52 protein-coding genes and 2 pseudogenes (2 of these 54 cut by a window edge) are annotated in these 56,915 nt (G+C 66.4%); 34 read left to right on the forward strand and 20 right to left on the reverse strand.

The window, feature by feature from the left end; genetic code table 11:
• The 3 genes from U4Y91_RS03840 to U4Y91_RS03850 form a co-directional block, all read left to right on the forward strand.
• Positions 1-215, forward strand: partial view of an aminotransferase class I/II-fold pyridoxal phosphate-dependent enzyme gene (locus U4Y91_RS03840; RefSeq protein ID WP_321803404.1) — the 3' portion only. Its footprint begins 955 nt before the window's first position; the window shows 215 of its 1,170 coding nt (coding positions 956-1,170); the start codon falls outside the window, past its left edge; its stop codon occupies positions 213-215.
• 104 nt (positions 216-319) lie between these two features.
• Entirely contained in the window at positions 320-739 is a 420-nt protein-coding gene (locus U4Y91_RS03845) for a homocysteine S-methyltransferase family protein (protein WP_321803406.1), read from the forward strand.
• Positions 736-1,173 (forward strand): Lrp/AsnC family transcriptional regulator, encoded by a 438-nt coding sequence (locus tag U4Y91_RS03850; RefSeq protein ID WP_321803408.1) that lies wholly within the window; start codon positions 736-738, stop codon positions 1,171-1,173. Before U4Y91_RS03845 ends, U4Y91_RS03850 begins: the two co-directional genes overlap by 4 nt.
• A 129-nt stretch (positions 1,174-1,302) precedes the next feature.
• Here the strand turns inward: U4Y91_RS03850 and pntB are convergent, their stop codons facing one another.
• The 6 genes and pseudogenes from pntB to U4Y91_RS03880 form a co-directional block, all read right to left on the reverse strand.
• Positions 1,303-2,718, reverse strand: coding sequence for a Re/Si-specific NAD(P)(+) transhydrogenase subunit beta (gene pntB / locus U4Y91_RS03855; RefSeq protein ID WP_321803410.1), 1,416 nt, complete (start codon positions 2,716-2,718; stop codon positions 1,303-1,305).
• 13 nt (positions 2,719-2,731) lie between these two features.
• The gene (locus U4Y91_RS03860; protein ID WP_321803412.1) at positions 2,732-4,336 is read right to left on the reverse strand and encodes a Re/Si-specific NAD(P)(+) transhydrogenase subunit alpha; all 1,605 of its coding nucleotides are present in this window, start codon (positions 4,334-4,336) and stop codon (positions 2,732-2,734) included.
• A 457-nt stretch (positions 4,337-4,793) separates the two neighbouring features.
• Positions 4,794-5,384 (reverse strand): dimethylsulfoniopropionate lyase, encoded by a 591-nt coding sequence (locus tag U4Y91_RS03865; protein ID WP_321803414.1) that lies wholly within the window; start codon positions 5,382-5,384, stop codon positions 4,794-4,796.
• Positions 5,377-5,766: pseudogene (locus U4Y91_RS03870) on the reverse strand (M24 family metallopeptidase); the annotation flags it as partial. The gene U4Y91_RS03865 and the pseudogene U4Y91_RS03870, both read right to left, overlap by 8 nt.
• 55 nt (positions 5,767-5,821) lie before the next feature.
• Positions 5,822-6,952, reverse strand: a complete 1,131-nt coding sequence (locus U4Y91_RS03875; protein WP_321803416.1) for a hybrid-cluster NAD(P)-dependent oxidoreductase — start codon at positions 6,950-6,952, stop codon at positions 5,822-5,824.
• Between the two features lie 199 nt (positions 6,953-7,151).
• A complete protein-coding gene (locus U4Y91_RS03880) occupies positions 7,152-7,514 on the reverse strand; it encodes a hypothetical protein (RefSeq protein WP_321803419.1) in 363 nt (120 codons plus the stop codon).
• Between U4Y91_RS03880 and U4Y91_RS03885 the strand changes: the two genes are divergently transcribed.
• The 16 genes from U4Y91_RS03885 (at position 7,513) to U4Y91_RS03960 (ending at position 30,498) form a co-directional block, all read left to right on the forward strand.
• Complete coding sequence (locus U4Y91_RS03885; protein WP_321803421.1) at positions 7,513-9,303, forward strand: acyl-CoA dehydrogenase; 1,791 nt, start codon at positions 7,513-7,515, stop codon at positions 9,301-9,303. The genes U4Y91_RS03880 and U4Y91_RS03885 overlap by 2 nt on opposite strands.
• 79 nt (positions 9,304-9,382) lie before the next feature.
• Positions 9,383-11,011, forward strand: coding sequence for an electron transfer flavoprotein-ubiquinone oxidoreductase (locus U4Y91_RS03890; RefSeq protein ID WP_415750446.1), 1,629 nt, complete (start codon positions 9,383-9,385; stop codon positions 11,009-11,011).
• Between the two features lie 48 nt (positions 11,012-11,059).
• Positions 11,060-12,253 carry a beta-ketothiolase BktB gene (bktB, locus tag U4Y91_RS03895; RefSeq protein WP_321803425.1) on the forward strand — a complete coding sequence of 398 codons (1,194 nt, stop codon included), beginning with the start codon at positions 11,060-11,062 and terminating at the stop codon, positions 12,251-12,253.
• A gap of 38 nt (positions 12,254-12,291) precedes the next feature.
• Positions 12,292-13,146: a 3-hydroxybutyryl-CoA dehydrogenase gene (locus U4Y91_RS03900; protein ID WP_321803427.1), complete on the forward strand. Its 855-nt coding sequence runs from the start codon at positions 12,292-12,294 to the stop codon at positions 13,144-13,146.
• A 549-nt stretch (positions 13,147-13,695) separates the two neighbouring features.
• Positions 13,696-14,985 carry a glycine betaine/L-proline ABC transporter ATP-binding protein gene (locus U4Y91_RS03905; RefSeq protein WP_321803429.1) on the forward strand — a complete coding sequence of 430 codons (1,290 nt, stop codon included), beginning with the start codon at positions 13,696-13,698 and terminating at the stop codon, positions 14,983-14,985.
• Entirely contained in the window at positions 14,982-15,866 is an 885-nt protein-coding gene (locus U4Y91_RS03910; protein WP_321803431.1) for a proline/glycine betaine ABC transporter permease, read from the forward strand. The genes U4Y91_RS03905 and U4Y91_RS03910 overlap by 4 nt, the downstream gene beginning before the upstream one ends.
• Positions 15,867-16,019: 153 nt before the next feature.
• Positions 16,020-16,901 (forward strand): glycine betaine ABC transporter substrate-binding protein, encoded by an 882-nt coding sequence (locus tag U4Y91_RS03915; protein WP_321803433.1) that lies wholly within the window; start codon positions 16,020-16,022, stop codon positions 16,899-16,901.
• 167 nt (positions 16,902-17,068) lie between these two features.
• Positions 17,069-18,364, forward strand: a complete 1,296-nt coding sequence (gene glyA / locus U4Y91_RS03920; protein ID WP_321803435.1) for a serine hydroxymethyltransferase — start codon at positions 17,069-17,071, stop codon at positions 18,362-18,364.
• 162 nt (positions 18,365-18,526) lie between these two features.
• Entirely contained in the window at positions 18,527-19,414 is an 888-nt protein-coding gene (locus U4Y91_RS03925) for a dihydrodipicolinate synthase family protein (RefSeq protein ID WP_321803437.1), read from the forward strand.
• 6 nt (positions 19,415-19,420) lie between these two features.
• Positions 19,421-20,752: an FAD-binding oxidoreductase gene (locus U4Y91_RS03930; RefSeq protein WP_321803439.1), complete on the forward strand. Its 1,332-nt coding sequence runs from the start codon at positions 19,421-19,423 to the stop codon at positions 20,750-20,752.
• A 16-nt stretch (positions 20,753-20,768) separates the two neighbouring features.
• Complete coding sequence (locus tag U4Y91_RS03935; protein WP_321803440.1) at positions 20,769-22,262, forward strand: aldehyde dehydrogenase; 1,494 nt, start codon at positions 20,769-20,771, stop codon at positions 22,260-22,262.
• Between the two features lie 494 nt (positions 22,263-22,756).
• On the forward strand, positions 22,757-23,758 hold the full coding sequence (locus U4Y91_RS03940; RefSeq protein WP_321803441.1) for a LysR substrate-binding domain-containing protein: 1,002 nt from the start codon (positions 22,757-22,759) through the stop codon (positions 23,756-23,758).
• 30 nt (positions 23,759-23,788) lie between these two features.
• Positions 23,789-24,718 carry a LysR substrate-binding domain-containing protein gene (locus tag U4Y91_RS03945; protein ID WP_321803443.1) on the forward strand — a complete coding sequence of 310 codons (930 nt, stop codon included), beginning with the start codon at positions 23,789-23,791 and terminating at the stop codon, positions 24,716-24,718.
• 178 nt (positions 24,719-24,896) lie between these two features.
• Positions 24,897-26,153 (forward strand): aromatic ring-hydroxylating dioxygenase subunit alpha, encoded by a 1,257-nt coding sequence (locus tag U4Y91_RS03950; protein WP_321803445.1) that lies wholly within the window; start codon positions 24,897-24,899, stop codon positions 26,151-26,153.
• Between the two features lie 259 nt (positions 26,154-26,412).
• Complete coding sequence (locus U4Y91_RS03955; RefSeq protein WP_321803447.1) at positions 26,413-26,703, forward strand: hypothetical protein; 291 nt, start codon at positions 26,413-26,415, stop codon at positions 26,701-26,703.
• 273 nt (positions 26,704-26,976) lie between these two features.
• Positions 26,977-30,498, forward strand: a complete 3,522-nt coding sequence (locus tag U4Y91_RS03960) for a pyruvate carboxylase (protein ID WP_321803449.1) — start codon at positions 26,977-26,979, stop codon at positions 30,496-30,498.
• 172 nt (positions 30,499-30,670) lie between these two features.
• On the opposite strand, the gene U4Y91_RS03965 is transcribed toward U4Y91_RS03960, so the two are convergent.
• Genes U4Y91_RS03965 through U4Y91_RS03980 form a run of 4 tightly spaced genes read right to left on the reverse strand, consistent with a single transcriptional unit; the run spans position 30,671 to position 36,368 of the window.
• Positions 30,671-31,948 carry an MFS transporter gene (locus tag U4Y91_RS03965; RefSeq protein WP_321803451.1) on the reverse strand — a complete coding sequence of 426 codons (1,278 nt, stop codon included), beginning with the start codon at positions 31,946-31,948 and terminating at the stop codon, positions 30,671-30,673.
• 27 nt (positions 31,949-31,975) lie between these two features.
• On the reverse strand, positions 31,976-34,798 hold the full coding sequence (locus U4Y91_RS03970; RefSeq protein WP_321803452.1) for a molybdopterin-dependent oxidoreductase: 2,823 nt from the start codon (positions 34,796-34,798) through the stop codon (positions 31,976-31,978).
• Entirely contained in the window at positions 34,779-35,633 is an 855-nt protein-coding gene (locus U4Y91_RS03975) for an FAD binding domain-containing protein (RefSeq protein ID WP_321803454.1), read from the reverse strand. Before U4Y91_RS03975 ends, U4Y91_RS03970 begins: the two co-directional genes overlap by 20 nt.
• Before the next feature lie 57 nt (positions 35,634-35,690).
• Complete coding sequence (locus U4Y91_RS03980) at positions 35,691-36,368, reverse strand: TetR family transcriptional regulator (protein WP_321803770.1); 678 nt, start codon at positions 36,366-36,368, stop codon at positions 35,691-35,693.
• A 332-nt stretch (positions 36,369-36,700) separates the two neighbouring features.
• Here U4Y91_RS03980 and U4Y91_RS03985 point away from each other — a divergent pair, with 332 nt between their 5' ends.
• The 3 genes from U4Y91_RS03985 to U4Y91_RS03995 all read left to right on the forward strand — a co-directional run bounded on the left by U4Y91_RS03985 (position 36,701) and on the right by U4Y91_RS03995 (position 39,337).
• A complete protein-coding gene (locus U4Y91_RS03985; protein WP_321803456.1) occupies positions 36,701-38,083 on the forward strand; it encodes a sensor histidine kinase in 1,383 nt (460 codons plus the stop codon).
• Positions 38,084-38,392: 309 nt separating this feature from the next.
• Entirely contained in the window at positions 38,393-38,782 is a 390-nt protein-coding gene (locus tag U4Y91_RS03990; protein ID WP_321803771.1) for a BON domain-containing protein, read from the forward strand.
• A 96-nt stretch (positions 38,783-38,878) separates the two neighbouring features.
• Complete coding sequence (locus tag U4Y91_RS03995) at positions 38,879-39,337, forward strand: DUF3331 domain-containing protein (protein WP_321803457.1); 459 nt, start codon at positions 38,879-38,881, stop codon at positions 39,335-39,337.
• Between the two features lie 28 nt (positions 39,338-39,365).
• Here the strand turns inward: U4Y91_RS03995 and U4Y91_RS04000 are convergent, their stop codons facing one another.
• From U4Y91_RS04000 to U4Y91_RS04010, 3 genes are all read right to left on the reverse strand, one after another.
• Entirely contained in the window at positions 39,366-39,797 is a 432-nt protein-coding gene (locus U4Y91_RS04000; protein WP_321803773.1) for a universal stress protein, read from the reverse strand.
• A 184-nt stretch (positions 39,798-39,981) separates the two neighbouring features.
• Complete coding sequence (locus U4Y91_RS04005; RefSeq protein WP_321803459.1) at positions 39,982-40,530, reverse strand: RNA polymerase sigma factor; 549 nt, start codon at positions 40,528-40,530, stop codon at positions 39,982-39,984.
• Between the two features lie 111 nt (positions 40,531-40,641).
• Positions 40,642-40,878 carry a DUF4148 domain-containing protein gene (locus tag U4Y91_RS04010; protein WP_321803461.1) on the reverse strand — a complete coding sequence of 79 codons (237 nt, stop codon included), beginning with the start codon at positions 40,876-40,878 and terminating at the stop codon, positions 40,642-40,644.
• 611 nt (positions 40,879-41,489) lie between these two features.
• Here U4Y91_RS04010 and U4Y91_RS04015 point away from each other — a divergent pair.
• Both U4Y91_RS04015 and U4Y91_RS04020 read left to right on the forward strand, forming a co-directional pair.
• Positions 41,490-42,158 carry a response regulator transcription factor gene (locus U4Y91_RS04015; protein WP_321803775.1) on the forward strand — a complete coding sequence of 223 codons (669 nt, stop codon included), beginning with the start codon at positions 41,490-41,492 and terminating at the stop codon, positions 42,156-42,158.
• Positions 42,159-42,409: 251 nt separating this feature from the next.
• Positions 42,410-43,489 carry a sensor histidine kinase gene (locus U4Y91_RS04020; RefSeq protein ID WP_321803463.1) on the forward strand — a complete coding sequence of 360 codons (1,080 nt, stop codon included), beginning with the start codon at positions 42,410-42,412 and terminating at the stop codon, positions 43,487-43,489.
• A gap of 130 nt (positions 43,490-43,619) precedes the next feature.
• Here the strand turns inward: U4Y91_RS04020 and U4Y91_RS04025 are convergent, their stop codons facing one another.
• A complete protein-coding gene (locus U4Y91_RS04025; RefSeq protein ID WP_321803777.1) occupies positions 43,620-44,357 on the reverse strand; it encodes a response regulator transcription factor in 738 nt (245 codons plus the stop codon).
• A 771-nt stretch (positions 44,358-45,128) separates the two neighbouring features.
• Between U4Y91_RS04025 and U4Y91_RS04030 the strand changes: the two genes are divergently transcribed.
• The 3 genes from U4Y91_RS04030 (at position 45,129) to U4Y91_RS04040 (ending at position 47,577) form a co-directional block, all read left to right on the forward strand.
• Complete coding sequence (locus U4Y91_RS04030; protein ID WP_321803465.1) at positions 45,129-45,557, forward strand: DUF3331 domain-containing protein; 429 nt, start codon at positions 45,129-45,131, stop codon at positions 45,555-45,557.
• A gap of 66 nt (positions 45,558-45,623) precedes the next feature.
• A complete protein-coding gene (locus tag U4Y91_RS04035) occupies positions 45,624-46,199 on the forward strand; it encodes an NAD(P)H-dependent oxidoreductase (protein ID WP_321803467.1) in 576 nt (191 codons plus the stop codon).
• Positions 46,200-46,383: 184 nt separating this feature from the next.
• Positions 46,384-47,577: an MFS transporter gene (locus U4Y91_RS04040; protein ID WP_321803469.1), complete on the forward strand. Its 1,194-nt coding sequence runs from the start codon at positions 46,384-46,386 to the stop codon at positions 47,575-47,577.
• Positions 47,578-47,625: 48 nt separating this feature from the next.
• Here the strand turns inward: U4Y91_RS04040 and U4Y91_RS04045 are convergent, their stop codons facing one another.
• Entirely contained in the window at positions 47,626-48,891 is a 1,266-nt protein-coding gene (locus tag U4Y91_RS04045) for a condensation domain-containing protein (protein ID WP_321803471.1), read from the reverse strand.
• Between the two features lie 53 nt (positions 48,892-48,944).
• Positions 48,945-49,427 carry a cupin domain-containing protein gene (locus U4Y91_RS04050; protein WP_321803473.1) on the reverse strand — a complete coding sequence of 161 codons (483 nt, stop codon included), beginning with the start codon at positions 49,425-49,427 and terminating at the stop codon, positions 48,945-48,947.
• Between the two features lie 274 nt (positions 49,428-49,701).
• Between U4Y91_RS04050 and U4Y91_RS04055 the strand changes: the two genes are divergently transcribed.
• The 5 genes from U4Y91_RS04055 (at position 49,702) to U4Y91_RS04075 (ending at position 53,461) form a co-directional block, all read left to right on the forward strand.
• Entirely contained in the window at positions 49,702-50,118 is a 417-nt protein-coding gene (locus tag U4Y91_RS04055) for an organic hydroperoxide resistance protein (protein ID WP_321803475.1), read from the forward strand.
• Positions 50,119-50,326: 208 nt separating this feature from the next.
• Complete coding sequence (locus U4Y91_RS04060) at positions 50,327-51,559, forward strand: CynX/NimT family MFS transporter (protein ID WP_321803477.1); 1,233 nt, start codon at positions 50,327-50,329, stop codon at positions 51,557-51,559.
• Positions 51,560-51,592: 33 nt separating this feature from the next.
• The gene (locus U4Y91_RS04065; protein WP_321803790.1) at positions 51,593-51,802 is read left to right on the forward strand and encodes a hypothetical protein; all 210 of its coding nucleotides are present in this window, start codon (positions 51,593-51,595) and stop codon (positions 51,800-51,802) included.
• 175 nt (positions 51,803-51,977) lie between these two features.
• On the forward strand, positions 51,978-52,526 hold the full coding sequence (locus U4Y91_RS04070) for an RNA polymerase sigma factor (RefSeq protein ID WP_321803479.1): 549 nt from the start codon (positions 51,978-51,980) through the stop codon (positions 52,524-52,526).
• Positions 52,523-53,461, forward strand: coding sequence for an anti-sigma factor (locus U4Y91_RS04075; protein WP_321803481.1), 939 nt, complete (start codon positions 52,523-52,525; stop codon positions 53,459-53,461). Before U4Y91_RS04070 ends, U4Y91_RS04075 begins: the two co-directional genes overlap by 4 nt.
• Positions 53,462-53,527: 66 nt before the next feature.
• Here U4Y91_RS04075 and U4Y91_RS04080 read toward each other — a convergent pair whose 3' ends face one another.
• From U4Y91_RS04080 to U4Y91_RS04090, 3 genes are read right to left on the reverse strand one after another with little or no spacing between them, the layout of a single operon-like run.
• The gene (locus tag U4Y91_RS04080; RefSeq protein WP_321803483.1) at positions 53,528-53,719 is read right to left on the reverse strand and encodes a hypothetical protein; all 192 of its coding nucleotides are present in this window, start codon (positions 53,717-53,719) and stop codon (positions 53,528-53,530) included.
• A 47-nt stretch (positions 53,720-53,766) separates the two neighbouring features.
• Positions 53,767-54,537, reverse strand: coding sequence for a hypothetical protein (locus tag U4Y91_RS04085; protein ID WP_321803484.1), 771 nt, complete (start codon positions 54,535-54,537; stop codon positions 53,767-53,769).
• Positions 54,534-54,842 carry a hypothetical protein gene (locus U4Y91_RS04090; protein WP_321803486.1) on the reverse strand — a complete coding sequence of 103 codons (309 nt, stop codon included), beginning with the start codon at positions 54,840-54,842 and terminating at the stop codon, positions 54,534-54,536. The genes U4Y91_RS04085 and U4Y91_RS04090 overlap by 4 nt, the downstream gene beginning before the upstream one ends.
• Before the next feature lie 38 nt (positions 54,843-54,880).
• Here U4Y91_RS04090 and U4Y91_RS04095 point away from each other — a divergent pair, with 38 nt between their 5' ends.
• Complete coding sequence (locus tag U4Y91_RS04095) at positions 54,881-56,173, forward strand: MFS transporter (protein WP_321803488.1); 1,293 nt, start codon at positions 54,881-54,883, stop codon at positions 56,171-56,173.
• A 106-nt stretch (positions 56,174-56,279) separates the two neighbouring features.
• Positions 56,280-56,414, forward strand: a pseudogene (locus U4Y91_RS04100) (galactose-1-epimerase); the annotation flags it as partial.
• A gap of 71 nt (positions 56,415-56,485) precedes the next feature.
• Here U4Y91_RS04100 and U4Y91_RS04105 read toward each other — a convergent pair.
• Positions 56,486-56,915: the 3' end of a PhzF family phenazine biosynthesis protein gene (locus U4Y91_RS04105; RefSeq protein ID WP_321803490.1), read on the reverse strand. Its footprint extends 431 nt past the window's final position; the window shows 430 of its 861 coding nt (coding positions 432-861); its start codon lies beyond the right edge, outside the window; it ends in the stop codon at positions 56,486-56,488.

Raw genomic sequence — 56,915 nt, forward strand, 5'->3', positions numbered from 1 at the left:
GCTTCGTCGAGGCGCTGCGCTTGCCGCTGAATGCAGGCAATCTCGGCGGCGTCGATTCGCTCGCGATCCATACGGCATCCATGTGGGCGGGCACGATGTCGGCGGAGCAAATGCGCGCTGCCGACATCCCGCTCAATTTCATTCGCTATTCGGTCGGCATCGAGCACATCGACGACCTGAAAGGCGATATCGCGCAAGCATTGGAGCAGATCTGACACGGACCCGCGCGCACGCTCGATCGACGCCCCACGCGCGTCGCGCCGACCTTTGAATCGATGCGGGCACGAGCTGCGCGGATCGCAACGACGGAGCACGGACTATGCATGACATCACAGTACTCGACGGCGGCATGGGGCGCGAACTGGCGCGGATGGGGGCGCCGTTCAGACAGCCGGAATGGTCGGCACTCGCGCTGCTGTTCAACTGCAGCCAGCCGGAAGCGATGGGTGCGGCGATCGAAGCGGTGCAGCGCACGCTCGCAAGCACGGGAACGTCGCTCGTGATCGGTGCCTATGCGAACGCGTTTCCGCCTCAGCGCGCCGATGCGTGCGCGAACGAGGAACTCCACGGCCTGCGCGGCGACATCGATCCGCCTGGCTATGCAAGATGGGCGGAGCAGTGGCTTGCGCTGGGCGCGCGGATCGTCGGCGGGTGTTGCGGAATCGGTCCCGGCCACATCGCGGCATTGCGCGACGCGGTCGATGCGCGCGGCGCCGCGCACACCGGGTTCGGCCAATGAAGATCGACGGCCTGGACCAGAAGATCATCGACGCATTGTGTGCCGATGCGCGGATGCCACTCGCGGTATTGGCCGACCGGATCGGTCTGTCCAGGCAGGCGGTCCGCAACCGGATCGACCGGCTCGAAGCGCTGAACATCATCGCAGGCTATACGGTGCGGCTCGCATTGCCCGACGATGTCGTGCCGGTGCGCGCCGTGATGCTCGTGTATCGCCGGGACCGGATGCGCGGCGCGGACGTGCTCGCCGCACTCGAGCGGATCGCCGAGGTGCGCGATTGCGCGGTCCTCAGCGGCGAGGTCGATTTGCTGGTGCAGATCGAGGCGGCCACGCACGAGCGCATCAGCGACATCTGGGCAACGATCAGCGCGCTGGACGGCGTGCAAAACATGACGACCAGTTTCGTGCTCGATTCCGTCGTCCACAAGCGGTGATCAAAGCGGCGCAATGGGAAAAGGGCAGGCGGGGAGGCTGCGCGTCGTCCGGTTCGGCGTCCGTGACGGCGTATCGAAGCCACGCGGCGCTGGAGCGGCTTGCTGCCCGCTCCACGCGCGTGGCCGTACTCAGGCTTTCAGTGCGCCGAAGATTTCATTGAGCATCGACTTCGCATCGCCGAACAACATGCGGTTGTTGTCCTTGTAGAACAGCGGATTGTCGACGCCCGCATAGCCGGACGCCATGCTGCGCTTCATCACGATCGACGTCTTCGCCTTCCACACTTCCAGCACCGGCATGCCGGCGATCGGGCTCGACGGGTCGTCCTGCGCGGCCGGGTTCACGATGTCGTTCGCGCCGATCACCATCGACACGTCGGCCTCGGGGAAGTCGCCGTTGATCTCGTCCATCTCCAGCACGATGTCGTACGGCACTTTCGCTTCGGCCAGCAGCACGTTCATGTGCCCCGGCATGCGGCCCGCGACCGGGTGGATCGCGAAACGCACGTCGACGCCCTTCTCGCGCAGCAGCTTCGTCAGCTCGAACACCGTGTGCTGGGCCTGTGCGACGGCCATGCCGTAGCCGGGGACGATGATCACGCGCTTTGCATCGCGCAGCAGCTCGGCCGTCTCCGCCGCGCTCACCGCGACCGCCTCGCCGGCCGGCTGCGCCGCGCCGCCGCCGGCTGCCGCCGGTGCGCCCGCGCCGCTGCCGAAGCCGCCGGCGATCACGCTGATGAAGTTGCGGTTCATCGCGCGGCACATGATGTACGACAGGATCGCACCGGACGAGCCCACCAGCGCGCCGATCACGATCAGCAGGTCGTTGCCGAGCATGAAGCCGGTGGCGGCTGCCGCCCACCCCGAGTAGCTGTTGAGCATCGACACCACGACCGGCATGTCCGCGCCGCCGATCGCCATCACCATGTGCACACCGAACAGCAGCGAGATCACGGTCATCACGACGAGCGGCAGCATGCCGTTCTGGATGCTTTCCGCATGCAGGAACGCGCGGCAGTAGTAGATGACGATCAGCAGCGCGGCGAGGTTCATCCAGTGGCGCGCCGGCAGCAGCAGCGGCTTGCCGCCGATCTTGCCCGACAGCTTGCCGAACGCGATGATCGAGCCCGCGAAGGTGACGGCACCGATCAGGATACCGACATAAATTTCCACTTCATGGATCGCCTTCTCGGCGCCGGTGAACTGCAGCGACGTGTCGATGTAGCTCGCGAAGCCGACGAGGCAGGCCGCGAGACCGACCAGGCTGTGCATCAGCGCGACCAGTTCCGGCATCTGCGTCATCTGCACCTTCTTCGCCGCGTACAGGCCGACCGCGCCGCCGACGACGAGCGCGGCGATCACGTACGGAATGCCCGCGGCCGACACGCGCGGCCCGGCCACGGTGGCCAGCACGGCGATCAGCATGCCGATCATGCCGAGCAGGTTGCCGCGGCGCGCGGTTTCGGGGTTCGCGAGGCCGCCGAGGCTCAGGATGAACAGGATCGCGGCGCCGATATAGGAGACGGTAGTCAGGTTGGAAGTCATTGTTGTCGTCCCCTTATTTGCGGAACATCGCCAGCATGCGGCGCGTGACCGCGAAGCCGCCGAACATGTTGACGGCCGTGAGCGTGAGCGCGCCGACCGCGAGACCGAGGATCAGCCCGGCCGGACGATCGCCGGCGTTGGCCAGCTCACCGAGGGGCGGTGCGACCTGCACGAGCGCGCCGATCGCGATGATCGACGAGATCGCGTTGGTCACGCTCATCAGCGGCGTGTGCAGCGACGGCGTGACGTTCCAGATCACCATGTAGCCGACGAAGCACGCGAGCACGAACACCGTGAAGTGCGACAGGAAGCTCGCCGGCGCGAACTGGCCGACCAGCAGGAACGCCAGCGCGCCGATCGCGAACACGATCGCGAGCGCCTTGGCCGACATCGGCTCGCCGCTATGTCCATGACCTTTCGACTTCGCCGGCGCCGCGACTGCCGCGGGTGCGGCAGCCGCAGGCTTGGGCGCGACGGCCGCCTGCTTGATCGGCGGCGGCGGCCACGTGACGTTGCCTTCCTTGACGACGGTGAGGCCGCGGATCGCGTCGTCGTCGAAGTCGACGTTGATCGTGCCGTCCTTGGCCTTGCACAGCTCCTCGATCACGCGCAGCAGGTTGGTCGCATAGAGCGTCGACGACTGCCGCGACAGGCGCGACGCGAGATCGGTATAGCCGACGATGGTCACGCCGTGGCGCACCACGGCTTCGCCGGGCACCGTGAGTTCGCAGTTGCCGCCCTGTTCGGCGGCCATGTCGACGATCACGCTGCCGGGCTTCATCGACTGCACCATCTCGGCGGTGATGAGCTTGGGCGCCGGCTTGCCGGGGATCAGCGCGGTCGTGATGATGATGTCGGCGTCCTTGGCCTGCTGCGCATACATCGCGCGCTGCGCCTGCTGGAAGCCCTCGCTCATCACCTTCGCGTAGCCGCCGCCGCCCGAGCCTTCCTCTTCGTAGTCGACCTTGACGAACTCGCCGCCCAGCGACTTGACCTGATCGGCCACCTCGGCGCGCGTGTCGTTCGCGCGCACGATCGCACCGAGGCTCGCGGCCGTGCCGATCGCGGCCAGACCGGCCACACCGGCGCCGGCGATGAACACCTTCGCCGGCGGGATCTTGCCGGCCGCCGTGACCTGGCCGTTCAGGAAGCGGCCGAACGCATGCGCGGCCTCGATCACCGCGCGATAGCCGCTGATGCTGGCCATCGACGTGAGCGCGTCCATCTTCTGCGCGCGCGACAGCGTGCGCGGCAGCGAATCGATCGCCAGCACGGTGGCGCGCTTCGCGGCCAGCTGCTGCATCAGCTCGGGGTTCTGCGCGGGCCACACGAAGCCGATCAGCGTGCCGCCTTCGCGCATCAGCGCGACTTCGTCGGCGCTCGGCGGGCGCACCTTGAACACGATGTCGCTGCCGGACCAGAGCTCGGCCGCCGTGGCGGCGATGCTCGCGCCGGCCGCGCGGTACGTGTCGTCGTCAAAGTTCGCGCCGGCACCGGCGCCGCTTTGGACGGCCACCGAAAACCCCAGCTTGATCAGTTTCTCGACCACCTCGGGAACGGTCGCAACGCGCCGTTCGCCGGTGGCTGTCTCCAGAGGAACCCCAATCTGTAATGTCATAGTGTGAAAGATGGGTGATGGCCATCGCGAAGCGCTCGGGCCGGTGCGTCAAGGTAACAGAATCATGTGTGTGTTTAGTGGCTCGCGCGAGGGTTCGCATTAAAAATGGAACGACCGTTCGCTGGGCGCGAATAGAGTATGCCCCATAACAACGGCGCCATCGAGGACACAAAATCGTCGAACGCGTCTTCTGCCGTGCTGTTGCGTTTTATCCACGCGCGGGCGACGTCGCGTCGGCCGAATGGAGGTTGACGATGCGGTCGGACCGCCGCTTCCGACGTGCGGCGCGGCTGCGTGAGCCGGCCGCCGCGCGGCGGGACTGCATGGGCTTCCCATAATCGGCTTCCTGCCCGGGTTCCCATGGCCGGCTCCCATTGATGATTCCGACCGGCCGGTAGGTCAATGGCTGGCCGCTTGTCGCAGGCGAATCCGTCGGCACCCCGCGTCGATCGTCGGATCAATTCAGCAGACACCATATCGCGAGGAACGGCGCGTTGCCGGACCGCATCGCATGCAGCGCGCCGGGCGGATTGTGGATGCCGCCGCCGATCCCGGGATCGAACCATGCGCCGTTTTGCTGCCGGAATTCGCCGGCGGTCATGAGCACGTACGCTTCCTCCGGTGCGTGACCATGATCCGGATATCTGACGCCGGGCATCATCAACGAGAAGCCGAGCTGAATGTCGTCGCGGCTTTCGGCGCCGCCGGGCCCGCAGATCATCCCGTTCACGTGCCCGTCGATGTAGTTCGGGCTGCCGTCCTTGCCCGACGTGCGACGCGACCAGCCGATCTCGGGTTCGAGCACCTTGATCAGCCGTGCGACGGTGGCGAACGCCGGGTCGACGCGTGCGACCGACTCGAGCGCCGGGTCGAGCCATTCGCAGGCGGGGTAGCGCACCGCGAGCCGCGTGCCGTTATCCGACGGGGTCTGCAACCGCGCGAACACTTGCGGCGCGAATGCACGCGCGGCGGGCGGAAGCTTGTCCGATTGAAACAGATCGCCGGCGACCCGGACGAAATCCGCGATGTGCTTCGGGCGTTCACTCATCCTGGTCTTTGCTCCGTTGCTCGCTTGGCCTGATGAGATGGAAGTCTACGGAGAAACGTGCCGACCCGGACAGCGAAAAAGGGCGGCCGATTTGGTGCTGGCCGCCATGCGCGTGCCGCGGTTGCCGTCCGGCCAGCGGCACGCGCCGCAATCGACGGCACATCACGCTGCCGCCTTCGGACTGCCGGGGCCGCAGCAGATTCATATTGAAATGGACCTGTGCGTATGCGAATTCGTACAGCTTGCGCTGTTCGTCCGACGGACGGCCGTCGCCGACGAGCCAGGTGCGGGAGATGTCCGAGCAGTAACCGTTCGGCCCGACCAAGTCGGTGTCGAACGCGAGCAGGTCGCCCGCCTGCAGCACCCGCGACGAACACCGATCCGGACACGTGCGAACAAGGCCCGTGAGCGTGCCGTGCGCGTTGCCTGCCGCCGGACTAGAGCTCCAGCACGAGGTCCGACGTCGGGCGGCTGCAGCAGAGCAGCCGGAAACCCTTCTGCACTTCCCGGTCGCGAATTCCGCCGTTGTGCCGCATGTCGACCGTGCCGTCGAGCACCTTCGTTTTGCACGTGCCGCAGATGCCCTGGCTGCAGGACGACGGAATCGCGACGCCGGCCTTTCTCGCTGCCGACAGCACGGTGTCGGCGGCGTTCATCGTGAACGTCTTCGACGAGCGCGCCAACCTGACCGTGAAGGTTTCCGACGACGATTCGGCAGCGGGGGCGGCCAGTGTCGGCGCGACGCCGGCGCCGATGTCGAAGCTCTCCTGGTGATAGCGTGCGGGATCGTGTCCGCCGCTGCGCAGGACGTCGCGCACGGCATTCATGTAGCCCGCCGGGCCGCAGGTGAACGCTTCGCGCTCGGCGTAGTCGGGCACCTGTTCGGCAAGCAACGGCAGGCTGAGCCGGCCGATCGGTCCCGGCCAGTGCGCTTCATCGCCGGCACCTTCACAGACGAAGTACGTGCGAAGGCGCGGCGACAGCGCCTCGAGCCGCTGCAGCTCCTTGCGGAACACGATATCGGCGGGCGTTCTCGCGCTGTGGACGAACACGATGTCCAGGTCGAGCCCGAGATCGATGCTCGCACGCGTCATCGACATCAGCGGCGTCACGCCCGAGCCGGCGGACAGGTACAGCAATTTTGCGGCGGGTGCCGCCGTCGGCGTGAAGCTGCCCGACGGGCCGTAAGCCGGTAGCTGGCTGCCGGGCTTCATGTTGTCGTGCAGCCAGTTCGACATGATGCCGCCGAGCACGCGCTTGACCGTGATGGACACCAGATAGGGACGCGTCGGCGGCGACGAGATCGTGTAGCAGCGCTCGACCGGCTGGCCGTCGACGTTCGCCGACACCGTCATGAACTGGCCGGGTTCGAAGCGAACGGGCGAGCCGTCGCCTACACGGAACTCGAAGCTCCTGACGTCATGCGTCTCGTCGACGACGCGGCAGCACGTCAGCATCTGCTGTTCGCCGCTCGCCCAGGTTCTTCCGGTGCTGTCCCAGGTGCCGGGATCGGAGAGTCGGTCGTATGCTTCGGGTGCGGGATCGAACCTGCTGTCTACGGAGTTCATGGCATCGCTTCCTTGGGGCGCGTCACACGTTCGATGTGCGCGCAGTCGTTCGCGAAAGCCGGGCCTCGATGACGGGCGTGCATCGCGCCTCGTTCCGATGGTTCGCTCCGTACCCGGATTGCCTTCGCTGTGCGCCGAGTATTGGCGGGCCCTGAAACAGCGTCAATGCGCTTTATTTTCCGGGCGGCATTACCTCAGGTTATGCGTGACGTGTGTCCGCACGAACAGCGGCCCGACCGTCAACGACGAGGCCATAGCCGATGAATCTCTTGCATGCGATGTTGACCGAATAGAGGGTTAACCCCTGATTCTCTGCCGGCACGCCGATTGCGCGTCGCGTGTGCTGAAAACGGCACCCGAACCGCCCCGCCCGGACGCCCGTTTCCGCCATCGCCCCGCGCATCGCGTGGCCGGTTTTGTCACCATGTGGGCCGGATATGACAATGGAAAACCGCCGGCGCGGCATTACGATGGGCCACGACGTCGCCTGGCGCTGGCCGGTTTTGCCGCAGCCGCCCGGGCCGCGCGCCTCATTCACCGCCTGATTTGGAACATCGACCATGAGCTATAACGCCCCTGTCAAGGACATGCTGTTCGTGCTGAAGGAACTCGCGGGCATCGACACCGTTGCGCAGTTGCCGGGTTTCGAGGAAGCCGGCTACGACACGGCGCAGGCCGTGCTCGACGAATCCGCGAAATTCTGCGGCGAGGTGCTGGCGCCGCTGAACGTCGAGGGCGACCGCAATCCGAGCAGCTGGAAGGATGGTGTCGTGACCGCGACGCCGGGTTTCGGCGCCGCATTCCGCCAGTTCGTCGAAGGCGGCTGGCAAGGTCTGCAGCATCCGGCCGAATACGACGGCCAGGGGCTGCCGAAGCTGATCGCGACGCCGTGCATCGAGATGCTGAACGCGGCAAACCTGTCGTTCGCGCTGTGCCCGCTGCTCACCGACGGCGCGATCGAGGCGCTGCTGACCGCCGGCACCGACGAACAGAAGCAGCGCTACGTGCCGAAGCTGATCTCGGGTGAATGGACGGGCACGATGAACCTGACCGAGCCGCAGGCCGGTTCGGACCTGGCGCTGGTGCGCTCGCGCGCCGAGCCGCAGGGCGACGGCACGTACAAGGTGTTCGGCACGAAGATCTTCATCACGTGGGGCGAGCACGACATGGCGGACAACATCGTCCACCTGGTGCTCGCGCGCACGCCGAGCGCGCCGGAAGGCGTGAAGGGCATTTCGCTGTTCATCGTGCCGAAGTTCCTGGTCAACGACGACGGCTCGCTCGGCGCGCGCAACGACGTGCACTGCGTGTCGATCGAACACAAGCTCGGGATCAAGGCGAGCCCGACCGCGGTGCTGCAATATGGCGATAACGGCGGCGCGATCGGCTACCTGATCGGCGAGGAGAATCGCGGCCTCGAATACATGTTCATCATGATGAACGCGGCGCGCTTCGGCGTCGGGATGCAGGGGATCGGCGTGGCCGACCGTGCATACCGGCAGGCCGCGGAATTCGCGAAGGAGCGCGTGCAGAGCCGCCCGGTGGACGGGTCGGCCAAGCAGTCGGTGACGATCATCCATCACCCGGACGTGCGCCGCATGCTCGGCACGATGCGCGCGCTGACCGAGGGCGCGCGGGCGCTCGCGTACGTCGCAGCCGCGCACAGCGACATTGCCCACCGCCATTCGGACGAGGCGACGCGCACGCGTCATCAGGCAATCTACGAATATCTGGTGCCGGTCGTGAAGGGCTGGAGCACGGAGATGGTGAACGACGTGGCGAGCCTCGGCGTGCAGGTGCACGGCGGGATGGGCTTCATCGAGGAAACCGGCGCCGCGCAGTACTATCGCGACGCGCGGATCCTGGCGATCTACGAAGGCACGACCGCGATCCAGGCGAACGACCTGGTTGGCCGCAAGACGATGCGCGACGGCGGCGCGGTGGCGAAGGCGCTGATCGCGGAGATCGGCGACACCGTCGCGGCGCTCGGCAAGGTCGACGGCGCGGCAGCCGCGTCGATGAAGGCGCAGCTGGAGAAGGGCGCGCGCTCGCTGTCGACGGTGGTGGACTACGTGGTCGCGAACGTGAAGCAGGACCCGAACGCGGTGTTCGCGGGCAGCGTGCCGTACCTGAAGCTGGCGGGCGTGGTGCTGTGCGGTTGGCAGATGGCGCGCGCGCTGCTGGCGGCGCACGCGAACCGCGCGAGCGACACGGCGTTCTTCGATGCGAAGATCGCGATCGCACAATGCTATGCGGAACACGTCCTCGTGCAGGCAGGCGGGCTCGAAGCGTCGATCGTCGGCGCGAAGGGCAACGAGAGCGTGCTCGCGTTGACGGAAGACCAGTTCTGACCGTAACGGTCGGGGCGCAGGAGGAGACAGGATTTTGACCACACAGGACTTGCTCGCGCAATACGGCCCGCGCGAATCGATGGAATACGACGTCGTGATCGTCGGCGGCGGCCCGGCCGGGCTGTCGGCCGCGATCCGGCTCAAGCAGCTGGCCGCCGAGAAAGGCACCGAGATCGGCGTGTGCGTGCTCGAGAAGGGTTCCGAGATCGGCGCGCACATCCTGTCGGGCGCGGTGATGGACCCGCGCGCGATCACCGAACTGTTTCCGGACTGGAAGGAACAGGGCGCGCCCTTGAACGTCGAGGTGAGCGAAGACCGCTTCCTGTTCCTGTCCGAGAACAGCGCGGTCACGACGCCGAACTGGGCGCTGCCCGCCAACTTCCAGAACCACGGCAACTACGTGATCTCGCTGGGCAACGTCACGCGCTGGCTTGGGGCACAGGCCGAGGCGCTCGGCGTCGAGATCTTCCCGGGCTTCCCGGCCGCGGAAATTCTCTACAACGACGACGGCTCGGTCAAAGGCGTCGCGACCGGCAACATGGGCGTGGGCAAGGATGGCGAGCCGACCGAGAACTTCCAGCTCGGCATGGAACTGCACGCGAAGTACACGCTGTTCGCCGAAGGCTGCCGCGGCCATCTCGGCCGTCAGCTGATCTCCAAGTTCAAGCTCGACGCGAACGCCGATCCGCAGGCGTACGGGATCGGCATCAAGGAACTGTGGGAAATCGACCCGGCGAAGCACAAGCCGGGCCTCGTGATCCACACGGCCGGCTGGCCGCTGAAGTCCGATACCTACGGCGGCTCGTTCCTGTATCACATGGACAACAACCAGGTCGTGGTCGGCTTCGTGGTGGGCCTCGGCTACACGAACCCGTACCTGTCGCCGTTCGAGGAATTCCAGCGCTACAAGACGCATCCGTCGATCCGCGCATTCCTGGAAGGCGGCAAGCGCGTGTCGTACGGCGCGCGGGCGATCACGGCGGGCGGCCTGCTGTCGCTGCCGAAGACGGTGTTCCCGGGCGGCGCGCTGATCGGCGACGACGCGGGCTTCCTGAACGCATCACGGATCAAGGGCAGCCACGCGGCGATCAAGACCGGCATGCTGGCGGCCGATGCCGCGTTCGACGCGCTGCAGGCCGGTCGCCAGAGCGACGAGCTCAACGCGTACCCGGATGCCTTCAAGCAATCGTGGCTGTACACGGAGCTGTACCGCGCGCGCAACTTCAAGCAGTGGATGGCGAAGGGCCTGTATCTCGGCACGCTGATGGTCGGGCTGGAACAGAAGCTGATGGGCGGCAACGTGCCGTGGACGCTGCACCACAAGCATGCGGACCACGAGATGCTGAAGCCGGCATCGCAATGCACGCCGATCGAGTACCCGAAGCCGGACGGCAAGCTCACGTTCGACCGGCTGTCGTCGGTGTTCATCTCGAACACGAACCACGAGGAGAACCAGCCGGCGCACCTGACGCTGAAGGACGCGAGCGTGCCGGTGAACGTGAACCTGCGGACCTACGCGGGACCGGAGGCGCGCTTCTGTCCGGCCGGCGTCTACGAGTTCGTCAAGAACGACAGCAACGAAGATCGCCTCGTGATCAACGCGCAGAACTGCGTGCACTGCAAGACCTGCGACATCAAGGACCCGACGCAGAACATCGTGTGGGTCACGCCGGAAGGCGGCGGCGGGCCGAATTACCCGAACATGTAACGCAACGCATCCCCGCGCCCGCGGGCGCGAACGAACCGGAGTGAGACGATGAGCAATGCAGCGAAGGAAGTCGTGGTGGTGAGCGGTGTCCGTACCGCGATCGGCGATTTCGGCGGGAGCCTGAAGGATTTCTCGCCGACCGATCTCGGCGCGAAGGTCGTGAGCGAAGTGCTGTCGCGCGCGAACGTGCCGGGCGATGCGGTCGGGCATGTCGTGTTCGGCCATGTCGTGAACACCGAACCGAAGGACATGTATCTCGCGCGCGTCGCGGCGATCAACGGCGGCGTCGCGCAGCACACGCCGGCGCTGACCGTGAACCGTCTGTGCGGCTCCGGTCTGCAGGCGATCGTGTCGGCCGCTCAGACGATCATGCTCGGCGACGCCGACGTCGCGATCGGCGGCGGTTCGGAGAACATGAGCCGCGCGCCGTACACGGTGCCGGCCGCGCGCTTCGGCCAGCGCATGGGCGACGGCAAGCTCGTCGACATGATGCTCGGCGCGCTGCATGACCCGTTCCAGACGATCCACATGGGCGTGACCGCCGAGAACGTCGCCAAAAAGTACGGCATTTCGCGTGATGCGCAGGATGCGCTCGCGCTCGAATCGCATCGTCGCGCGGCGCGCGCGATCGCCGAAGGCCGCTTCAAGGACCAGATCCTGCCGATCTCGATCCGCACGAAGAAGGGCGAGGTCGCGTTCGACACCGACGAGCACGTGCGTCTCGACGCCGGCCCGGACGATTTCACGAAGCTGAAGCCGGTGTTCGTGAAGGAGGACGGCACGGTGACGGCCGGCAACGCGTCGGGGATCAACGATGCGGCCGCCGCGGTGCTGATGATGAGCGCGGACGCCGCGCGCGCGCAGGGCGTGAAGCCGCTCGCGCGTCTCGTCGCGTACGCGCATGCGGGTGTGGATCCGGCGTACATGGGCATCGGCCCGGTGCCGGCCACGCAGAAGGCGCTCGAGCGCGCGGGCCTGAAGATCACCGATCTCGACGTGATCGAGGCGAACGAGGCGTTCGCCGCGCAGGCATGCGCGGTCACGCAGGAGCTCGGCCTCGATCCGGCCAAGGTCAACCCGAACGGCTCGGGCATTTCGCTCGGCCACCCGATCGGCGCGACCGGTGCATTGATCACGGTCAAGGCGCTGTACGAGCTGAAGCGCATCGGCGGGCGTTACGCGCTCGTGACGATGTGTATCGGCGGCGGCCAGGGGATTGCGGCGATCTTCGAGAACATCTGATAATCGACCGCTCAGCATCCGAATACACAGGAATCGTCATGGCAATCGAAACCGTCGGCGTCGTGGGCGCCGGAACCATGGGCAACGGCATTGCGCAAACCGCGGCCGTTGCAGGACTCAACGTCGTGATGATCGACGTCAGCGACGCGGCGCTCGAGAAGGGCGTCGCCGCCCTGAAGGGCAGCCTCGAGCGGCTCGTGTCGAAGGACAAGCTCGACGCCGGCGCACGCGACGCCGCGCTCGCGCGCATCACGACGTCGACCGACTACGCGAAGCTCGCCGCGGTCGACATCGTGATCGAAGCCGCGACCGAGAACGTCGAGCTGAAGAGCCGCATCCTGAAGCAGATCGAGTCGGTCGCGCGGCCCGACGCGATCATCGCGACCAACACGTCGTCGATCTCGATCACGTCGCTCGCGGCGCTGCTCGCCGATCCGTCGCGTTTCGTCGGCATGCACTTCTTCAACCCGGTGCCGCTGATGCCGCTCGTCGAGATCATCCGCGGGCTGCAGACGAGCGACGCGACCGCGTCGGCGGTGCGCGCGCTGACCGAGCGTTTCGACAAGTCGCCGATCGGCGTGCGTAACGCGCCGGGCTTCGTCGTGAACCGGATCCTCGTGCCGATGATCAACGAAGCGTTCTTCGTGCTGGCCGAAGGCATCGCGTCGGCCGAGGAGATCGACGCAGGGATGAAGCTCGGTGCGAACCATCCGATCGGGCCGCTCGCGCTGGCCGATCTCGTCGGGCTGGACGTGTGCCTCGCGGTGATGGACGTGTTCCTGAAGGACTTCGGCGACACGAAGTATCGTGCGTGCCCGCTGCTGCGCGAGATGGTGTCGGCAGGGCGCCTCGGGCGCAAGACGGGGCGTGGGGTGTACGACTACAGCAAGTAAGCGGCGCATCAGTGCCTCTTCGCGCGGCCGCCTTCGGGCGGCCGCGTGCTTTGCGCGACGCGCTTATGCGTCGAGCGCCGCCAGGTCTCGCGGCAAGGGACGCTTGAACATCGCGAGCATCTGCCGGGCCGCCCTGCCGAGAGCCGGCCCGACGGCCATGTGCGCCGTCGAATGCGCGTCTTCCTGGTAGTTTCCCTTAAGTCCCCTCGTCGGGATTTTCCCCTAGCGCACCCCTGCGCACGCCACGCACGCCGCCTCGGCGCAATTCTCGTCCAATCCCGCACAGCCGCACCGGCACTGGTTTTCACGTCATTCGCACGGTTTCGGGGCAGTCATGCCTTTTTGCCCATCTTCGATGCATTACCAAAGGTATGGAAAAGCGCACAGAAAATGTATCTGGAGCGACGAAATTGGATTGATACGCTGCAGTCACTGAATCAGCGCCGTCAACCACGCGAGCGCGGCATCGAGCTCCGGCAGCAAGCGGGCAATCGATGGCGACACGTGCGGAGTTCGCGGTTTCCGTTACCAGTTAGTCGGGATGACAGAATGGCCCCAAATCTGACGTTTGCACCGGGCGACGTACTTCCCCCCGGAGCAATCTCCACCGACGGCGCGCCGTCGATCGCCCGGTCGAGCATCGCGACCGGAACCGACATCCTGACCGTCAAGCACCTGTCGAAGATCTTCGGTCCGAAGCCCGAGCGTGCGATCGAGCTGATGAAGCGCGGCGTCGGACGCAACGAGATCTTCGCCGAAACCGGCAACATGGTGGCGGTCGACGACGTGAGCCTGAGCGTGCGGGCCGGCGAGATCTTCGTGATCATGGGGCTGTCGGGCTCCGGTAAATCGACGCTGGTTCGTCTGCTCAACCGGCTGATCGAGCCGACGTCCGGGCAGGTGGTGCTCGAAGGCCGCGACATCGCGCCGATGTCGACGCCGGAATTGCGCGACGTTCGACGCCAGAAGATGGCGATGGTGTTCCAGTCGTTCGCGCTGCTGCCGAACCGGACCGTGCTCGACAACATCGCGTACGGGCTAGAGGTCGCGGGGATCAAGAAAGCGCAGCGCTACGAGGTCGCACGTGCCGCGCTGGAGCGCGTCGGGCTCGGGTCGTACGAGAAACTGCTGCCGAGCGAGTTGTCCGGCGGCATGCAGCAGCGCGTGGGGCTCGCCCGCGCGCTGGCGGTGAATCCGTCGGTCCTGCTGATGGACGAGGCTTTCTCCGCACTCGATCCGCTGATCCGCTTCGAAATGCAGAACGAGCTGCTGCGCCTGCAGAAGGAAGAGCAGCGCACGATCGTGTTCATCTCCCACGATATCGAGGAAGCGGTGAAGATCGGCGGCCGTATCGGCATCATGAAGGACGGCTGCCTGATCCAGGTCGGCACACCCGCGGAGCTGATCCAGACACCGGCGGACGCGTACGTGCAGGACTTCTTCCGCAACGTCGACGTGTCGCGCTTCCTGAAGGCGTCGAGCATGATGACGAAGGTCGAGCGCGGGCTGCTTCAGTGCGACGCGGGGACGCCATCCGACCGCTACCTGAACCAGTTGATCGACAGCGGCGCGGAATGCGGCTACGTGTGCGACGAGGCCGGCCATTACCTCGGCTGCGTCACGGCCGCCACACTGCACCGGTCCGGTGCCCGGCCGATTCGCGAGGCATTCCTGCCGGACTTCAATGCGGTGTCGATCGATACCGATCTGCATCGGCTCGCGTCGATCGCGCTGACCCGGCAGCACGACGTGCCGGTGACGGACGCAGCGGGACAACTGGCGGGCGTCGTGTCCTGCCGGACGATACTCAAGCAGATGATGCAACGGAGGGCAGCATGAACGCGTCGGTGATCGGGAAGTTCGCGGAAGACTTCGTCAACTTTCTGTTTCTGCATTTCCGCGGTGGTTTCGACACGTTTTCGGCGGGGCTCGGCGCGGTCGTGAAGCTGCTCGAAGACGGTCTCGCCGCCGTGCCGTTCATCGCGATGGTCGTGATCATGGTGGGACTCGCGCTGTGGCGCCGCGGCATCGTGTTCTCGATCTTCGTCGGCTTCGCGCTGCTCGTCATCCATTACATGGGCCTGTGGGCACAGACGGTATCGACGCTCGCGCTCGTCACCGCGGCGACCTTCTTCAGCCTCGTGATCGGCGTCCCGCTGGGGATCTGGGGCGCGCGCAACAACCGGATCGGCATGATCCTGCGCTCGCTGCTCGACTTCATGCAGACGATGCCCGCGTTCGTGTACCTGATCCCGGCCGTGATCCTGTTCGGGCTCGGACGCGTGCCGGCGGTGATCGCGACGATCGTGTTCGCGATGCCGCCCGTCGTGCGGCTGACGACGCTCGGCATCCGGCAAGTCCGCGAGGAACTGATCGAGGCAGGGCGCTCGTTCGGCAGCACCGACTGGCAGCTCCTGTGGAAGATCCAGCTGCCGAACGCGCTGCCGTCGATCATGGCCGGCGTGAACCAGACGATCATGATGGCGCTGTCGATGGTGGTGGTCGCGTCGATGATCGGCGCGGGCGGCCTCGGCGAATACGTGCTGAGCGGGATCCAGCGTCTCGACATCGGGATCGGCTTCGAAGGCGGGCTGGGCGTCGTGCTGCTCGCGATCGTGCTGGATCGCCTGACGGAGAGCTTCGGCGTGAAGGCGAAGAAGAAGGCAAGGCCCGCCGCGCGTGCAGGCAAGGCCGGTCCGCGTGGCGCGGCACGCACCTGACGGACACGGCGGTCGAAGGCATTTGAAGGACGATGAAGCGCCGCGGCCACGGTGCCGCGGCGGAACCGGTGTAGCAGTGCATGGAGACCAGAAACGCCGACCGAAGGCGTTCCTCACCTTTGAAAGATTCGCGTGATTAACAAGGAGTACTAGATGAATACCCATACGTTCAAGTCGCTTCTGGCGAAACTTGTGGTGTCGACGGTGGTGGCCTGCAGCGCAGGTGTGGGCGCGGCATCGGCGGCCGAGCCGGTCAAGATCGCGGTGACCAACTGGGCGGACGTGCTCGCGGTGGCGAACGTCGCGAAGTACGTGCTCGAGACGCAACTCAAGCAACCGGTGCAGTTCGTCCAGGCCGACATCGGCATCCAGTACCAGGGTGTCGCGCGTGGCGATCTCGACATCATGGTCGGGGGCTGGCTGCCGGTCACGCACGGGACCTACTACGCGAAGTACAAGAACGACCTGGACGACGTCGGCATCATCTACACCGGCGGCAAGAACGGCTGGGCGGTACCGACCTACATTCCCGAATCGGAGCTGTCGTCGATCGCCGACCTGGCCAAGCCGGAAGTCAAGAGCAAGCTGAACGGCACGATCCAGGGCATCGAGCCGGGCGGCGGCCTGATGCAGGCATCCGAGAAGACCATCAAGGCGTACAACCTGGACGGCTACAACCTTCAGGCGTCGAGCGAGGCCGGCATGCTGGCGAGCGTGTCGCGTGCGTACCAGTCGAAGCAGTGGATCGTTGCAACGGTCTGGAGCCCGCACTGGCTGTTCCAGAAGTGGCAGATGCGTTACCTGAAGGATCCGAAGGGCACGCTGGGCGGCGAAGAGCAGATTCATGCGTTCGCGTCGAAGAAGTTCGGGGGCAAGTTCCCGCGCGCCGACGTGTTCTTCAAGCACCTGAAGCTGACGCTGGCCGACGTCGAGGCGATCGAGTTCGAGGGGAACAGCACGAACGACTACGCGAGCGCCGCGAAGAAGTTCGTCGATGCACACCCGGAGAAGCTGAAGGCCTGGCTGCAGCAGTAAGGCCACACGCCGGTCATGTGGAAGACGAGATCCGCGTCGTCCGCGCGAGCCCGGCACGTGTGCCGGCCGATGCCGGTGGCCGGGGCCGTCATGACGGCCCCGGCCTTACAGGGTGCGGTATACGGAATCCACGCAGTACGTAACGAATCGCGTCGCGGAGTCAGCAAGTGAACGAGAACGCCCGCTTTTTTTCCGAAACGCTCCAGAGCCGGGATCCGGTGATCGCATCGGAGATCGCACTCGAACTGCGTCGCCAGCAAACCCAGATCGAACTGATCGCATCCGAAAACATCGCGTCGGCGGCGGTGCTGGAAGCACAGGGCACCGTGCTGACGAACAAGTACGCGGAAGGCTATCCGTCGCGGCGGTACTACGGCGGTTGCGACCATGTCGACCGGATCGAGGCGCTCGCGATCGATCGCGCGTGCGCGCTGTTCGACGCGAGCCACGCCAACGTCCAGCCGCATTCGGGCGCGCAGGCCAACGGCGCGGTGATGCTCGCGCTCGTCAAGCCGGGCGACACGGTGATGGGCATGTCGCTCGATGCGGGCGGCCACCTCACGCACGGCGCGCGGCCCGCGCTGTCGGGGAAATGGTTCAACGCGGTGCAGTACGGCGTGAACCCCGAGACGCTGCGCATCGATTACGACGACGTGCGCCGGCTCGCCGAGCGGCATCGTCCGAAGCTGATCATCGCCGGTTACTCCGCGTATCCGCGCGCGCTCGATTTCGCCGCGTTTCGCGAGATCGCCGACAGCGTCGATGCGAAGCTGATGGTCGACATGGCGCACATCGCCGGCATCGTCGCGGCCGGCCGGCATCAGAACCCGGTGCCGTTCGCCGACGTGGTGACGTCCACCACGCACAAGACGCTGCGCGGCCCGCGCGGCGGCTTCATCCTGACGAACCACGCCGAGGTCGCGAAGCAGATCGATTCGGCAGTGTTTCCGGGGTTGCAGGGCGGCCCGCTGATGCATGTCGTCGCCGGCAAGGCAGTGGCCTTTGCGGAAGCGCTGCGTCCGGAGTTCACCCGCTATATCGACCAGATGTTGCGCAACGCACAGGCGCTCGCGCACGTGCTGACGGCCGGCGGCCTGACGCTCGTCACGGGCGGCACCGACAACCACCTGCTGCTGGTCGACCTGCGCGCGCGGCGCATCACCGGCGCGCAGGCCGAGAAGGCGCTGGAGCGCGCGGGCATCACCTGCAACAAGAACGGGATTCCGTTCGATACGGAAAACCCGACCGTCACGTCCGGCATCCGGCTCGGCACGCCGGCCGGCACCACGCGCGGCTTCGGAACCGCGCAGTTCGAGCAGATCGGCGAAATGATCCTGGCAGTGCTGGCTGCGCTCGAGCGCGATCCGAGCGGCGACGAAGCGGTCGAGCGGTCGGTACGGACCCGCGTGCGCGACCTGTGCAGCCAGTTTCCCGTCTATGCGCACGCGGAGGCGTTCGCCTGATCCGGGAATCGGTCTGAACCTCGAACATCGTTCGGATCACGTAGTGAATCGATCGGCGTGGCTGCACGTATGCAGCGACGTACCGACGACGTTGTGTCGAATTGCCGGTTTCCTGCCTGACGGGCGGGAACCTGGTGCAACCACTTGATTGAGGAATCGAAAATGAGCTTCGAGGGCGTACACACTCCGCTGGTCACCCCGTTCGACGCGGACGGCGAAATCAACCACGAACTGCTGGGCCGGCATGCGGCCGATCTCGCGGGCCGGGTATCCGGCCTGGGCATCGGCGGGACGACGGGCGAATACTACGCATTGAGCTTCGACGAGCGCGTGCGCACGTTCGACACGGTCGCCGCGGCAGCCGGCGGCAAGGCGTTCCTGACCGCGGGCATCAACGCGACCACGACGAAGGAGGTGCTGCGCCTCGGCCGCGAAGCGAAGCGCGCGGGACTGAACGCGTTGCTCGTGGCGGCGCCGTACTACGCGCAGCCGACCCAGCAGGAACTGCTCGCGCACCTGCTCGCGGTCGACGACGCGCTCGACATGCCTATCATGCTGTACAACTTCCCGGCCCGCACGGGCACCGAAATCGGCGACGACATTCTCGAGACGCTGCTCGAGCGCAAGAACTTCGTCGCGATGAAGGAAAGCACCGGCGACATCGCGCATCTGCATCATCTGTCGACGCATTTCAGCGGCCGGCTCGTGCTGAGCTGCGGGATGGACGATCAGGCGCTCGAGTTCTTCGCGTGGGGCGCGCGCAGCTGGGTCGGCGGCGCATCGAACTTCCTGCCGGAAGCGCACACCGACCTGTTCGACGCATGCGTGAAGCGCGGCGATTTCGCGACCGGTCGCACGCTGATGGCCCAACTGCTGCCGGTGCTCGAACTGCTCGAGCGCAGCGGCAAGTTCATTCAGTACGTGCGCTACGGCTGCGAGCTGGCCGGGCTGCCGGTCGGCGTCGCGCGCGCGCCGCTCGGCGCGTTGTCGGGCGACGAGCGCGACGCGTTCGCGAAGCTCGTCAAGCCGCTGCTGCGCGACGGCCGGTAATCCATCATGGGCTCGACTCTGGAATTCGCGCGGTTTCCGGCGCCGGACGGGATGAACGGGTGGTGGGAGAGCCTTCCGCCCGCACTGGACGCCAATACCGTCAAGTCTGACAGCCGGTTCGACTGGGTCGTCGTCGGCGGCGGCATCACCGGGCTTTGTGCCGCGCGCCGGCTGGCGGAGCTGGCGCCCGGCGCGTCGATCGCGCTCGTGGAGGCCGACCGGATCGGCCGCACCACGTCCGGGCGCAATTCCGGATTCTTCGTCGATCTGCCGCACGACATCAGCAGCGAAAGCTACTCGCGCAGCATCGACGAGGATCGTGCGGACGTGCGGTTTCAGCGGCACGGCATCGACTATGTGCGCGAGATCGTGCGGCGTTTCGGCATCGACTGCGACTGGCGCGACGACGGCAAATTCCACGCGTCGGTCAACCGGAAGGGCGCGACCGCACTCGCGCATTTCGCCGACGGGCTGTCGCGCATCGGCGAAGCATTCGAATGGCTCGATCAGCCGGCGATCCAGGCCGTGACCGGCACCGGGTTCTACACGGGCGCGCTGTTCACGCCGGGCTGCAGCACCGTGCAGCCGGCGGCGCTGATGCGCGGGCTGGCGGCGACGCAACCGGCGAACGTGACGGTGTTCGAGCTCAGCCCGGTGACGCGGATCGAACCGCGCGGCGACACGCGCGTACTGCATTTCGCCGGCGGCACGATCGTCGCGAAGCAGGTGATCCTGTGCACGAACGCATACGCGGCGACCTTCGGCATGCATTCGAACGGCTTGCTGCCGGTCTATACGTTCGCGTCGCTCACGCGCCCGATGAACCCCGACGAAGTGGCGAGACTCGGCGGCACGCGCTCGTGGGCGCTGATTCCGGCCGATCCGATGGGCACGACGGTGCGGCGCCTGGTCACCGATCGCATTTGCGTGCGCAACCATTTCGCGTTCCGGCCGGACGTGAAACTGTCGCAGGCCGATCTCGCGAAGTCGCGGCATCTGCATCAGCGCTCGTTCGAGCGCCGCTTCCCGATGCTCGGCGGCGTCGAGCTCGAATATACGTGGGGCGGGCCGCTGTGCCTGTCCTCGAACAACGGTGCGCTGTTCGGCAGGCGCGACGACGGCCTCTACGAGGCGATCGGCTGCAACGGCCTCGGGCTGAGCCGCGGCTCGTCGTCCGGCAAGCTGATCGCCGAATACGCGCTCGGCGAATCGAACAGCCTCGTGCAGCAGTTGCTGAAGCAGCCGCATCCGCGTCCGCTGCCGGTTCGGCCGCTCGTCGACCTGGCCGTGTCGGCGACGATCTGGGCCAAGGAATTCTCGGCTGGTGCCGAGCTTTGATTTTTGAGGAAACGACATGACGACCCATCAGGATTGGAAACAGAAGGCGAACGCGTTGTCGCTCGACGGTCGCGCGTTCATCGCGGGGCAGCGCAGCGCGGCGGCGTCGGGTGAGACGTTCGCGACGCTCAACCCGGCGTCCGGCAAGGTGCTTGCCGAAGTGGCGCGCTGCAACGAACCCGACGTCGACCGCGCGGTCGCGGCCGCGCGCGACGCGTTCGAATCGGGCGTCTGGTCGAAGGCCGCGCCCGCGCACCGCAAGGCGGTGCTGCTGCGCGTCGCGCAACTGATCGACGAGCATGCCGAAGAGCTCGCGCTGCTCGAAGCGCTGGAAGCCGGCAAGCCGATCGGCGAATGCCTCGGGCTCGACATTCCCGAATCGGCCGCGTGCATTCGGTGGCACGCGGAGGTGACCGACAAGCGCTACGACGCGTTGTCGCCGTCCGGTGCGGGCGTCGTGAGCATGATCACGCGCGAGCCGATCGGCGTCGTCGGCGCCGTGCTGCCGTGGAATTTCCCGGCACTGATGCTCGCGTGGAAGATCGGCCCCGCGCTGTCGGTCGGCAACAGCGTGGTCGTGAAGCCGGCCGAGCAGACGTCGCTGTCGACGCTGCGGATCGCCGATCTCGCGCTGGAAGCCGGCGTGCCGCCGGGCGTATTCAGCGTCGTCACCGGGTTCGGCAGCGAGGCTGGGGAGGCGATCGGCCGCCATCCGGACGTCGATCTCGTCGCGTTCACCGGCTCGACCGCGACTGGCAAGCGGTTCCTGCACTATTCGGCCGATACGAACCTGAAGCGCGTCGTGCTCGAATGCGGCGGCAAGAATCCGCAGGTGATCCTGCCGGACGTCGCGAACCTCGACGCGGTGGCCGAGCAGGCGGTCGCGGCCGCGTTCTGGAACATGGGCGAGAACTGCAGCGCCGGCTCGCGGATCCTCGTTCCGTCGAACCGCAAGGCGGAACTGCTGGAAAAGGTCCAGGCGGTGCTCGCCGGGTGGAAGACGGGCGACCCGCTCGACCCGGACGTGAAGCTCGGCGCGCTGATCGAACAGAAGCATTACGAGAAGGTGCTCGGCCATATCGAACAGGCGAAGGCGGAAGGCGCGCGCGTGGTATGCGGCGGGCGCGCGATCCTCGCGGAGACGGGCGGCTGGTTCGTCGAACCGACGATCTTCGATCAGGTGACGCCGGAGATGAGCATCGCGCGCGACGAGGTGTTCGGGCCGGTCGTGTGCTTCATCGAATACGACGACGTCGACGACGCGGTGCGGATCGCGAACGATACGTGCTACGGGCTGGCTGCGTCGCTGTGGACCGACAACGTGAACAGCGCGCACAAGGTTGCCGCACGGATTCGCGCGGGAACGGTCACGGTGAACTGCTTCGGCGAAGGCGACCTGTCGACGCCGTTCGGCGGCTTCAAGCAGTCGGGGTTCGGCGGCCGCGACAAATCCGTGTACGCGCACGATCAATACTGCGAGCTGAAGACGACCTGGCTGAAGCTCGACTAAGTGGGGCGCGCCGCGCACGCTGCACCCCGGGCCCGCGCGGCCCAGGCTGCAGGTTGTGGCGAAACCGTTTCGGCGGCTTGTCGAGCCGCCGATCGGCTGCGATGTTGTCCTGCACCATGTCGCGCGAGCATGGCCAGCGGCCGATCGGCCGGAGAGAATGGCGCACGCGGCGCGCGACAGAACGAACGACGCTACGCCGCGTCGGCATCACGTATGGTGCGCTGCGCTCCCGCGCCGCGCAGTGGCCCGGCGTGGGGGCGGATGGGCGGCACCAACGTGCGCCTTGCAGTCCCCGTCAGCGCTTCCGATAATGGCGACGCAGTGCACAATCGATCAAGAATGGCGTCATCGCGACGCCGCCCGGCCGACTCGCAAGCCGTAATATTCAGATAATCGAAAGGCTTGCGATGAGCCTGCTCGCAGGCAGCCGATGGGGACTGTCGTCGACGGGTGCGCCGACGCCGCATCCGACCTCCGTTTTGAGAGTGAAAGCCATGTTGAAGAAGCAATTGTTTGCCGACCGACTTCTCGCGCAGATGCCGTCGCTTCGCGCGCTGCGGTGCTTCGTGACGGCGGCGCGCTACGAGAGCTTCACCCAGGCGGCCGAGGTGCTGTGCGTGACGCAGGCCGCGATCAGCCGGCAGATCAAGGAACTCGAGGATTCGCTCGACGTTGCGCTGTTCGAGCGCACCGGCCGGCATATCGCGCTGACGGATGCGGGGCGCGTCCTCTACAACGCGTCGTACCTGTCGATCATGAACATCGCCGAGGCGGCGGAGGCGGTGCGCCGCACCGACAGGCACGCGCTGATGATCTGCGTGTCGCATACGTTCTCGGCGCTCTGGCTGTCGTCGCGGCTGCCCGCGTTTCGCGAGCAGTTTCCGGATATCCGGCTGAACGTGATCGTCACCGAGCACTTCATGGAACTCGACGGGCTCATCGAGCCCGACGTGATCATCACGAAGAACCCGCCGCGCGAGCCCGAGTTCGAAGTCGAGCCGCTGTTTCACGACATCGTGTATCCGGTGTGCAGCCCGTCCTTTCACGAACGCCATTTTCGCGGCCGATCGCTGAAGCCGCTGGATCTGCTGTCGTGCCCGACCCTGAACCTGTCGATGCTCGGCCGCGCGCAGGTGTGCGAGCACGTCGACTGGCGCGTGTGGCGCAACTGGTTCCAGCAAGGCGACGGTACCGACACGCTGACCGAGAACAAGTATCTGGAAAGCAACGACTACCGGCTGCTCGTCGCACAGGCCGAGGCCGGCGAGGGGACGCTGCTGGGCTGGCATCACCTCGTGCACCGGCAGATCGAGCAAGGCATCCTGGTGCGTCCGGTACAGGACGTGCTGGTGTTCCGCGATCGCCATCACTATCTGATCACGCAGCGGAATGCGCAGCCGCGCGAGGAATACCGGCTGTTCCGGAAGTGGCTGGGCGACGAGGTCGGCGTGATGATGCGCGGCTGGCTCGATGCCGGGGTCGAGACCGGTCAATAGCACGCTGCCCCCGCACCACGCGTTCGTCAGATGAAACCTGCGTTGTCACCGCCCAAAGGCTATCGCCGTCTGATCCCGTCCGTGACGGCGCTCGTCGAGTTCGAGGCGGTCGCCCGCCTCGGCAGCTTCACGCTGGCCGCGCACGAACTCGGCGTCACGCAGGCCGCGGTGAGCCGGCAGATCAAGTTCCTCGAGGAACTGCTCGGCACGCGCCTGTTCCATCGGCTGCATCGCTCGATCGAACTGACCGACGAGGGGGCGGCGCTGTACCGGGTGATGGCCGAGTCGATGCAGAAGATCGCCGGTGTGTTCGACCGTCTGACGAGCGGCCCGATCCGGCAGGAACTCGTCCTCGCGGCGACCTCCGCGTTCTCGCATTTCCGGCTGCTGCCGCGGCTTGCCGCGCTGAAGGCCGCACAGCCCGAGTTGCAGCTTCGTCTCGCGACGCTGATGTTCACCGCCGATTTGCGCCACAACGAAATCGACATCGCGGTGCGCTACGGGAACGGTCGCTGGGCCGACGGCACCGCGATCCGCCTGTTCGACGAAGAAGTCTTTCCCGTCTGCTCGCCGGCCTGGCTGCAGCAGCACGGCGCGCCGGAATCGCTGGCGGAACTCGCCGCCGTCGCGCTGGTGGAGTCCGATTCGACGTCGGAGGGCTGGATGGGGTGGGAGGCATGGTTCCATGCCGCCGGCTTCCGGCCCGACCGGTTGAATTACGCGCTGCGCTGCAGCCTGTACACCGATGCGATCGACGCCGCGCGCTATGGTCATGGTGTCGCGCTCGGCTGGGGGCGGCTCGTTTGCAACCTGCTCGACGCAGGGGAGTTGGTGCGAATGCCGGTGGCGTCCCTGCAGATGACGGACGCCTATTACATCGTGGTGCCGCACGGGAAGACGATCACGCCGGCGATCGACGGCCTCGTCGACTGGCTGCGCGCGGACGTCAGGCAGGACTGACGCAGGCACGCCGGCAGACTTTCGCGGCGATTTCCGCTCCGTCCGCTTCGCATGATCCCAGGTAATACCAGAACGAAAATAAAGCGCGTTGACGCTCCTTTTCGGCAATCCAATACTGAAATCGACGCGGAACATTCGAAGCCGCACGATTTCACGAACCCTGGATTGGAGAAAGACGATGTCCGAAGTACAAGTCAAGACGCATGGCGACCTGATCCGCAGCCGCCAACCGGGCCACGGGATGCCCGGCGAGCTGTGCGGCCGTCAGGACGTCTTCGAAACGGATGTCGAGATATTCTTCCGGAAGCACTGGATCCTGGTCGGCGTGACGGCCGACGTTCCGGAGCCCGGCGACGTGTCGACCGTCGACATCGGCAAGTCGTCGATCCTCATCGTGCGCGACGACGACGAGAACGTCCGGACCTACCGGAACGTGTGCCGTCACCGCGGCGCGCGCCTGAAGGAGGTCGGGAAGTCGACCGTCGGAATGCTCGTGTGTCCTTATCATCAATGGACGTACGACCTCGATGGCACGCTGCGCCACGCGACGCACATGGGCAAGGATTTCGACACGACCTGCCGCAGCCTGATTCCGGTGAAGACGCGCATCATCGGCACGCACATCTTCGTGTGCCTCGACGACGATGCGCCCGAGGACATCACGAAGCTCGAGGATACGATGGCGCCGCGCTTCGCGCCGTACGACCTGCGGCATACGAAGATCGCGTTCGAGCAGGAGATGGTCGAGCACGGCAACTGGAAGCTGGTGATCGAGAACAACCGCGAGTGCTATCACTGCGCGGGCACCCATCCCGAGCTGACTGCGTCGTTCCTGCCCGAGGATTTCGGCTTCTGCCCGGAAAACCTCACGCAAGAGCAGCTTCAGGCGTTCGAGGAATACCAGACGCGCAACGCCACCTGCCAGGCGAACTGGGCGCGCGAAGGCTTCGTCGGCTCGACCGTCGAATGGCTCGATGAGGATGCCGTCACGCAGTTCAGGACGCAGCAGCTCGTGATCGCCGGCGCGGGCGAATCGCAGACGATGAGCACGAAGGTGGCGAGCACGAAGCTGTTCGGCAACCTGCAACGGCGCGATCTCGGCGATACGCACCTGTGGACGCACAATTCGTGGACCCACGTGATGAGCGACCACGCGGTGATTTCGTACATCATCCCGCTCGCACCGGACAAGACGCTCGTGCGCACGAAATGGCTCGTCCATGCCGACGCGGTCGAAGGTGTCGATTACACGCTGTCGGATCTGACCGAGGTATGGGTCGCGACGAATACGCAGGACAAGCACCTCGTCGAGATCACGCACGCGGGCACCCAGGATCCTGCGTATGCGCCGGGCGTGTTCTCGCCGTTCACCGAGGCTTACGTCGACCGGTTCTCGCGCTGGTATGGCGCGCGGTTGAGCGCGCACGGGATCTGATGGAGGCGGGACGTGCCGGGAGGGTGATTTCGGATCCTTTTGCAGCGGTGTGCGATGCCGGCCGATTGACGTTGACCTCTCCTGGCCCATCGGTCCGCTCGGCCGACCGGCCACGGCTCGCGGGATTTCAGAATTGAAACTTCGATTCCATATCTGAGCCGGTACGAGGCCGGGCTGCGCGCCCGAGCCTCATCCATCAACGCCGTCCGTTCGGTATCCGAGGTGGCCTGCTTCTTGCCTCTACGAGACGACATGCTCGATGTCCTCTCGTCTGACCGGTCTTTCCCGACGAAACGAGCCACACAGCGCGAGAGGCGACCCGCTTTTCAATCGTAAGGTGAATGCAATGACTGGCTACGGCAAACGAAACACGGTTTCCAGGAACGATGCGCGTCGCGTTGCGCGCGAACGCGCGGCGGAAGCGGATCGATCCGCGCCGACGCGCGAATCGTCCGGTGAGCGACGCCGCGATGCGAACTGGGCATGGGCCAAGGGAACGGCAGGCTACGACTGGATGGATCACGCACCGCTGTTCGATCACCGCGATTGATCCTGTCGCGAGCGCGGGTCGTGCCACGGGCTCGCCGTGGTTCGGCCGACGACCGGCCGGCGAGCCGGTCCCTTATTTCCGGTTGGTCGGCTGGATGCTATTCGTCGTCGCGATGTCGATAGCGGTCATCCGGCGATCTGGCGAACATGTCGACTGGCGAAAGCCGCGACGATGCAACCGCGAATGACCGACGCGACGATCCGCACGCCGCCCAATGAAGCAGGCGGGCGGAGCACGGCGCGTCGGCGAACTCAATTCAACCATTCACTATCCATGGCCGCCGTGACGCCTACCCCCATCCAGTCCATCCTGATCGCGAACCGCTCGGAAATCTCGATCCGCGTGATGCGTGCCGCCGCCGAACTGAACATGCGTACGGTGGCGGTGTATTCGAAGGAAGACCGCCTCGCGCTGCATCGCTTCAAGGCGGACGAGAGCTACCTGATCGGCGAAGGCAAGAAGCCGCTCGCCGCGTATCTCGACATCGACGACATCCTGCGCGTCGCGCGGCTGGCAAAGGTCGACGCGATTCATCCGGGCTACGGTTTCCTGTCGGAGAACCCCGATTTCGCGCAGGCCGTGATCGACGCCGGCATTCGCTGGATCGGCCCGTCGCCGGACGTGATGCGCACGCTCGGCAACAAGGTGGCCGCGCGCAACGCGGCGATTGCGGCGGGCGTGCCGGTGATGCCGGCGACCTCGCCGCTGCCGGACGACCTCGAAGCCTGCAAGGCGCTGGCCGCGGAAGTCGGCTATCCGCTGATGCTGAAGGCGAGCTGGGGCGGCGGCGGACGCGGGATGCGCGTACTGGAAAGCGCTCAGGACCTCGAAACACTGCTGCCGGTCGCGCGCCGCGAAGCACTGGCCGCGTTCGGCAACGACGAGGTGTACGTCGAGAAGCTCGTGCGCAATGCGCGGCACGTCGAGGTGCAGGTGCTCGGCGACCTGCACGGCACGGTCGTGCATCTGTACGAGCGCGACTGCACGGTGCAGCGGCGCAACCAGAAGGTCGTCGAACGCGCACCGGCGCCGTATCTCGATCACGACGGCCGGCAGGCGCTGTGCGAATCCGCGCTGCGCCTGATGCGCGCGGTCGGTTACACGCATGCGGGCACCGTCGAATTCCTGATGGACGCCGACACCGGCCAGTTCTACTTCATCGAGGTGAACCCGCGCATCCAGGTCGAGCACACGGTGACCGAGATGATCACCGGCATCGACATCGTGAAGGCGCAGATCCGCATCACGGAAGGCGGCCAGATCGGCCTCGCCGAGGACGCGACGGACGGCGACGGCACGCTCGTCGCGCGCGCGGCCGGCGTGCCGGAACAGCACGCGATTCCGCTGAACGGCAACGCGTTGCAATGCCGGATCACGACCGAGGATCCGGAGAACGACTTCCTGCCCGACTACGGGCGGCTCACGGCCTATCGCAGCGCGGCGGGCTTCGGCGTGCGCCTCGACGCCGGCACCGCCTACGGCGGCGCGGTGATCACGCCGTACTACGACTCGCTGCTGGTCAAGGTGACGACCTGGGCGCCGACGGCCGCCGAATCGATCCACCGGATGGATCGCGCGCTGCGCGAGTTCCGGATCCGCGGCGTCACGTCGAACCTGCAGTTCCTCGAGAACGTGATCAATCACCCGGCCTTCATCGCGGGCGACGTGACGACGCGCTTCATCGACAGGACGCCGGAACTGCTCGCATTCGCGAAGCGCGGCGATCGCGCGACGAAGCTGCTGCGCTATCTCGGCGAGCTGAACGTCAACGGCAATGCGGAGATGAGCGGCCGCACGCTGCCGGCATTGCCGCTGCCGAAACCCGTGCTGCCGAAGGTCGATACGGCGGTGGCGATTCCGGCCGGCACGCGCGATCGATTGCGCGAACTGGGCCCGGAGAAATTCGCGCGCTGGATGCTCGACCAGAAGCAGGTGCTGCTGACCGACACGACGATGCGCGATGCACACCAGTCACTGTTCGCGACGCGCATGCGCACGGCCGACATGCTGCCGATCGCGCCGTTCTACGCGCGCGAGCTGTCACAGCTGTTCTCGCTCGAATGCTGGGGCGGCGCGACCTTCGACGTCGCGCTGCGCTTCCTGAAGGAAGACCCGTGGGAGCGCCTCGCGCTGCTGCGCGAACGCGTGCCGAACATCCTGTTCCAGATGCTGCTGCGCGGCTCGAACGCGGTCGGCTACACGAACTACGCGGACAACGTCGTGCGCTTCTTCGTGCAGCAGGCCGCAAGTGCGGGTGTCGACGTGTTCCGCGTGTTCGACTCGCTGAACTGGGTGCGCAACATGCGCGTGGCGATCGATGCTGTCGGCGAGAGCGGGATGCTGTGCGAAGGCGCGATCTGCTACACCGGCGACCTGTTCGACACGTCGCGTTCGAAGTACGACCTCAAGTATTACGTCGGCATCGCGCGCGAGCTGCAGCGGGCCGGCGTGCACGTGCTCGGCATCAAGGACATGGCCGGCATCTGCCGCCCGCAGGCGGTCGCGACGCTCGTGAAGGCGCTCAAGGAAGAAACCGGGCTGCCCGTGCATTTCCATACGCACGACACGAGCGGGATCGCCGCGGCGTCGGTGCTCGCGGCGGTCGGTGCGGGCTGCGACGCGGTGGACGGTGCGCTCGACGCGATGAGCGGGCTCACGTCGCAGCCGAACCTGTCGAGTATCGCGGCGGCGCTGGCCGGCAGCGAACGCGATTCCGGGCTGGATCAGGATCGCCTGCACGAAGCGTCGATGTACTGGGAAGGCGTGCGCCGTTATTACGCGCCGTTCGAATCGGAGATCCGCGCGGGCACGGCCGACGTCTACCGTCACGAGATGCCCGGCGGCCAGTACACGAACCTGCGCGAGCAGGCGCGCTCGCTCGGCATCGATCATCGCTGGACCGAGGTGTCGCGCGCGTATGCGGACGTCAATCGCCTGTTCGGCGACATCGTGAAGGTCACGCCGACGTCGAAGGTGGTCGGCGACATGGCGCTGATGATGGTCGCGAACGACCTCGGCGTGGACGACGTGCGCAATCCGGACAAGGACATCGCGTTCCCCGAGTCGGTCGTGTCGCTGTTCAAGGGCGAGCTGGGCTTCCCGCCCGACGGCTTCCCGGCGGACCTGTCGCGCAAGGTGCTCAAGAGCGAACCGCCGGCGCCGTATCGTCCCGGCGACCAGCTTGCGCCGGTCGATCTCGACGCGGCACGCAAGCAGGCCGAGACCGCGTGCGAGCGCCCGCTCGACGACCGGCAACTCGCGTCCTACCTGATGTATCCGAAGCAGACGGTCGACTATTACGCGCACGTGCGTGCGTACAGCGATACGTCGGTCGTGCCGACGCCGGCGTTCCTGTACGGACTGCAGCCGCAGGAGGAAGTGGCGATCGACATCGAGCCGGGCAAGACGCTGCTCGTGTCGCTGCAGGGCCAGCATGCGGATGCGCAGGACGGCATCGTGAAGGTGCTGTTCGAGCTGAACGGCCAGTCGCGTTCCGCGCTGGTCGAGCAGAAGAGCGTCGTGCAGGCGGGCAAGGAGCGTCACGGCCTGCAGCGCGCCGATCCGGCCAATCCGCTGCATGTCGCCGCGCCGATGCCGGGCTCGGTGGTCACGGTTGCCGTGCAGCCGGGGCAGCGTGTGTCGGCCGGCACGACGCTGATCGCGCTCGAGGCGATGAAGATGGAAACGCACATCGCGGCGGAGCGCGACTGCGAGATCGCGGCCGTGCATGTGAAGCCGGGTGAGCGAGTCGCGGCGAAGGATCTGCTGATCGAGTTGAAAGACCCGGCGCAATGAGGGGTGCCGCGATCGGCCGTGCGTGGTGACCGGGCAGGGAATCGCAACCGGCACGCCACCTGCCGGGGAGGCGTGCCGAACCCTTCGGTGATGGCTGCCCGCACGTCGTTACCCGCCGGCGCGCAGGCAGCCGGCCCGCGCCCGTGCATGTGCACGAGCCGGGCGCCGGCCTTCAAAGCGGCCTGGCCTTCGTCTCCGGCAACAGCAGAACCGCCAGCAGCACCACGCCATAGGCCGCGCCGGAAAAGATCGCGATGGCCTGCGCGAGGCCGAGCGAGTGGCTCAGCATCCCGACGAGGCTCGGGAACAGCGCGCCGATTCCGCGACCGAAGTTGTACGTGAAGCTCTGCGCATTCGCGCGGACGTTCGACGGATACAGTTCCGTCAGGTAGGCGCCGACCCCGCTGAAGATTCCGCATGAAGAGAAACCCAGCGGAAAGCCCAGCCACAGCATCTGCGCGTTCGAAAGCGGCAGCGTCAGGTACAGGCACACCGACACGAGGGACAGTACCGAAAACAGCATGAAGTTGCGTCGCCGTCCCCACGCGTCGGAAAGATACGCGCCGACGACATATCCACAAAACGACCCGACGATGATCACGAACAGATAAGCGCTGGTGTCGAGTACGGACAGGTGTCGCTCGATCTTGAGGAAGGCCGGCAGCCAGGTCGACATCGCATAGAAGCCCCCCTGAATGCCGGTGCACAGCAGCGCCGCCAGCACCGTGCGTCGTGCCTGCGAACGCGAGAAGATGGCCCACACCGACGGCCGGCTCGCGCCTCGTTTCCGGGCGGCGTCCACCTGCACGAATACTTCCGGCTCCGGCACGTGCTTGCGTATGTACAGCACGAGCAAGGCGGGCACGATGCCCACCCAGAACAGGCTGCGCCAGGCCAGCGACTCGGGCAGGACGGAAAACGCGATGCTGTAGAGAATCGCCGCGCAGCCCCAGCCGATGGCCCAGCCGCTCTGCACCAGGCCGACCGCCTTGCCGCGATGTGCGGGCGCGACGATTTCGCCGATCAGCACGGCGCCCACGGCCCATTCGCCGCCGAAGCCGAGCCCCTGCAACGCGCGCAGCACGAAGATCTGCTCGAAGTTCTGCGCGAATCCGATCGCCAGCGTGCAGACCGAGAACCACAGGATGGTCCCCTGCAATACCCTGACGCGCCCGTAGCGATCCGCCAGGATGCCGGCAATCCAGCCGCCCACGGACGAGAAGATCAGCGTGACGGTGCTCAGCAGGCCGGCCTTGCCGCGATCGAGGCCCCACAGGTCGATCAGCGAAGCCAGCACGAAGCTGAACACCATGAAATCGAACGCATCGGTCGCCCAGCCGGCGAACGACGCCTTGAACGCCCGCTTTCCGGCGGGATCGAGCGCCCCGTACCAGGACAAGCGCGGGACGGTTCGCAGTGAAGCTGCCTCGGCATTTCTTGTTGACGTCATTGTTTTGTTCGCGGGGTAGGAACGGCTCTATCGAGACCCGGACGGCGGTGTGCCGGTCGCGAGCGCGCGACGCACGACGTCCGGGGTGGCCGGGGCTTCGCGGATGCGCACGCCGGTCGCGTGATGGATTGCATTCAGGATGGCCGCGGCCGTGGGAACCAGTGCCGGCTCGCCGATGCCCTTCGCTCCGTACGGGCCGATGGCCGTCGGCGCCTCGATGAAGATCGACTGCACGTCGGGCATGTCGTGCACCGTCGGAATCACGTAGTCATGCAGATTGTTGTACTGGCCGGGGTGATATTTCTCCATCAGCGCCATGCCGATGCCTTGCGCTACCGCGCCCTCGACCTGTCCTTCGAGCAGCGTCGGATTGACCATCCTGCCGACGTCGTGCGCGGCCACGACCTTCAGTACGCGCACGCGCCCGCTCTCGCAGTCCACCGCGACTTCGGCCATCTGCGCGCCGAACGCATAGGTTGCGTAAGGCGTGCCTTGCCCCGACGCGTCGAGCGACGTCGTCGGCGGATCGAAGCTCTCTTCGGCCGCGATGACGTAGCCGTGGGCATCGACCGGCAGCGTGTGCAGATCGAGTGGTTTGCCGTCGACTGCCATGCCGCGCGTATCGAGCGAAAGCCGCGCATCAGGCGCCGCGCCCGCAAATGCAAGCAGGCGGTGGCGCAGCGTCGTGCCGGCAAGGAAGGCTGCCCGACCGGTGATGAAAGTCTGGCGCGACGCCGACGTGCGGCCGCAATCGGGTGACAGCGCGGTGTCCGGGCCGACGAACTGCAGGCAGTCGACCGGTACGCCCAGCGCATCGGCGGCGATTTGCGGGATGACGGTGTTCGCGCCCTGGCCGGCGTCCACCGCACCCTGGTGCAGGACGATCGTGCCGTCGGGCCGGATGCCGAAGCGGACGGTCGACGGGTTCGGCAATGCGGTGTTGCCGCAACCATAGAAGAACGCTGCCAGGCCGACGCCATGGCGAATGTGGCCCGGCGATGCCGCATTCAGTGTCGCGATCCGGGCATGGGCGTTACGCCACGCCGGGCGCAGCGCGTCGAGGCATGCGACGAGGCCCACGCTGTCATCGAGGACTTGCCCCGTCGGCAGCGTGTCTCCGGGGCGCAGCGCGTTCATCGCGCGGAACTCGAGCGGATCGATGCCGGTCGTGAACGCCAGCTCGTCGATCAGTTGCTCCTGCGACATCGTCGTCTGCGGCACGCCGAAGCCGCGGAATGCGCCCGCCGGCGTGACGTGCGTATGAACCGCGCGCGCCCGCGCCGTGTAGTGGGGAATCACGTACGGGCCGCCGGCATGTACCGGTACGCGGTTTGCGACCGCCGTGCCCCAGGACGCGAACGCGCCGGTATTGAAATCGCCGTCGAACGTCACCGCGCGGAGGCGGCCATCGGCATCGGCAGCCATGCTGGACGCCATGCGGCCGGGATGGCGCTTGGTCGACGTGGCCATCGATTCCTCGCGCGACAACGCCATCGCGACGGGCCGGTCAAGATGCCAGGCCGCGATCGCGAGCAGCGGCTGGACCGTCATGTCGAGCTTGCCGCCGAAGCCGCCGCCGACCGCGGTCGCCACGACGCGCACCTGCTCCGGCGGGACGGCGAGAATGCGAGCGAGATCGCCGCGATGCGGATGCGGCGCCTGCGTGGACGAATGGATTTCGACGGTGTCGCCTACGCGGCGTGCCCAGCCGGCCTCGGGCTCGAGGTACGCGTGCTCGACGAAACTCGATTCGAACGTCGCGCTGACGACGTGACGGGCGTCTTGCGTTGCGCGCTCCGGGTCGCCGCGGCGCACCAGTCCCTCGATCAGCACGTTGCCGGGGCGATCGGCGTGCAGTTGCGGACTGCCGTCCCGCACGGCATCGGCGATCGCGAGAACCGGTTTCAGCGGTTCCCACTGCACCGGGAAACGGTCCAGGTCGAGCGCCGCAATCGCGGCGCGCTCGCCAACCACCAGCGCGACCGCCTCGAGATGGTGGCGCGTCTCGGTATCCGGAAGGACGGGCTGGTCCGCGTAGGGCGTCGCGACGCCGTGCAGGTTCATGCCGGGTACATCGGCGTGGGTGAGAACGCGATGCACGCCCGGATGGGTGTCGACGAATGCGGCAAGGTCGCCGAACACGAAACGCGCGCGGTGATGCGGGCAACGGACCGCGCGCAGGAACAGGCTGTCGGCCGGATAGTCGTCGGCGCCGAAGCGCTGGCTGCCGTCGACCTTCCCGGGGCCGTCGAGACGCGTCAGCGGGACGCCGACGGAAGGCCCTTCGGACGGTGCGGGCGTCGGGCATCGCGCGGCGCCGCCGCATCCCGCTTCGGTCACCGCGTCGACGATCTTCTGGTAGCCCGTGCAGCGGCACAGCACGCCTTCGATGGCGGCCCGCGCATCGGCGCGGCTGCTCACCTGGCCGGCGTCGATTGCCGCCGCCGCTGCCGTGAGCATGCCGGGTATGCAGAAGCCGCATTGCACGGCCTGATGGGCGAGAAACGCTTGCTGCAGGCGACTGCCGCACCCGGTGCCTTCGGCGAGGCCTTCGACGGTGACGACGCGGCGACCCGCGACCTGCCCGACCGGAACCAGGCACGCGTAGCGCGCGTCGCCGTCGACGATCACCGTGCAGCTGCCGCAGTCGCCCTGGCGGCAACCTTCCTTGGTGCCGAACTGACGCAGGTCCGCGCGCAGATGGTCGATGAGCCGCTGCGAGTGGTCTGCCGGCAGGCTTCGCCGCATGCCGTTGAGTTCGAACCAGTCGGGTTCCGGCGATGCCGGCGCGCTGCCGCCCACGGCGGCTTCGCGTACGTCGGCAAGCTGGTCAGGCAGGGGATGCGCCACGTGCGTTCTCCTCGATGCAGCATGTGAAAGCGCGCGCGATCGCCACCCGCGCAAGATGAATGCGATGCAATGCCGTGGCCCGGCAGTCGTCGACCGGCGACAGTTCCGCAAGCGGCGCCGCCGCGATCACGTCGGCCAGTTCGTCGTACCGCCGGCCCGCGAGCGCAGTCTCGAGCACCCGCAACCGGCGCGCAACGTCGGATGCGCCGCCGACGGCAACGGCAGCCGCCTCTATCGTACCGTCCGTGCGCGCGCGTAGCTGCGCGGCGGCCGAAACGACGGCGATCGCCGCACCGTCGCGATTCGTGCACTTGATGAACGATGAGCGGTCGTGCGCACGCGGTTGCGCAAACAGCACGGCCACCAGCAGTTCGTCGGCATGCAGCGCGGTCCGGCGGGGGCCCGGCAGGAACTCGGCCAACGACAGGCGGCGCACGCCGCGCACGCTCGCCAGCTCGACGCGCGCGTCGAGCGCCAGCAGCGCGGGGATGCCGTCCGCCACGGGAGACGCGTGGCACACGTTTCCGCCGATCGTGCCCTGGACGCGTATCTGCCGGGGCCCGATGGAAGCGGCCGCTTCCGTGAGTGCCACGGGCAGCCAGGTCGTCCGGGCGATGGTTTCCCAGGTGCTTGCCGCACCGATGCGGATGATGCCGTCGTGCCGGGCGATGCCGTGCAGCGCGTCGACGCGGCTGATATCCAGCCATGCCGACCGGGCGGGCACGAGCCCGATATCGGCAAAGACATCGGTGGCCCCGCACACGATGCGCGGCCGCGGCTGGGCCGCAAGCGTGCCGAGGACTGCCTCGATGGTGTCTGCGCGAAGATAGTTCATCGCAAGGGTGTCCGCATCTTCATGATTACGCGGGGCGACTTCAGTACCCGCACACGCTCATTCGTCGATCGACGCGTCCTTGCGGACGACCCGCAGCACGCTGTCGATCACGAACGTCTCCCAACGACGCACGGCATCCGGCGCATTCAGTTCCTCGCCGAGGAACGCGGACAACGTGTGGCGGTTCGACGTATAAAAATACGCTGCCGAGATGATCAACAGGAAGACGTCCCGCGCATTCAGTTCCTTGCGGAACAGCCCCTGTTCGGCACCGTTTTCGAGAATCTTCGCGACGATCTGCACCGCGTGAGACGAGTATTCGCCCCGGCGCTCGAGCCTGGACAGGTGCTTGCCCTTGTGCAGGTTCTCCGTGTTGAGCAGCGTGATGAAATCGGGATTGCGCCAATAGTAGTCCAGCTTGAAGCGAATCACGGACTTGAGCGCTTCAACGGGCGCCGAAGGATCGGGCGCCATCTTGACTTCCGCCTCGTCCATCCGTCGATAGATGCCTTCGAGCACCGCGACGAACAGGCCCTCCTTGCTCCCGTAATAGTAGTAGATCATTCGGTCATAGGACTTCGCCAGCCTGGAAATCCTTTCCACGCTGCCGCCTTCGTAGCCGTAGCGCGCGAAGACCTTGGTCGCCGCGCGCAGGATCTTGTCGCGCGTTTCCTGTGCCGCAGCCTCCCGGACACCGGTGCCACGCACAGCCTTGCCTTTTGTTGCTTGAGTCATACCGCTCCTATGACGGCCGGCAACCTGGCCATGCCGCCTGAGAAAAACGTGCAATAGCGGAATTCCTCGACTTTCGTACAGGGAGCGCTACATGAATTTCGCATTCTACGGAACTCTTGGTGTGTCTGCAACAAAACATAAATTCATTGCAAATTCAATGACTTGAATTTTTGCGGTTCGACCGACTGGCCCGCCTGAAGAACGAATGACCGATATCTTCATATTTTTATTTCGAGAAAGTACTGCTACCATTCGTTTGTGGAGTACTCACTACATGAAATGTTGATTTCAGGTTGACAGAGGCCGATGCCCGGTAAGCAGGAGATAGACCAATGAACAACGAACTCGACGATTCCTGCAGCGCTGTCGCTGCGCGGACTACCTGGAAAGCGCTCTCCGACGCGAGCGGTCCCGAGATGACGCCGGTCTTCGAGGAACTCATGTCGCAATCGCTGCTCGCGCTCGACATGCATGTGTTGCGGCATGTCTCCCATGCGATGGCGAACGAGGTTCCGCCCGCGACCCGCGTCGGGAAATTGCTCGAGGCGGCGATACAGGGCACGGCGGCGACCTGGGGCGTGCTTGCGGTCGTGCGCGAAGGCGGCTGGGAGGGGGCCGCCTTCGCGGCGGCGGCACATGCGCAGGATCCGGATCTCCTGCCGGCCGACCGGTTGCCGGTCCCGATCATTGCCGCCGCCGTACACCTGCGTAACGGGCTGGTGCTGCGCGATGCCTGCGCCGCCGACCATTGGCGCACCGACGACTATGTGCGACGTCGCAAGCCGCGCTCGGTCATCTGCGTGCCGATACGGTGCAATGGCGCATTGATGGGCGCGCTGTATCTGGAGCACGGGGACATGCCGGGCCTTTTCACGCCGGCGAACACGGCGTTGGTCGAGATCATTGCGCTGCATGCAGGGTTCGTTCTGGAGAACCTGCGTCTTCGCGACGAGCTTGCCGCGCAGCACGCACGCCTGCTCAGCACCGAAGCCACGATGCGCGACTCGCTGTCCGAAATGGATCGCGCCAGCCGACTGACGGCATACGGGGAACTGGCGGCCTCGATCGTGCACGAGGTCGTCCAGCCCGTCACGGCGATCGACACTTCCGCGCGCGCCGGGCTGAAATGGCTCGACCGCGGCGCGCCGAACATCGAAGCCGCGCGAGAGATGCTCGCCCACATCTGTGCATGCGCGGTGCGTGCGCGGACCATCATCAGCGCACTGCGCGCGAAGGCGCGGCATGCGGCGCCGGTGTTCGCCGTGTTCGATTTCGCGGATGCGCTCGGCGAGGCAGCGGAGATACTGGAAAGCACGCTGGACACGATGAAGGTGAGCTTGCGCGTCGACGGATGCGCGTCGCCGATGCCGATGCATGGCGAACGAATCCAGCTGCAGCAGGCCATCATCAGCCTGCTGATGAATGGCGCGGAAGCCATGATCGGGACACCTGAAGACAAGCGCGTCATCGTTCTGACATGTGAATCTGCGCAGAACCTTCTGCGCATTCGTATCGATGACAACGGCGATGGCTTCGATCCCCGGCTGGAGAAACGCCTCTTCGAACCGCTGTTCACCACCAAACCTCATGGCATGGGAATGGGGCTGTCCATCTGCAAGTCGATCGTGGATGCACACCATGGACAGCTGGAGCTGACGCCTCGCCCGGAGGGCGGAACCCGGGCAACGGTCACGTTGCCGCTTTTCTCCATGTGAACGCGCGCCGACCGGTGCGCGTTGCGGGAAAGGGGATGCGCACGCGGTGACGGAACGGATGCCTATACAAACGTATGAGGCGACTTATGCCGACGCGTCATACGGCTAGCTTCAGATGCTATGGATCGTGCGGATGCGGCGCCTTATGCTCGTCCTACCGGTGCACGAATCGCATGTACGACGGCTCGGCCGACAGGTCATCCGGTCGGATTCACGAGGCGGCCCGGACGTGATTCGTGCGCATCGCGGTGATGCAGGTCGCCGGACTGCTGCTTGTCGATTCAATACCAGATCTCCAAGGAACCCATCATGACACTCCGACAAATCGTCGTAACCGGCGGCCTGGCCGTCGTCCTGACTGCCTGCCTGAACCTGCAAGCGTTTGCAGACGAACGGCCCGATACGACCGGCGCAGATGCTGCCGTCGCGTCGACCCCGCCGAGCGGTACATCGAAAAAGTCGGTGCGTGCGGCCAATCGCACGTTCTCGCGGTCGGTCCAGAAGGCGCTGTCCCACACCAAGGGGCTGGAAGGGAAGCCGATCACGGTGTTCGGCAACGCGTCGACCGGGCGGGTGACGCTGGCAGGCCAGGTCGAAAGCGAAGACCAGGACCATCTGGCGGTCGAGGCGGCGCGCAAGGTGCGCGGCGTCACGTCGGTGAACAGCCGGATCACGTTGCGCCCCGAAGGCGGCGCTTGAGCGACGGGCGGACGCACCGGCGGGCCGATGGCCGGTAGCGGCGGCATGGGTGCGTCCGCTTTCACACGACCGACACGATTGGATGGGAGATGCGTGATGGCGACACTGCACGAAGCGGACATCGTGATTCGCACGTTGATCAATGTCCTCGATCCTTCGCTGGAACAACGCGACGCCTGCCTGCAAGCGCAGCGCATGCGCTACAAGTCGCGCCGCTTCGGCCTGCGTCCATGCGACGACACCGATGCGCTCGCGCGGGCCGAGCCGCTTTCCGCGATCGCGGTGATCGAGCGCCTTTCGTCCTCCATGATCAGCGTTTCATGGAGCGACTCGCGTTCGGGACGGTATACCGAACAGATCTGGTGCAGCAGCAGGGCGCGCGCGCCGGCGGTCTGCGCGCTGACCGGAGACGCAATAGAACGCGGCGATCGCGTGTTTCGCCCGCGAGCGGGCGATGTTTGCCTGAGCGCCAACCGGCAGCGGATGATTCTTGCCGCGCCCATTCAGCAATGCATCGACGCATCCGTACCCGGCATGATCGCATCGGGCGCGTGAGCGCGCGCCGCACCGGCGGTGGCCGAGCCTAGGTCGACGAGACCGTCACGACGATCAGTGCCGCACCGCGAAGCCGCTCGGCCAGGTCGAAGTGGGCAGGGCGCTCGCGCCACCAGCGTGCGAACCCGCTGCGCGCACGGTGTCCGACGACGACCAGGTCCGGGCGGGTAGTCAGCGCATGTGCGGCGACGGCATCGGCCGTGCGTCCGAACCGCACGAAGCCGCGCGCGACGATGCCGTCGTCCGCCAGTTTGCCGACCGCGCGTTGAAGTTCGTCGCGCGCAAATTCCTCGAGGCGATGGTGGGCGAGATCGCTGAGCAGTCCGGCCGACTGAGCGTTCGCGGTGACGGGGTCGACTATGGCGACGACGTCGACGGCGGCGGACAGTGCCCGAGACAGCGCCGAACATCGCGCCAGGGCAGCCTGTGCCTCATCGGTTCCGTCGTAGACGAGTAGCATTCTGGAAAGCGCTGACATGTTTCGTATCGAGTGGTAAGGGCCCGGTCGCATACGCCGCAACGGATGCGATTGCCCTTACTGAACACGCGACGCGCGTCATTTATTCCAGTGCCGGCCGCGAGTGTCCGCGACGGTGGCGCGCGGCGCAGGCCGGCGTGAACCGACCGGCCCGCGACAGCGGCCATCAGCAGCGGGTTGCGGATTCGACGAAATCTCGCGGCTGCATGCGCGATGCGCCGGATGTATCGAGCGTGATGCGGATTGCCTTGCGCGCGCGCGAAATCCGGCTCATGACGGTGCCGACCGGTATGTCGAGCGTGGAGGCCACCTCCTGATAGCTGAGCCCGTCGATGCTGACGAGCAGCAGGGCGATGCGCTGGGGTTCCGGCAACCGCTCGACGGCATCGACGATCTGGCGGACGGCCAGGCCGGTTTCGGACGCGGAGCGGGGGTCGGCGACCGTCTCTATCAATGCATCGCTCCAGTCGAGCAGCAGGCGGTCGCGACGATTGTGTCGGCGCAATTCGTTGAGCCATATCGAATGGATGATCGAGAACACCCAACTTGACGGCGACGTGTCGGAACGCAGTTGATGCGCCCGTTCGAGGGCGCGAATGCATGCGCGCTGCACGAGCTCTTCCGCATCGTATCGATTCCCGGTCAACCGCACCGCGAACGACCGGAGGCGCGGCAGCATATCGGGAAGCATCGTTGAAAATTCGGTTTGCGTCATTGGCTGGCGGGCGTGCCCCGATACCTCGGGCGAAATGCAGTGACGGCCCGGGCGCTGGCGAGGATGCCGGCGGTGCCCCGCCTGTGCCGGGCCGGACAGGAAGACCGGCGTTCAATGCCCGGAGTAGAGTTTCCTGAGGGCCTCGAGCTCGCCGCTCTGTCGCGCCGCCGCGAGTTCCTGGCGTACTTCCGTGCGGGTCTTCGCCATCGGCGCGACCGGCGCCCATTGAGTTGAAGCCTGCGCATCGTAATTTCCGGCGACCGAATCGGCGGGGGACGCCGCGTAGGCCGATGCAGACAGCGCAAGCGTGGCGAAGGCGAAGGCAAAGGCGATTTTCGAAGTGTTCATGTCGGGCTCCTGGAGATGGATGGATCGAAACGTGTCTACGGAACCCGATGTCGTCGAGAGCCCGCACGGGCCTGTCGGGCAGCGGTTGTCATCAGATTCCGTCGTGCATGTATTGGGCGCCGCGCAGGTATCTCGCGTGTGTCCGGGCCGCGGCGTTTTGCAAAGTCATGTATCCATGCAGCAGCCCGACACATTCGGATACGAATGCAGGCGCGGCGACGGGTAACGGGTGCGAAAGCGAGGCAGTTTTCGTGGACGATGTTCATGTCCGGTCTCGCGCCAGGTCCGATGCCGGAGCGGCGGCCCTGCTCGTGACGAGATCGAAGCGGCGGATGAACGGCCGACGCGGGGCCCGCAGTTGCATCGACGAATTGCGACTGGAATAATCGGAACGTTCGCGTGTTTTCAGGAGTGCCGGCAGAGGGCATCGCGATCGTCGGGGGCAGCGTCGGCTATGCCGCTGCGAACCGGTGTGCGCGACCGTCGTCGTGCCGAGCGCCGATCCGTGAACGGGACACCGGTCGGCGCACGGCGCGATGACCGCGCCGAGCGCCGCGATGGCTTCGAGCCGCCACGCGGCCATCCCAGTACATTCACAAGCGAATATCTCAATGCCCGACACCAGAATGCCCACCGTGGCGCCTTCATCCGGGGACCGGAACGGACGTGTCGTCTACGTGGTCGATGACGACGAATTCGTGCGGGCCGCGCTGATCAGCCTGCTGCGCTCGATCGACCTGGAAGTCTGCGGATTTGCGTCGACCGAAGAGTTTCTCGCGGCGACGAAGGGCACGGGACCGTCGTGTCTCGTGCTTGACGTGCGGTTGCGCGGGCAGAGCGGGATCGCGTTCCAGAAGTCGATGGTCGAGAACGGCGGTCCGCTGATGCCGATCATCTTCATGACGGGGCACGGTGACATCGCGATGACGGTGAAGGCGATGAAGGCCGGCGCGATGGATTTTCTGACCAAGCCATTTCACGACCAGGAAATGATCGATGCGGTGGTCGCGGCGCTCGACCGCGACGCGAAACGGCTGAAGGCCAGCCAGTCGCTTCGGGATCTGCGCGAATGCTGGGAATCGCTGACGCCACGTGAGCGCGAGGTGCTGCAACACGTCGCGACGGGCCTGATGAACAAGCAGGTCGCGGGCAACATGGGGATTGCGGAGATCACGGCCAAGATCCACCGCGGTACGGCGATGCGAAAGATGGAGTGCCGGTCGGTCGCCGAACTGGTGCGCAAGATGAGTGCGCTCGGCGTCGAGCTGCCCGCGCGCTAGCGGCGGCCCGCGAACGCGATTGCATGCGCGCGAACGCCGCGCTCTGTCTCCTCGGGAAGCCGATCGATGCGCGGGAACTCGAAACGTGGCTCGCCCGTGCGCTCGGGCACGGCTGCCGCTCGCCGTTTCTTGCGATGGCAACCTAAACCTTCGTAGGGGGTGGATGGCCGCTCGTTTGATGGTGCGAACCCCCTCGTGCGTGTTTTCATTTCTCCCGTACCGTCCGTCGCGACGGCGACAGGAGAACGAAGATGGCGAACATTCCTACCTTATCGTCAGGGGCCTTGTTTGAATCACGGATCACGCGCCGCCTGCGCAACGTCGCCCGCGGGGTGCTCCCGCCTGCGCGTGAGCTCGTCGTGTGGCCCGTCCGCCTCGTGCTCGTGGCCGGCGTGCTGGTCGTCGTGGCCGGCATGTACGACGCGCGTGCGATGCTGACGAGCGCATTGCGCCCGGTGGCGAGCCATGCGCTGCTGATCGCGATTGCCGCCGTTGCGACAGCGATCGTGTGCGCGCTGATGGCGATCGCGCTGTGGCGGCGGGCGCTGAAGCTGGATGCGACCGTCAGCGAGCTTGCCGCCGCCATCGAGAATCACGGGGTCGAAGCGCTGCCCGATACGCTGGCCGGACGCGGCGCACCCTCGATCGCGAGGCTCGCGCGTGCGATCAACGGCGCGCATCGCCAGCACGCGGACCGCATGACGGAATTGCTCCATGTGCTGGCCGCCTACGCGCACGACCTGCGCACGCCGCTCACGCGGATGCTGTTGCGCAGCGGCATGCTGGAAGACGGCGGGCTGCGCGACGCGATAGAGCGCGATCTCGCCGAGATGGGGGAACTGGTCGACGCGAGCCTCGCGTGTGCGCGACTTCAATGCAGCGTGCCGGAGCCGCCGCGCCCCGTCGACGCGGATGAGTTGCTCGGCGTGCTGATCGACAACTATCGCGACGCGGGATTGAGCGTCGCTCTCGACGGACGCGTCGGCCATCCGCTCGTGACGTTTCCGCATGCGCTGCGCCGCGTGCTCGTCAACCTGATCGACAATGCGCTGCGTTACGGCGGGGACGTTCGCCTGTGCGTGCGGGTCGACGCGCGGCGCGTGATGCTCATCGTCGTGGATTCGGGGCCGGGTATCGTGCCGGCCGAACTCGAGGCGGTGTTCAAACCCTGGTACCGTGCACCGCAAACATCGGCGCGCGCACCGGGATCGGGGCTGGGGCTCGCGATCGCGCGGCGGCTCACGCAGGCGATGCAGGGGGAGCTGCAACTGAACAATCGCAGTACCGGCGGCCTCGAAGCGAAGGTGACGCTGCCGCTCGCGCTCGCCTGACGGCGTCGGGCGCGTTTTCCCGGTCCGTCTTCCGGACGCGCTCGCGCGTCCGCCGCGCGCTGTGCGCCGACCGGGCCTTGCGGTCCGCCATGTCGCGCAACGCGCCGTGCGCGCGCCGGGCAAAGCCGGGCTAGACGTGCTCGTCGGTGAGCGCATCGACGACGTCCTGACGGCATTCGCCGACGTGAAGCCGATAGCCCTTCGCGTAGACGGACTGGATGGACCACTCCATGCCGATCAGGCGCAGGCTCGCACGCAGCCGGCTCACGTACATGTCGACCGACCGGCTCGTCGCGCCACCGTCCCATCCCCACGCGACCGAATGCAGGTCCTGTCTCTGGACGACGGTTCCCAGGTGCGATGCGAGATGCCACAGAAGTTCGAACTCCTTGGTGCCGAGCGCGTGCGCGATGCCGTCGGCGACGATGCTGAGGTTGGTGCGATCGAGCAGGTGGCGACTGACGATCATCTGCCGGCTTTCGCTTGCCGAAGCGCCGGAACGGCGCAGCAGCGCGCGGATCCGCGCAAGCAGCACCCTGCGGTCGAACGGCTTGACGAGGAAATCGTCGGCACCGGTGTCGAGAATCCGGACGATGTCCTCCTCATTCGAATGAATCGTCTGGAAGATGACCGGCACCGACGAGCTCGCCCGTCCGCGGACCCATGCCAGCAGCCTGTCGCCGCCGATGCCCGGCAGGTCCCAGTCGAAGATCATCAGGTCGGCCCAGTGATCCGACAGGTAATTGCGCGCGTCGAGACCGTTGCCGAAGCTGCTCACATGGTAGCCCTCCGTCTTCAGCCACGACGCCAGCAGCGACCGCTGGATCACGTCGTCTTCCACGAGAACGATTCTGACTTGCGTGCCCATCATGACTCTCTTTTGACTAGCGCAGCCGCCGGCGGCCGCGCATGCTCCATTCCCGGCGATGCGAAAGCAGCCGGGGCAGCGGTGCGGCGTGCACGTGCCGGCAATCGCCGGGCTCGAGCTCCGTCGGCTCGGGAACGGCGCCTCGACACCCGTCTCGGCCGCGCATACAAGGGAGAACAATCGTCCCGATGCAGAAATTCCATTGTTCGCGTGTCGCTTGCCGCGAATCCCGGTCGCGCATGATTCCGGTCGATACGAATGATGCCGTGCAGAAATCCTACAACAGGACTTCTTCGCAAAAATATGCGCGGGTCACCGCACATGTATCCGATTCTTTCTGAAACTTGCGCGGATACAGTGCGATACAAAAATGCGCATTGGAACGCAATCCGCAATTCGTTGCGGTGCCGATGCGGTCAGAAATGCAATTGATTGATGTGTTCGCGACTAGCCGATAAATATTCAAAAGAAAATGCAATGCCGCACTTTGTCTTTATCGAGGTCGCGCATGCTGGGTCATCGGCACTTTTTGTCGCAAACCGCGTGGCTGTCGAGGCGGTGCCGGGCGCAGGTCGCTGCATCGATCTCCCGTCTGACGATCCGCATGCGCCGCGCGCCGCTCGGCGATCGCCAGCGCCGGATACATTTCGATACGCCGGCGACACACGCCAGATACATGACGGGCGTCCAATGCGGAACCGGGGCGCGACATCCCGCCGATGCGTCCGACCGTGTTCGAACCTGCCCGACCGGGCTGCCGGAGATCGATCGATGGCCGCACTATCCGAAGACAACATCGTGGTCCGGGTCCTGCTGAACGTGCTCGACCCGTCCGCCGAGCAGCTCGACGCGTGCGCGAAGCGGCCTGCCGTGAAACGCACGAGGCGCCGTGCGAGCGCGGCGCCGCGCGCGGTCGGCGAGCATCGCCGGCCGGTGCGGCGGCCGGCCAGCCTGGTGATCGTGAGACGGATTTCGTCGAGCGCGGTCAGCATCTCGTGGAGCGACCCGTGTCTGGGCCGGTCCACCGAACAGATCTGGTGCAGAGGCGTTGCCAACGGCGCGGCAGACTGTGCATTGACGGGACGTCACATCAACCGCGGCGACGCGGTGTTCCGGCCTCACGCCAGCGAGCTGCAGGTTGCGCCGAGCCGGGATCTGGTGATCCTGGCGACGACGATAGGGCAGCGTCCCGAACGGTAGATCGCAGCGCCCCGCGTTCGTTGCGGATGGCGAGGCAATCAGGATGACGATACAAATGGAGTCGACATGAGCGTGAGAATTCTGGCAATCAACGGCAGCGGCCGGCGCGATTCATTGAACCGGAAGCTGCTCGACATCGCGGCGCGCGGTGCGGCGGAAGCGGGCGCGGAGGTCGCCTTCGTCCGGCTCGCCGATTTCGGGCTGCCGTTGTACGACGGCGATCTGGAGGCCGACGAAGGCATTCCCGCTGGCGTTCGCCACCTGCAGGCGCTGCTTGCCGGGCATCAAGGGCTGCTGGTTGCTACGCCGGAATACAACGGCGGCTATACGGCGCTGCTGAAGAACGCGCTCGACTGGGCCAGCCGGCCGTGCGCCGACGGCTCGTCGGGTGTGGCGCTGTTCGCCGGCAAGGCGGCGGCACTGATTTCCGCGTCGCCCGGGCCAATGGGCGGCCTGCGGTCCCAGACCGGCATGCGGGCCGTGCTGGACAAGCTGGGGATGATCGTCGTCCCGCAGTCGTTCGCGCTGGGGGCCGCACACGAGGCATTCGACGCGGAGGATCAACTGAAGGACCGCCAGGCCGCGCGGCTCGTCGGCGAGGTCGGTGCGTCGCTCGTCAGGGTCGCGTCGCGCTTGTCCTAGCCGGGCGGGACGGGGCGCGTTGCGTCGTGCGCGGACCGCCGTCGCGCCTATACGAACGTATGCGGCGCATCATCGGAACGGTTCGTTTCGCTGCCGGCGGATTGCGGCGATCATGTCGCGACCGGACACCGGCCGCCTTTGCGCCGGGCCCTGATCCGGCCGCAATTTCGAAACAACGGGAGGCATGATGGCCTATCCACGCACGATGTCTCCGCGCGTTGCATCGTTCGTGCTGCTCGGCGCGCTGTTGACCGCGTGCGGATACGGCGCGACGTTCTTGCTGTCGATGCACTTCCGTTCGGCGGGCGGCGGCGATGTCGACACCGGCGTCGCGCTGGCCGAGGCGATGGTCGGCGCGCTGATCGGCCTTCCGCTGGTTGCGTGGCTTGCCCGCTGGATCGGGACGGCGCGCGCCACCGCGTTGGCTGCACTCGTGGTCGGCGCGGGCGTCGTCGGCTTCGCGCTGATCGGGCGCACCGGCTCGTTCAGCGCCGTGCCCGGATTGCTGGTCGGCGTCGGCTGGAGCGGGTTCTACCTCGCGGCGCCGATGATGCTGGCCGAGCGCACGACCGATACCGAACGCGAGCGCTGGTTCTTGCGGTTCGGATCGTTCCAGATGGCCGGCGTGGGCGGCGGCCCGGCCGTCGCGGCGCTCGCGATACGCAACTGGCACTGGACGACGGGGACGGTGTTCTGCACCGTCGGCGGGCTGTGCGCGATGGCCGCGGTCATGCTGGAATGCTTCGGCCGCCTGTCGCCGGCATCGCTGCCCGTTGCGCCGCCGGTGCGGGAACGATGGGTCCGCGAGATGGGGGCGATCGCCCGCACGCATGCGATCTATCCGATCGCGATCATCGCGCTCGGCTCGAGCGTGTTCTCGGGGCTGATGACGTTCCAGATGTCGATGGCCCAGGAAACCGGCGTGAAGGCCGGGACGTTCTTCGGTCTCTATTCGGCCACGGTGGTCGTCATACGCTGGCTGCTCAGCGCGCTCGTGATCCGGATGCGCGTCAATGCGACCACGCAGATCCTCCTCGGCTTCATGATACTGAGCGTCGCGGTGACGTTTGCCGTGCCGCACAACGCGCTGCTTCATTCGGCCAGCGCCGTGCTGCTCGGCACGGGTTACGGCCTCATCTATCCGATCGTCCAGGCGCAAGCCATCAACGGCACCGATGCGCGGCACCGGCGCGCGGTGCTCACGTGGTTCGTCGCATCGTATTTCGTCGGCGTGTTCGGTTTCCCGGCGTTGGGCAGCCTCGTGCTGGTCAGCATGGGCAGGACGATGCTGCTGACGCTCATCGCCGCGTGCGGGCTGGCCGCGCTCCTTCTGTCCGTCGTCGAGCACCGCAAGCGGATGGCGCTGGCGATGTCGTAAACGTGCGGAAGCGGCCCGGCGCCACGCGAACGCGCGCCGGGCCGTTCTTCAGCGGGCAGCGTCCTCGAGAATCGCGCGCACTTCGCCGAGCAGCCCCGGTATCGCGCGATGGCTCGTCTGCGCGAGACGCAGGACGCCGTCGATCGTGCATGCGCCGATGACCTGATCATCGGCGAAACCCGACGTCACGAACGGTCCCCACAGCGCGTCGAGCGACACGCCGTCGTACGCGGTGGCGATGGGTTGGTTGCCGAGATTCGACAGCAGGATGTCGAACGCCAGCACGCCCGACAGGAAGCCGGCCGCGTGATCGACGCTCGGCCGCGCCGACATCGCGGTATCGAGCGCCTTCAGCTCCGCTGCGACGCTCTCGCGCGTTTGCGACGGCGCGAGATCCTGTTTGATCTTGCGGGCGGCCGTCCAGAAATCGACGCCGCGCGGGTGATCGTCGATCGTGATGGTCTGGGTGATGTACACGCCGTTGGCGACACCGGCTTCGTCGGCGAGCGCGCGTATGTCGATCGGCGTCACGGTTCTCAACGCGCGTCCGGCCCACTCGCTCGACAGGCGCCGGCCGGCTTCATGAACGGCCGCGGCAATCGCGCCATGCACGGTGGTGTGCTCGTGCCGCGCGCGCGCGACGAGCCGGCGCGTGGCGTCCGCGGACAGCGCAACGGCGTCGATCTGCGGCTCACCCGCCGGGTCCGCGCGAAACTGCTTGGGTGTCGCCGCGGGAAGCGGCGCCGGCAGGACGGCCGCGCCGTTGAGGTCGGCGGCGAGCAGCGTCTCGAGCGACGCCACCAGCGGCAGCGGCGCCGCCGACTCGCCCGCCAGCAAGCGCAACAGCTCGTCGATCAGGTACGCGGCGCCCATGCCGTCGAGTACGGAATGATGCGCGACCAGAATCAGCGTCGACGCGCATTCGCGCTGCAACAGCGTCGCGCGCAGCAGCGGGGCGGTCGACCAGTCGAAGCGCGTCGCGATTTCGCGGGCCGTTTCCGCCTGCCACGACGTTGCGCGCTGCTCGATCACGCGCAACGGCACCACGGCGCCGGGCACGGAATAAAACGCCGAATTTCGCTGCGCGTCGGTGGCGATACAGGTCGACAACAGCGGATGTCGTCGCTGCAGGGCGTGAAATGCCGCACGCCATGTGTCCGGCGTGAAGCGCCGGTCGATCTCCGCGACCATCGCGAAATGCGTCGGCCGATTCTGGTCCAGCAACCAGAACAGATGTTCCGTGCTGCCCAGCGCTCGCACGTGTGCCCGTTCGGGTACCTGAAGATTCTCGATTTCCTGCTGCTCGTTGTGCACCGTTTCACTCCGGAAGGGTTGTCTGCATCAACAGAACACCCGGGCACGGAGCGTTATTCCCCCGCGTTCGGATGCGCCGATGTGTCGGACGGCCGGCTCCGGTCGTCGGGGCTGTAGGTCACGTAGAGCTTCGTATAGCCGCGCGTATCGAACTGTCCGGTCCATCCCTTCGGAAGCGTGACGGCTTCGCCGGTCTTCACGACCATCACCGAACCGTCGGACGACGTCAGCTTCACGCTGCCCGACAGGAAGTACAGGAACTCGTTGTACGGCAATCCTTGCGGCCCCGCGATGTCCTCGTGGGCCGGCCCGGATCGATAGACGCCGGTCTGGTAGGCCGCGTCGGTGGACGTGAACGTCACGACGTCCGCGCTGCGCTCGTCGGCGTCCGCCTTCCTTGCCGCGTCGGCGCGCGCGAAAATCGCGCCGGCAAGATCGGATCTCGACGCCTTGACCGGCTTGATCGTCTCCGCGCACGCGGCGCCCGAGATCGTGACGCCGGCGAATACCAGCGTGGCGAGTGCGTATCGGTACATCGGCCATCCCTCCTTGGTTGTTCCGCGGCGACGACGCAAGCGGGCGGCTCGCCGCTGGAGCGTCATTCTGTCGGAAAAACGCGCGGTGTTGCCACGCATGGCCGAAGGCGCAGGGGCAGATTTGTTTCTCAATGTGTATGAGACGGGACTGGATACATGACATTGCAATAGCCGGATGTCGAGACACATGCCGGATACGTGGCGTCGCTCTAATGCTTCTCGACGACGGAATGCGTTGTCCGTTCATTCACCACCGTTCAACACGATACCGACCATGAGCCAGGAAACCAAAGTGCTGTACACCGGCAAGACCCACACCACCGGCGGGCGCGACGGCGCTTCGCGCAGCGCCGACGGCCGCCTCGACGTGAAGCTCTCCAGCCCCGGCTCGGCCGCGCCCGGCACGAATCCCGAGCAGCTGCTGGCCGCCGGCTGGTCGGCATGCTTCATCGGCGCGATGGGCCTCGCCGCGCAACGGCTGAAGGTCGCGCTGCCGCGCGATACGCACGTCGATGCGGAAATCGATCTGGCCACGCTCGACGGTGCGTACTTCCTGCAGGCACGGCTGAACGTCAGCGTGCCGGGCGTCGACGCCGACGTCGCGCAGGCCCTGGTCGACGCGGCACACCAGACGTGCCCGTACTCGAAAGCGACGCGCGGCAACATCGACGTGGTCGTCACCGTGATCTGACGCGCGTGGCGCGCGACGCCGGGCGCGTCTCAGGTATCTCCGGCGTCGCGCGTCCTTTTTTGCGCGAGCATCCCCACGCGTGTCCTGAACGATACGCGTCATGTCATCGACATCCGGTCGCCCGCGGCGGCGCCGCGTTGCCGGCGATTTAGTCGCCGTTGCGTGGCGGCGTCGGCGCGCGGCGAGCACGGCCACGCCAGGAACATTCATGCGTCAATCCACCGATACCGGCAAGGCGGCTGCGGCCGTCGCGCTGCTGATCCTCTCGATTGCATTGCGACCGCCGATCGTTTCGATCGGGCCGGTACTCGATTCGATCCAGCACAGCTTCGGCCTGAGCTACACGCAGGCGTCGCTGCTGACCGCGATTCCCGACATCTGCATGGGCGTCTTCGCGCTCGCCGCACCGGGCGTGGCGCGCAGGCTGGGGACGGACAACGCGGTCGTGGCCGCGCTGGCACTGCTGTGCGTCGCGATGATCGCGCGCGCACTGGCCGGCTCCGCGGGCATGCTGCTGTCGTGCACCGTGCTGACCGGGATCGGCATCGCGATTTCCGGGTCGCTGATCGGCGGCTGGGTGAAGCAGCATTTCGCGCGCGACGCGACGTTCTTCATGGGCATCTACAGCGCGGGGCTCAGCGTCGGCGCGACGGTCGCGGCGAGCGCGTCGGGCTATGTCGCGCAGCATGTCGGCGGGTGGCGCGTGGCGGTCGCGTCGTGGAGCGTGCTGTGCATCACCGCGATCCTGAGCTGGCGTGGACTGGCCCGGCGTTTCCGCGACGGCAAGACCGTCGACGCGCAGCCGCCGCGGGCGACGCACGCGCCGCGAGCAGTCGGCCTGCCGTGGCGCAAGCTCCACGCTTGGCGGGTCGCCGTCTACTTCGGCGCCAGCCAGTTCATCGTGTATGCATGCTTTGCGTGGCTCGCGTCGTCGAGTGCCGAACTGCATGTCGACGCGCTGTCGCCCGGTCTCCTGCTGGGCCTCTTCGCGTGCGTGTTCGCGCTCAGCAGCTTCGGAATGGGCATGAAGGCCGGCCGCACCACCGATCGGCGCGGCTGGCTCGGCCTCGCGTCGGCGATCACGGCGGCGGGCCTCGGCGGCCTGGCGTTTGCGCCGACGGCCCTGCCGGTGTCGTGCATCGTCCTGGTCGCGATCGGACAGGGCATGTGCTTCACGCTCGCAATGACGTTGCCGCTCGACAACACGGCCACGCCGGCCGAGGCCAACGCGTGGAGCGTATTCATGCTGTTCGTCGGCTATCTGATCGCCGCGCTGGGACCGCTCGCGTTCGGCTATCTGCGCGACCGGACCGACGGCTATTTCGCATCCTATTTCATGCTGTTTCTGGTCGCCGCCGGCATCACGCTGATGGTGCCGCTGCTGCGACCCGTGTCGATGGCGAAAGGCGATCGCGTTGCCGCGGCGTCCGAAGCGCCGTGATGCTGCGCAGGCATCGCGAATCGGCTCAGACGCGTGCTGCGTTCGACGCTATCGGCAACCCTTTGGCGAAGCGCCGGAACATGCCATGACCGCATTGACGTGGTGCACGATTTTTCTTGCGTCGCTGACGGCGATGTCGACGACGTCGCGCCGTCCGGACTGCAAGCGGCCATGCTCGCGCACTTCGGCGTCAACCTGGTGCAGTTCGGCTTGCTGACTTATCCGTTCGTCGCCCGGATCTGAACGATCCGGCGTCCGGGGCGCGCGTGTGACGCGCGATGGAATATCTGCGCCGTCCAGTTGTTTACGTGGACTGGAGGGGTGTTGCCCGCTTAATTTCGCCTAAACCCATGGATACACGTCAGATACTGCAGTTCGTCAACGTCGGCTTGGTCGCAGCGCGGGAGGATCGACGTAGATGACCGCAGCCGAACTGTCCGCCATGCTTCCCGCGATGCTGCCGCGTCTCTGGACTTTCGCGCTGCGCATCTCCGGCGATCGGCACGACGCCGAGGATCTCGTGCAGTGCGCGTGCGTTCGCGCACTCGAGCGCGCGCATCAGTTGCGACCGGGAACTGCGCCGCTCAGCTGGATGTTCTCGATCGTGCAATCCACCTGGCTCAACGAGCTTCGCGCGCGCAGCGTGCGCCGGCGCTCGGGCATGGACTGGGACGACGACCTGCTCGAAACCGTCTCCGATCCCGCCGCGCCGACACTGGAACAGCAGGCCCTCGATGCGCAGATCGTCCGGGCCGTGCAGCAGCTGCCCGAAGCGCAGCGCGTGGTCATGCTGCTGGTCGGCGTGGAAGGGTTCAGCTACAGCGAAGCGGCCGACGTGCTCGGCGTACCCATCGGTACGATCATGAGCCGGCTGTCGCGCGCCCGCCAGGCGATCGGTGCGCTGTTCAGCGATCGCAAGGAACGACCCGTGAAAAGCGCAGCGAACAGTGAGGATCAGGGGGCATGAAAATGGACGACATCCTGCTCATGGCATACGTGGATGGAGAACTCACGTCGCACCAGCGCGCGGAAGTCGACAGGGCGATCGGAGCGTCGGCCGAGATTGCGAGGCGGGTTGCGTTGTTCGAAGCATCGGTGTTGCCTTATCAGCAGGCGTTCCAGCGTTCGGAATGGCTGCCGGTGCCGCACAGCCTGGTACGCAAGGTCGCCGACATTGCGCACGCGCACGCCGCGCCTGCGGCGCTTTCCGCGGCCGGCGACGGTCGTCGGACGGAACCGCCGGCGTCGCGGCCGGACCTGCGCGCACGATCGTCCGCGCCGGTTCGCTCGCGCGTTCGCACGATGGTGCCGTGGCTCGCGGCCGCTTTCGTCGCGGGGGCGTTCAGCTGCGGCGCCGTACTGCACTTCGCGCCGGGCGCGGCGCAACGCGGCTTCGCGCCGCCGGGCGCGCCCGTGACTGCGCAGGCGCAGGTCTCCCCCTGGATCATGGCGGCCGTCAATTATCAGCGGCTCTATACGCGCGACACCGTTGCGCTCGATGGGGCGAATCCCGCGGCGGCCGCGCACACGGTCGACACCATCCGCCGCGACGATGGCCTGCGGATACGGATTCCGGACCTGCGCGCGCTCGGGCTGACGTTCAAGCGCATCCAGCGCCTGAACTTCAACCACAAACCGCTGGTGCAGATCGTCTATCTGCCCGAGAAGGGGCTGCCCGTCGCGCTGTGCGTGATGAAGGACGAAAGACCCGACACCGTGCTCGCACGGCAGCAGGTCGGCAACATGGATGTCGTGACCTGGCGCCGTGCGCGGATCACCTATGCGCTGATTGCTGCGCCCGGCGACGCGGACCTCGGCGCGATCGGCCAGCGGATCGCCGACAACGGTATCGACGAACTGCTCGGCCAGCTGTCGCCGCTCATCCAGGCGTTCGCGAGCTGAAGGGGCGCGGCGGCACCCATGCCGGCGGTGCCGCGATGAGGGCCGCGCCGCCGGCATGCGGTCGCGCTATGCTTCGCGGCGTTCGTCAGGCGTCGGTGCAATCAGCCGTTCCAGGCTCGCGCCCATCCGTCGCGCCTGTTCCTGGAGTTCCGCGATGGTGGCGCTTGCCGCGTCGATGCCACGCCGGCTCGCGTTGGTATTGCGGGCCCATTCGATCGGCGCGCCGACGCCGCGGATCGTCTGCTCGCCGAAACTCATCGCGCCGTCGCCCGGACGGGCATCGCGTCGTTGATTCTTGATGTTGGTCACCCGCCGGCGGTGCGCTGCCGCGTTCGTGCTTCAGCGCCGAGAGTCGCGTCTCGAGGCTGTCGGCCACGCGCTGTACGATGTTCGCCTCCGCCGACGCGACCATGTTCCGGCACTTCTCGAGGCTGAGATCGGCAGCGGATCGCGTTGCATCGCCGGGATGATGTGCTCTGTATCAGCTGATGTGCATCAGGTGTCCGGTCGGGGCACAAGGTTTCAATGAAATATGCGCTGTGCCTGGTTGCAAGATCGAGCAGATTCCTGTTGTTGACCAGAAGGATGCCAGGCGATTGTCGGGGTGATGACCCGAGCGGAATCAGTGTGAATTCGTCACGCAGCGCCAGCCGCGAATTTTGCGTCAGCGACGAAATGGTGTTGTAGCCGGAATGCGAATCGTGTTTTTCGATGAACCACACCGGCTTGCTGCCGTGGACAAGCAGGCCGGTGCCGTTGTTTTCCAGTGTGTGGGCTATTTCACCCGCGCCGGTTTTCAGCAGACTGCGCAGCGACGACGATGCTGTATCGGGCTGCAGAAACGGATTCGGTTCCGCGCTGCGATGCGCAGTGCCGTGAGAGACCGGTACGGATTGCCGTTCTCGCCGTTCGGGTGCTGCAGTCCTCGGACTCAATCGACTCAATCCCGTCAGCGCGGGCGATGGAGAAGTCGATGCCTTTTGGGCTGCGCGGAGCAGACTGTGTCCCGCGGTCCTTGCCGGGTGCAGTTGTTCGTCATCGGCTGACGGAGCCGAATGCGATGAAGTGACTTTCATTGGGTCTGGACGATCCTGTTGACGTTTGGGATGGTGGCATCGCGCCACGAAGCACGCGGGAGACTCGCAATGCGCGTTTGCCGCGTGACGATCTCTTTATTACGCCGTCTGCATCGAGCGCGCGGGTCGTGGCGAGAAGGCATGATGCGCAATGCGAACGCCATGCCGCCGCGTACGTTGCGAGCCAGCGTGCATCGCGCGATCTCGATCCTGAAGCGAAGTCCGCGCGTTGAAAGATCGGCGCCAAGTGAACTGAAATGGAATGACGCGCGGCGTTCGGGTGTTGTGAACGAGTAGCGCGTCATCGGGTTGACGCGCCGTACCTGAACCCGGACCTTTCCAGATGAATGCCGCAGACCCGCTTCAGATTCCTGTTGTCCCGAACCGTCCGCTGACCGGCAGCGATCACCGGACGCTGGTGCTCGCCGCGCTCGGCGGCGCGCTCGAGTTCTACGATTTCGTGATTTACGTGTTTTTCGCGGTCGTGATCGGTCGGCTGTTCTTTCCGCCATCGATTCCCGACTGGCTGCGCCAGTTGCAGACGTTCGGCATTTTCGCGGCGGGCTATCTCGCGCGGCCGCTCGGCGGTGTGGTACTGGCGCATTTCGGCGATCTCGTCGGCCGCAAGCGCATGTTCACGATGAGCGTGATGCTGATGGCGCTGCCGACGTTGATGATGGGGCTGCTGCCGACTTATGAAGCCATCGGGATCGCGGCCCCCGTGCTGCTCCTGCTGTGCCGGGTCGTGCAAGGCGCGGCGGTGGGCGGCGAAGTGCCCGGCGCGTGGGTGTTCGTGTCCGAACATGTGCCGCCGCGCCACGTCGGCTATGCGTGCGGTCTGCTGACCGGCGGCCTGACGCTCGGCATCCTGCTCGGCTCGCTGATTGCGTCGGCGATCAACCATCACTATTCGCCCGCCGCGATCGACGCCTATGCATGGCGGCTGCCGTTCGTCGTCGGCGGCCTGTTCGGTGTCTTGTCGGCGTTCCTGCGACGCTGGCTCGATGAAACACCGGTGTTCGTCGAAATGAAGCGGAGCCGCGCGCTGACCCGCGACGTGCCGTTGAAAGCCGTGCTGCGCGATCACGGACGCGCCGTGCTGGTATCGATGCTTCTCACGTGGACCCTGACCGCGGCGATCGTCGTCGTGATCCTGATGACGCCGACGCTCGTCACCCGGCGCTTTCATATCGCGCCCGCGCTGGCGTTGCACGCGAATTCGGCCGCCACGTTCTGCCTGACGATCGGCTGCGTCGTCGCCGGTTCGATCGCCGGGCGGATCGGCACCGGCCGCACGATCTTCGTCGGCTGCCTGCTGCTCGGCGCGTCGTACTGGCTGATGGCCGCGCAGCTCGCCGTCGATGCGTCGTTGCTGCTGCCGCTTTACGCGGTGTGCGGCTTCTGCGTGGGCGCGGTTGCGGCAATTCCGGTCGCGATGGTCCGCGCGTTTCCGCCGGCCGTGCGCTTTTCCGGTATCTCGTTCGCGTACAACGTCGCGTATGCCGTGTTCGGCGGCCTCACGCCGGTGTTCGTGTCGTTGATGCTGAAATCGAACCCGCAGGCGCCGGAACTGTATGTCGGGGCGCTGTGCATCGCGGGCGCGCTGGCAGGTTTCGCGTTGCGGCCTGCGCGGTAAGCGGTGCGCTCGAGCCGTATGCAGATGGAGCGGCAGGCGTGTCGAACACGCGCCTGCGCCACAGCCGGCATCTGTTGACGCAGCACGCGCCGCGGCGCCCGAGGACCGGCAGACCGACGCGTTCGCGCTGGAAGCCGGGCACTTTCCCGATTCGCCGAATCGTCCGTCGTTCCCGACGCCCGTGCTCAAGCCGGGACAGACGCTGCACGAAGTGACGGTGTGGAAGGTCGGCGCACGATGAGCGGCCGGTCGCCCGGCGCACGCGCAGCCGCGCGTTGCGGGCCTTCCGCGCGGCGCGGCAGGCAACCGCCGCTACACGTTCACGACGCCGCGTCCGAGTTCGACGACACGACCGCCGACGCTGATCGCGCCGTGCTCGCTGACCGACAACCGCAGCAGGCAAGGCCGGCCGACAGCTTCGCCCTGTTCGACCTCGAACGCGGCGGGCAGCACATGACTCGCGGCAAGCAGCCAGCCGCCCAGGTTCGCACACGCCGAGCCGGTGCCCGGGTCTTCCGACATGCCGCTGCCCTGTTTCGCGAAGAAATAGCGGGAGACCACTTTCCCCGGACGATGCGGGTCGAACGCGAACACGTAGGCGGTCTTGCGACCGACGCTGCTGGCCGGCCAGCGCTCGAGCCAGGTGCTGTCGGGCCGGGCGCGACGCACGGCCGCGGGGTGCTTGACGGCGACCAGCAACTGGTCCGCGCCGGTATCGACCCAGAGCGGCGGTGCGAGCAGA

The sequence above is a fragment of the Burkholderia sp. BCC1993 genome (assembly GCF_905339865.1).
Taxonomy (GTDB): Bacteria; Pseudomonadota; Gammaproteobacteria; order Burkholderiales; family Burkholderiaceae; genus Burkholderia.

Excerpts from the sequence above, each read along its gene's own strand:
- U4Y91_RS03845 (WP_321803406.1), top strand. The coding sequence starts at position 320 with ATGCATGACATCACAGTACTCGACGGCGGCATGGGGCGCGAACTGGCG.
- U4Y91_RS03850 (WP_321803408.1), top strand. The coding sequence starts at position 736 with ATGAAGATCGACGGCCTGGACCAGAAGATCATCGACGCATTGTGTGCC.
- pntB (WP_321803410.1), bottom strand. The coding sequence starts at position 2,718 with ATGACTTCCAACCTGACTACCGTCTCCTATATCGGCGCCGCGATCCTG.
- U4Y91_RS03860 (WP_321803412.1), bottom strand. The coding sequence starts at position 4,336 with ATGACATTACAGATTGGGGTTCCTCTGGAGACAGCCACCGGCGAACGG.
- U4Y91_RS03865 (WP_321803414.1), bottom strand. The coding sequence starts at position 5,384 with ATGAGTGAACGCCCGAAGCACATCGCGGATTTCGTCCGGGTCGCCGGC.
- U4Y91_RS03875 (WP_321803416.1), bottom strand. The coding sequence starts at position 6,952 with ATGAACTCCGTAGACAGCAGGTTCGATCCCGCACCCGAAGCATACGAC.
- U4Y91_RS03885 (WP_321803421.1), top strand. The coding sequence starts at position 7,513 with ATGAGCTATAACGCCCCTGTCAAGGACATGCTGTTCGTGCTGAAGGAA.
- U4Y91_RS03880 (WP_321803419.1), bottom strand. The coding sequence starts at position 7,514 with ATGGTCGATGTTCCAAATCAGGCGGTGAATGAGGCGCGCGGCCCGGGC.
- U4Y91_RS03890 (WP_415750446.1), top strand. The coding sequence starts at position 9,383 with ATGGAATACGACGTCGTGATCGTCGGCGGCGGCCCGGCCGGGCTGTCG.
- bktB (WP_321803425.1), top strand. The coding sequence starts at position 11,060 with ATGAGCAATGCAGCGAAGGAAGTCGTGGTGGTGAGCGGTGTCCGTACC.
- U4Y91_RS03900 (WP_321803427.1), top strand. The coding sequence starts at position 12,292 with ATGGCAATCGAAACCGTCGGCGTCGTGGGCGCCGGAACCATGGGCAAC.
- U4Y91_RS03905 (WP_321803429.1), top strand. The coding sequence starts at position 13,696 with ATGGCCCCAAATCTGACGTTTGCACCGGGCGACGTACTTCCCCCCGGA.
- U4Y91_RS03910 (WP_321803431.1), top strand. The coding sequence starts at position 14,982 with ATGAACGCGTCGGTGATCGGGAAGTTCGCGGAAGACTTCGTCAACTTT.
- U4Y91_RS03915 (WP_321803433.1), top strand. The coding sequence starts at position 16,020 with ATGAATACCCATACGTTCAAGTCGCTTCTGGCGAAACTTGTGGTGTCG.
- U4Y91_RS03925 (WP_321803437.1), top strand. The coding sequence starts at position 18,527 with ATGAGCTTCGAGGGCGTACACACTCCGCTGGTCACCCCGTTCGACGCG.
- U4Y91_RS03930 (WP_321803439.1), top strand. The coding sequence starts at position 19,421 with ATGGGCTCGACTCTGGAATTCGCGCGGTTTCCGGCGCCGGACGGGATG.
- U4Y91_RS03935 (WP_321803440.1), top strand. The coding sequence starts at position 20,769 with ATGACGACCCATCAGGATTGGAAACAGAAGGCGAACGCGTTGTCGCTC.
- U4Y91_RS03940 (WP_321803441.1), top strand. The coding sequence starts at position 22,757 with ATGTTGAAGAAGCAATTGTTTGCCGACCGACTTCTCGCGCAGATGCCG.
- U4Y91_RS03945 (WP_321803443.1), top strand. The coding sequence starts at position 23,789 with ATGAAACCTGCGTTGTCACCGCCCAAAGGCTATCGCCGTCTGATCCCG.
- U4Y91_RS03950 (WP_321803445.1), top strand. The coding sequence starts at position 24,897 with ATGTCCGAAGTACAAGTCAAGACGCATGGCGACCTGATCCGCAGCCGC.
- U4Y91_RS03955 (WP_321803447.1), top strand. The coding sequence starts at position 26,413 with ATGTCCTCTCGTCTGACCGGTCTTTCCCGACGAAACGAGCCACACAGC.
- U4Y91_RS03960 (WP_321803449.1), top strand. The coding sequence starts at position 26,977 with ATGGCCGCCGTGACGCCTACCCCCATCCAGTCCATCCTGATCGCGAAC.
- U4Y91_RS03965 (WP_321803451.1), bottom strand. The coding sequence starts at position 31,948 with ATGACGTCAACAAGAAATGCCGAGGCAGCTTCACTGCGAACCGTCCCG.
- U4Y91_RS03975 (WP_321803454.1), bottom strand. The coding sequence starts at position 35,633 with ATGAACTATCTTCGCGCAGACACCATCGAGGCAGTCCTCGGCACGCTT.
- U4Y91_RS03980 (WP_321803770.1), bottom strand. The coding sequence starts at position 36,368 with ATGACTCAAGCAACAAAAGGCAAGGCTGTGCGTGGCACCGGTGTCCGG.
- U4Y91_RS03985 (WP_321803456.1), top strand. The coding sequence starts at position 36,701 with ATGAACAACGAACTCGACGATTCCTGCAGCGCTGTCGCTGCGCGGACT.
- U4Y91_RS03990 (WP_321803771.1), top strand. The coding sequence starts at position 38,393 with ATGACACTCCGACAAATCGTCGTAACCGGCGGCCTGGCCGTCGTCCTG.
- U4Y91_RS03995 (WP_321803457.1), top strand. The coding sequence starts at position 38,879 with ATGGCGACACTGCACGAAGCGGACATCGTGATTCGCACGTTGATCAAT.
- U4Y91_RS04000 (WP_321803773.1), bottom strand. The coding sequence starts at position 39,797 with ATGCTACTCGTCTACGACGGAACCGATGAGGCACAGGCTGCCCTGGCG.
- U4Y91_RS04005 (WP_321803459.1), bottom strand. The coding sequence starts at position 40,530 with ATGACGCAAACCGAATTTTCAACGATGCTTCCCGATATGCTGCCGCGC.
- U4Y91_RS04010 (WP_321803461.1), bottom strand. The coding sequence starts at position 40,878 with ATGAACACTTCGAAAATCGCCTTTGCCTTCGCCTTCGCCACGCTTGCG.
- U4Y91_RS04015 (WP_321803775.1), top strand. The coding sequence starts at position 41,490 with ATGCCCGACACCAGAATGCCCACCGTGGCGCCTTCATCCGGGGACCGG.
- U4Y91_RS04020 (WP_321803463.1), top strand. The coding sequence starts at position 42,410 with ATGGCGAACATTCCTACCTTATCGTCAGGGGCCTTGTTTGAATCACGG.
- U4Y91_RS04025 (WP_321803777.1), bottom strand. The coding sequence starts at position 44,357 with ATGGGCACGCAAGTCAGAATCGTTCTCGTGGAAGACGACGTGATCCAG.
- U4Y91_RS04030 (WP_321803465.1), top strand. The coding sequence starts at position 45,129 with ATGGCCGCACTATCCGAAGACAACATCGTGGTCCGGGTCCTGCTGAAC.
- U4Y91_RS04035 (WP_321803467.1), top strand. The coding sequence starts at position 45,624 with ATGAGCGTGAGAATTCTGGCAATCAACGGCAGCGGCCGGCGCGATTCA.
- U4Y91_RS04040 (WP_321803469.1), top strand. The coding sequence starts at position 46,384 with ATGATGGCCTATCCACGCACGATGTCTCCGCGCGTTGCATCGTTCGTG.
- U4Y91_RS04050 (WP_321803473.1), bottom strand. The coding sequence starts at position 49,427 with ATGTACCGATACGCACTCGCCACGCTGGTATTCGCCGGCGTCACGATC.
- U4Y91_RS04055 (WP_321803475.1), top strand. The coding sequence starts at position 49,702 with ATGAGCCAGGAAACCAAAGTGCTGTACACCGGCAAGACCCACACCACC.
- U4Y91_RS04060 (WP_321803477.1), top strand. The coding sequence starts at position 50,327 with ATGCGTCAATCCACCGATACCGGCAAGGCGGCTGCGGCCGTCGCGCTG.
- U4Y91_RS04070 (WP_321803479.1), top strand. The coding sequence starts at position 51,978 with ATGACCGCAGCCGAACTGTCCGCCATGCTTCCCGCGATGCTGCCGCGT.
- U4Y91_RS04075 (WP_321803481.1), top strand. The coding sequence starts at position 52,523 with ATGAAAATGGACGACATCCTGCTCATGGCATACGTGGATGGAGAACTC.
- U4Y91_RS04080 (WP_321803483.1), bottom strand. The coding sequence starts at position 53,719 with ATGAGTTTCGGCGAGCAGACGATCCGCGGCGTCGGCGCGCCGATCGAA.
- U4Y91_RS04085 (WP_321803484.1), bottom strand. The coding sequence starts at position 54,537 with ATGAAAGTCACTTCATCGCATTCGGCTCCGTCAGCCGATGACGAACAA.
- U4Y91_RS04090 (WP_321803486.1), bottom strand. The coding sequence starts at position 54,842 with ATGACGCGCTACTCGTTCACAACACCCGAACGCCGCGCGTCATTCCAT.
- U4Y91_RS04095 (WP_321803488.1), top strand. The coding sequence starts at position 54,881 with ATGAATGCCGCAGACCCGCTTCAGATTCCTGTTGTCCCGAACCGTCCG.